Raw genomic sequence first — 57,344 nt, forward strand, 5'->3', positions numbered from 1 at the left:
ACTCTTCCCCGTCCAGCATCAGGGTCTCGTCACGCGCGTCACGTTCTATGATGACGCGGTCGGCAAACACCTGGCGAACCTTGGCCTGGGTGCCATCGATGAAGTCACCTATGCCATAGGAATTTTGCACACCGCTGTGGGCTATGATGGCGATGGACTTGGCGGGATCGGAACTGGCCAGCACACCGTTGAGCTGCGCATTGAGCTGGGTCTTGGGTGCGTCGGCTGCGACAGCATCGGCCGCCCGGGCCTGCTGCTTCGCCTTGCCAAACAGTGCCAGCCGGCTGACGCCGCCGAGATCGAGCCGGGCCTTGCCCTGACCCTGACTGCCTGCCACGGCCGGTTGCCAGGGCTGACTGCTCTGCTGGCTACCGAGATCCAGCAACCGCCAGGTAAGACCGGCGCACTGGTGGGCCAGCAACAGCAGCAAGAGCCAGAACAGGGGCTGGCTGAAACGGGAGAGCGGCACAGTTTTGCAACGGGCCAGAAGGGAGCTCAACAAGTCATCCCTGAACGGTAGCGTCATGTTTATCAATATATTCTGGCTTCCAAATCGGTTGGCTATTGTGTACGGCAATGGACCCAGAGACAACCGACCGGATGGTATCAAGCTGTGAAAATTGACATTCCGTCACACCATCAGCCCCCCTGTTTCTATCCCGAGGCCTGCCTCTGGTATAATCAGGCTCCCCTTTCAGCCATCCCGGAGTCGATTCATGCCGAATCCCGCAGAAACCACAACCCAGGTCCGCCTCGACAAATGGTTGTGGGCCGCGCGTTTTTACAAGACCCGCAGCCTGGCCCGCGATCAGATTGAAGGGGGCAAGGTGCACTATAACGGCCAGCGCAGCAAACCTGGCAAGGCCGTTGAAGCCGGCGCCCTCATCCGTGTCTGGCAGGGCCAGGACGAGCGGGAGGTACGGGTACTGCAAGTGAGCGAACAGCGCAAGTCCGCCCCGCTGGCCCAGCTGCTCTATGAAGAGACGGAAGCCAGCCTGAAAAAACGGGCCGAGAACAGCGAGGCGCGCCGCTTCAACAGCCAGTTTGCCCCGAGCCCCGAGCGTCGCCCCGACAAGCAGGAGCGGCGCCAGCTGATCAAGGTCAAGCAATACTGACTCGCCAACGTGGCCATTTTATGACGACAGGGGGCGAGATAAGTTCCTAACCACCTGTTTATTATTGTTTTTATCTATTCACCTCACCTAAGAACCCAGGAATGCATGATGAGTAACCAAGATCTCCTGTATCGCTATCTGTTTGAAGAGTACGAAGTCCGGGGTGAGCTGGTCCAGCTGGATCACACCTACCGCCACGTGGTGGAAGCCCAGAGTTATCCGGTGCAGGTGCAAAAATTGTTGGGTGAACTGCTGGTCGCCACCAGCCTGCTGACCGCCACCCTCAAGTTCGAAGGCTCCATCACTGTGCAGTTGCAGGGTGATGGCCCTGTCCGTCTGGCGGTGATCAACGGTGACAACAACCAGCAGTTGCGCGGCGTGGCCCGCTATGAAGGGGAGCTGCCGAGCGATGGCAAGCTGCAGAGCCTGATTGGCAACGGCCAGCTGATCATCACCATCACTCCGGAGCAGGGCGAGCGCTATCAGGGCATCATAGCCCTGGACGCCGATACCCTGGCGGGCTGTCTGGAGCACTACTTCGCCCAATCCGAACAGCTGGCCACCAAGCTCTGGATCCGTACCGGCTACCACCAGGGTGAACCGCGCGCCGCCGGCATATTGCTGCAGGCACTGCCCGCCCAGAGCGAGGATCACAGCGCAGATTTCGATCACCTGACCCAGCTTACCGCCACCATCAAGGATGAAGAGCTGTTCGGGCTGGAAGCGGAAGAGATCCTCTACCGTCTCTACCACCAGGACAAGGTACGGGTGTTCGACCCCCAGGCAGTCGAGTTCCGTTGTACCTGCTCCCGCGCACGCTGTGAAGGGGCCCTGCTGCAGATAGAAAAGGAAGAAGTCTTGGATATGGTGCAGGAGCTCGGCAAGATCGACATGCACTGTGATTATTGCGGCGCCCAGTACCAGTTTGATGGGATCGACGTCGAAACCCTGTTCAGCAGGGCTCCCGATAATGATGCAAACAAGTTACACTAATTGAAGGCGGGCAAAACCCGCCTTTAACTTAAATAACAAAAAAATACCCTATTTTATAAAGTTTGATGGCGATCTCTAAACTCTACCACCTAAGTGATAGGATGAATGCCAGATAGAACCCTACAAACCTCTGAACCCAGGAGAATACAATGACAATCGTGGCAGAACCCACCCTGGCCCAACAATTAGGACTGGACCAGTACGGTATCAAAAACAGCCAAGAAATCGTTCGCAACCCCTCTTACGATCAGCTTTTCGCGGAAGAGACACGTTCTGACCTGGAAGGGTTCGAGCGCGGTGTAGTGACCAAACTGGGCGCCGTTAATGTCAACACCGGTATCTTTACAGGCCGCTCCCCGAAAGATAAATATATCGTCAAAGACACTACTACCCAGAATACTGTGTGGTGGTCTGACCAGGGTAAAAACGATAACAAAGCTATTACCCCGGAAGTGTGGTCACATCTGAAATCCCTGGTGACCAAACAGCTCTCCGGCAAGCGCCTGTTTGTGGTCGATGGCTTCTGCGGTGCCAACCCGGATACCCGTCTGGCCGTGCGCGTCATCACAGAGGTGGCCTGGCAGGCTCACTTCGTCAAGAACATGTTCATTCGCCCGAGCGATGAAGAGCTGAAAGCCTTCAAACCTGACTTCGTGGTGATGAACGGCGCCAAATGCACCAACCCGAACTGGAAGGAACAGGGTCTCAACTCCGAGAACTTCGTTGCCTTCAACCTCACCGAGAAGATCCAGCTCATCGGCGGCACCTGGTACGGTGGCGAGATGAAGAAGGGCATGTTCTCCATGATGAACTACTTCCTGCCCCTGCGCGGTATTGCCTCCATGCACTGCTCCGCCAACGTGGGTCAGGACGGCGACGTTGCCATCTTCTTCGGCCTCTCTGGCACCGGCAAGACCACCCTCTCCACCGATCCCAAGCGTCAGCTGATCGGCGATGACGAGCACGGCTGGGACGATGACGGCGTGTTCAACTTCGAAGGGGGCTGCTACGCCAAGACCATCAAGCTCTCCAAAGAAGCCGAGCCGGACATCTTCAACGCTATCCGTCGCGATGCGCTGCTGGAAAACGTGACCGTTGCCGCCGATGGCACCATCGACTTCGATGATGGCTCCAAGACCGAGAACACCCGCGTCTCCTACCCCATCTATCACATCGAGAACATCGTCAAGCCGGTCTCCAAGGCGGGTCATGCCAACAAGGTGATCTTCCTGACTGCCGACGCTTTCGGCGTGCTGCCCCCGGTTTCCAAGCTGACCAAGGAGCAGACCAAGTACCACTTCCTGTCTGGCTTCACCGCCAAACTGGCCGGTACCGAGCGCGGCATCACAGAGCCGACTCCGACCTTCTCCTCCTGCTTCGGTGCGGCCTTCCTCAGCCTGCATCCGACCAAGTACGGTCAGGAGCTGGTGAAGCGGATGGAAGCGGCCGGCGCGGAAGCCTATCTGGTCAACACCGGCTGGAATGGCACCGGCAAGCGCATCTCCATCAAGGATACCCGCGCCATCATTGACGCCATCCTGGACGGTTCCATCGAGAAAGCCGAGACCAAGATACTGCCGGTCTTCAATCTGGAAGTGCCGACCGCACTGCACGACGTGAACCCGGCGATCCTCGACCCGCGTGACACTTATGCCGACAAGGCCGAGTGGGACGCCAAGGCAGAGGATCTGGCCCAGCGCTTCATCAAGAACTTCGAGCGTTTCACCGACAACGAAGAGGGCAAGCGCCTGGTCGCGGCAGGTCCGCAGCTGTAACGCCAGCACCCGTCTTCTTGCAAACTCCAATACCGGTCAGCCCTGCTGACCGGTATTTTTTTAACCAGATGGCGGCGTTTGATCCCCCCCAAACCTTGCCTTGTGGGCGGTTGCGCGTTAGATTCAGCCCAACTTTATACAATATACAATTTTGTAACGATTCCCCTGTGACCCGACCATGACCCCACCCTACAAGACCCGAACCCAGATGGTGATGGAGAACCTCCGCGGCCGGATCCTGCGTGGGGAGTTTCCCGCCGGCGCCCCTCTTCGTCAGGATGCCATCGCCAAGGAGCTGGCGGTGAGCCGCATTCCGGTGCGGGAAGCCCTGATGCAACTGGAGGCCCAGGGACTGGTGAAATTCGAGGCCCACCGCGGCGCCGTGGTCACCATGCTGGACGCCTCGGCCATCGAGGAGCTCTTTTATTTGCGAGCCCTGCTGGAAGCCGATACCCTGTTTCACGCCGTCGACCTGATGACGGAGGAGACCTTTGCCAAGGCAGAGGCCATCCTGGCCCAGTTTGATCAGGCGCTCGAGTCAGGCACCCAGATCGAACACTGGGCAGAGTTGAACCACAGTTTTCACGCCACCCTCTATCAGGCTGCCGGTCGCCCCCAGGCGCTGGAGCTGATTGCCCAGATCAATCTGAGCTGTGACCGCTATGTACGCTTCGAGCTGCTGTTTGCCAGCGACGGAGTGGACAAGGCCGAACGTGAGCACGCCCAGTTGCTGGCGCTGTGTCGCGCCCGCCGCAAACACGAGGCTGTGGTGCTGCTCAAACAACATATCGAGGCGGCTGGCCAGTCGATCAAACGGATCCTGGACAGCGGCCACAACCATTGAACACTCACATCACTACAATCTGGCATTAACGACATGAATCATTTCGAGATTATTGAAACCCGCGTCGCCCAGGTCAGGGCCGCTCTGGCCATTCAAGAGCTGGACGCCTTCATAATCCCCCACGATGACGAGCACCTGGGCGAATATATTCCCGCCTACGCAGAGCGTCTGGACTGGATCACGGGTTTCAACGGCTCCGCCGGGCTCGCCATCATAATGGCGCAGCGGGCGGCCCTGTTCATCGACGGTCGTTACACGGTGCAGGCCCGCATGCAGGCACCGGCCGAGCTATTCGAGTTTCTTCATCTGAACGAAGATCCCCATGTGCAGTGGCTGGCTGAACAACTGCCGTCCGGCTCCCGGGTCGGCTTTGACGCCCGCCTGCACAGCCTGGCCTGGTATCAACACGCCAAGGCCCTGCTGACCGAACGCGGCATCGAGCTGGTACGGGTCGATGAGAACCCCATCGACCTGCACTGGAGCGATCGCCCCGCGCCGACCAAGACCCCGGTCATTCTCTACAGCGAAGAGCTGGCAGGCCAGTCGAGCCAGGCCAAGCGCGAACTGCTGGCCACAGACCTGCGCAAGCGCGGGCTGGATGCCGTACTGCTGACCCAGGCCGAGCCCATCAACTGGCTGCTCAACCTGCGTGGCCGTGACGTGGAGCGTCTGCCGGTAGTGCTGGGTTTTGCGGTGCTCTACGCCAACACCAGCATGGATTTCTTCGTCGACACCGACAAGATTGACTGCATCGCCTTCTCCAGACATGTGGGACAGGATGTCTCCGTCTACCCCATCGACAAGCTGGGTGACGTGCTGCAACGCATTGGTGAAAACCAGCAAAGAGTACTGGCCGACCCCAACACAGCCAACGCCTGGACCCAGCTCATCATGGAAGAGGCAGGCGCCATCCTGGTGGCGGGTCAGGATCCGACCATGCTGCCGAAAGCATGCAAGAACCCGGTGGAGCTGGCCGGCATGCAGCGCGCCCACCTGCGTGACGGCGTCGCCGTTACCCGTTTCCTCGCCTGGCTGGATCGGCTGATCGCCTCCGGCGAATTCGAGGGAGTGGATGAAGGCACGCTGGCCGATCAGCTGGAAGCCTTCCGCCACGAGCAGGAACACTACGTCGAGCCGAGCTTTGACACCATTTCGGCGCTGGGGCCCAACGCCGCCATGTGCCATTACCGTCACACCAACGGCACACCGCGCCCCTTCGGTCAGGACAGCATCTATCTGGTGGATTCCGGTGCCCAGTATCTGGACGGCACCACAGACATCACCCGCACCGTCAAGGTGGGTGAGGTGACTGACGAGCACAAGGCCATGTTTACCCGGGTGCTGCAGGGCCATATCGCGCTGGATCAGGCCCGCTTCCCGCGCGGTACCGCCGGCATCCAGCTCGACGTGCTGGCCCGCATGCCGCTGTGGCAGGCGGGTTACAACTATGACCACGGCACAGGCCACGGTGTCGGTCACTTCCTGAGCGTGCACGAAGGCCCCCAGCGCATCGCACCCAAGGGGAGCCTGGTGGCGCTGCAACCGGGCATGGTGCTCTCCAACGAGCCGGGTTACTACCGGGAAGATGCGTTCGGCATCCGCTGCGAAAACCTGGTGGTCGTGACCGAACAGGAACAGATGGGCGAACTGGCGATGCTGGGCTTCGAGCGCCTGACTTATGTGCCGTTCGATACCCGCCTCATCGATCGCAGCCTGCTGAGCCCGGCCGAGTTCCGCTGGATCAACGAATACCATGTCGAGGTGTTCCGCCGCCTGAGCCCCCTGCTGGAGGGCGAGGATCTCCTCTGGCTGGAACAAGCAACCAGCCTCATCTGATGACACAGGGCCTGCAGGCCCTGTTTTTTTGCCTCCCGTCTTGACCTGTATCAACACCCAGTCCCCTCAGGTCAGGACAATGACCGCCATGAAACCCCATGATCCCGACTCAATGCACAGCACTCGTGCCAGCAAGGCATCCGAGCACCCCAGGCTCAAGCGGGAGCAGCAAACGGTCAGCGCCATGATCCGCCTCTACTGCCACCACCACCATCAGGATCCCGCCTGTCGGCACTGCCAGCAGTTGCAAGCGTTTGCCCACCAGCGACTGCGGCGCTGCCGTTATGGTCACGGCCACAAACCGACCTGCGCCAACTGCCACATCCACTGCTATGCCCCCGCCATGCGCAAGCAGATCCAGCAGATCATGAAATGGAGCGGCCCGCGCATGCTGTGGCGTCACCCCTGGCTTGCCCTGTGCCATCTGCTGGACAGCCGCCGCAAGGCCCCAAGATTGCCCAACAGCCGGCCCCTGCCGCCCTGACACAGACCTTCGATCACTCGCGCCCGACATCATCAGGTACGCTTGCATCAACCAGGATGGCCCACTAACCTGTGACTCCTTTGACTGCCGCACGGCAGCACGAATGCAATGACAGGAGCCCGGATGCATCAGCCCCCCGTTTTAAGAGTGGCCACCCACGCCGACATGCACGCCATCTGGCAGATAGACGTCAACGTCTTCGGGGAGGATGTCTATCCAGGCTTCTTCTTTCGCCAGGCCATGGATCTCTGGCCCGAGCTGCTGCTGGTGGCCGAACTGGATGGCAAGCTGCTTGGCTATGCCCTGGGTGGATTGGGACAGGATCGGTCGCAAGGCTGGCTGCTCTCCCTGGCTGTTTTGCCCGAGGCGCGCGGCTTCGGTCTCGCCGAGCGCATGATGCTGCAGCTGGAGCAGGCACTGACCCAGGTGCAGGTCGAACGGGTCAGACTGACGGTGGATCCGGCCAATCCGGCCAAACGCCTCTACTTTCGACTCGGTTATCAGCAAGTTGCCGAGGAGCGCGACTATTTCGGCCCGGGTGAAGATCGCCTGCTGCTTGAAAAAAGCCTCGGCTAATCCCGCTGCAGGCGTCGCCTCCCGCCAGTAAGCCTCATAATTGGTTACACTTTGCTGGTTTCATGCTCAATCCGGTTGGCGTAAAGTTGCACTCACTGACCGAATTAACCAGATTAGATGCTTGCCCAGGAGGCCCATCATGTTGAAACGTATGACCCTTATCGCCTTGTTGGCCGCCACCACTGCCACCACCCTCAGCGGCTGTGCCAACAGCGATGTCTACTCCGGCGATGTCTACACCAAGGATCGTGCCAAGCAGGTCCAGACCGTCAGCTACGGCACCATACTCTCCACCCGTCCGGTCAAGATCCAGGCCGATGAGAACTCTCTGGTCGGCACCATAGGCGGCGCCGTGGTCGGTGGCCTGCTCGGCAGCACCATAGGTGGTGGCCGGGGCAGCGATATCGCCGCCGCAGGGGGTGCCATCGCAGGTGCCGCCGCCGGTAAAGCTGCCGGCGACAAGCTCAATCAGGTTGACGGCGTCGAGCTCGAGATCAAGAAAGAGAACGGCGAATCCATCGTGGTGGTGCAAAAAGCCAGTCCCACCTTCGTGCCGGGCGCCCGGGTACGCATGACTCAGGGCAACGGCAGCATAAACGTAGCCGTGGTGAACTAAGCACAGGCCACCAGCCGCCCACGAAAAAGCCCTCGCACTGCGAGGGCTTTTTTTATCGCCGGTGTCAGTCAGGCATTACTGACGGATCAGGCGGAATATGGCGTAGCCGGGGTGTTTGGCATCGTCCATCGGCAGGGTGGACTTGTACTCCAGATCCGCGCCTGCCAGCTGTTTGGCCTCTTCGCGGGGGGAGGAGTAGAGCCGCACGTCCACGTTGGCCGGCAGGGCCTTCATGTGCCAGTTGTTGTTGGCCGCAGGGCTGAAACCACCCGGGTTGTCGGCAGACTGGGCCTTCAGGTACTGGGCAATGATCTCCCGCGTCTCGGAGGGATCTTCATGCACTATGTTGCTGCCGTCTATGCCCGGGAAGTGGCCGCCACCGCTGGCGCGGTAGTTGTTAGTCACCACGTAGAACTTCTGGACCGGGTCAATGGGCTGGCCGTTGAAGGTGAGCGCACTGATGCGCTGGCCGTTGCTGACCTTGTCCCCTTCCTTGTTGTACCGGGCCGGCTGGGTGATATCCACTTCATAGTTCACACCATCGATCACATCGAAGTTGTAGGTGGGGAACTTCTCGTTCACCAGCCACTGCACCTCTGTCTTGCCGGTGTCGATCTGGTTGAACTGACCGGCGCTCATCTCCAGCCACTCCTTGACGGTAGCCCCGTTCACTTCGACCACCTGCAAGGTGTTCGGATAGATATAGAGATCGGAGACGTTGCGCAGGGAGATGTCGCCCTGGGCCACATAAGTGAAGTCATTGATGCCGTTGCGACCGCCACGGAAGGGGGCCGCCACCGCCAGGATGGGGTAGGACTCCTTGAGCAGACCGTCTTGTTGCAGCTGTTCGGCATAGCGGCGCTGGGCATCGCTCACCAGTTGCACCGAAGGGTCGTCCTGTACCAGAGCGAAGAAGCTGTGGATGGAGGAGGTGATTTTGCCGAGCGGTTCATCCAGCCACTGGTTGGTGGCATCGTGATCCGCCTGTACCAGATCGACGACCCGCTGATCCACGGCGCTGCCCTCGCTGGAATCGATCTTGCGCAGGCTGGCCTGGCTTTGCTTCACCTGCCACTTGCCCTCAACCTGCTCCAGGGTGAGGTCTATGATGCCCAGATGGTTGCCCCAATAGCCTGGCATCACGGTCGGCACGCCGCTCAGGGTACCGGCCTGGTTGTCCACCTCCGGCAGATCCGGGAAATCACCGGGGAAGTTCTTGTGGGCATGGCCCAGCATGAGGGCATCCACCCCTTTTACCTTGGCCAGGTGCCAGGCGGAGTTCTCCATCATGGCTTCGTAGCTGCTGGCGTTGATGCCGGTGTGGGCGACCACGACCACTATGTCGGCGCCCTTGGCACGCAACTCTGGCACATAGTGGTTGGCGGTCTCGACCATGTCGGCCACCACCACCTTGCCTTCCAGATGACGCTTGTCCCACTGCAGCACCTGCGGCGGGGTCAGCCCCAATATGCCCACCTTGACGGTCTGCTCCTGCCCCTTGTCATCCTTCACCTTGCGCTCCAGCAGCAGGTAAGGGGTGAACTTGTTGCCACTCCAGTCGATCTGCCCCTTGGCATCGCGCTTGAAGGCGCCCGCCTCGAACACGTTGGCGTTCACATAGGGGAACTTGGCACCCTGCAGTGTCTTCGTGAGGTAATCCAGCCCGTAGTTGAATTCGTGGTTGCCCAGGTTTCCGGCGTCATAACCCAGCTCGTTCATGGCCTTGAACACGGGGTGGGCCTGCTTGTCGAGGTAACCGGCGCCCGATTGCTCGAAGATGTAATCCGCCAGCGGCGTGCCCTGGAGCAGGTCACCGTTGTCGAGCAGCAGGTTGTTGGGGTTTTCCGAGCGCGCCGCACGGATCAGCAAGGCGGTACGGGAGAGGCCAAACTTGCGATCTTCCTTGTTCTGGTAGTAATCGTATCCCAGCACGTTGGAGTGGATATCGGAGGTCTGGATCAGACGCAGGGCCACAGCGCCCGGTTGCGTCTTGCTGTCGTTTTCATTGCTACAGGCAGACAACAGCACTATGGCTGCAATAGCACCCAGCTTCATGGTTTTATTCACTGTTTTTTCCCTTTTATTATGAGTGTCGCTTTACCAGCGACGGGAATTTAACAGACGAATATGTCATGGCATGAAGCCGGGATTAATTTTTATGAGGTGTGGCACAAAAATAGCCTTATGAGGCCAGCAAGGCCCCGCTCGCCAGTTGCAATGCCAGTCCCAACATGATTAAACCAACAATAGTATCAATAGCTTGCTGCACCCGGCCCCGTGCAAGCCAGGGTGAGAGCGCGGCCGCACCAAAGGCGAGACTGTAGAACCAGACCAGGGAAGCCAGCATGGCCCCGGCCGCAAAGGCCGGGCGCAACGGTTCGGCAAACTGGCTGCCAAAGGAGCCGAGCAGCATCAGGGTATCCAGATAGACGTGAGGATTGAGCAGGGTCACCCCGAGCGTCATGGCCAGCACGCTCTTGACCCCCATCAGCCGGGGTGAATCCGCCAGCGCAGCCCCCTGCCCTTGCCAGGCACTGCGCAGGGAGCGAATGCCGAACCAGCAAAGAAACAGCACACCACCCCAGGTCAGCAGCGCCAGCCCGATGGGACTGGCTGCCAGCAGGTTGGCCCCGCCGAATACCCCAATCCCGATCAGGATGAGATCACACAGACAGCAGAGGGTCGCAGCCAGCAGATGGTGATTGCGATGTATGCCCCGGCTCAACACGAAAGCGTTCTGGGCACCGATGGGAATGATCATGGCAAGGCCAAGGGTGAAGCCTTGCAGAGTGGTCGCGAACATGGATAAACCGTCCAGAAGAGTGAGTGGACGGCACTATAAAGGGCGGTGGGGTGTTCAGAGAAATTCATTAATCTGCTGAGTGATTCATTTCTCTAATCAAGCGGGATCCTGAGGGCAGGGATGAATTCCATCCGGCACCAACTGTCAATTGCATGATCTGACAATTGTGAGCCTGTCGCTCTGCCCCGAGAATCATTGGGTTTTATTGCATCAGCTTGGGGAAGTTGGTGACCACGACCTGCTCCAGATTGGGCAGCAAAATGCCACTGCTCACCCCCTTGGCGATGGCCTGGTAGCGATTCATCGACCCCGTTTTACGGGTGACCTGATTGAGGTGGTAGTTCACGGTACGTTCCGTGATCCCCAGGATGCAGGCAATTTCACCCGACGTTTTCCCTTCGCTGGCCCAGAACAGGCATTCGGTCTCACGGTCAGTCAGGGCCTCCTGAGGGTCATCTTCCCGCAGACTGACCCGCACAATCCGGATCGCCGCCTCGAAGATGTAGTTGGACATCCAGGAGAGGATGGGCGAGGACTCCAGCAGCAGATCGCTTGACGCCCGCTCGGCGGTGATGAACGACAGTATGCCGTTTTCACCCGCCGCACCGTGCAGCGGAAACGAAATACCGTTTCGCAGCCCGAACTCTGCCGCCAACCCCATCACATCCAGACTGCCCTCTTGCAGAAAACGCGCCCGTTCATCCAGTCGGTTCCAATAAATGGGCAAGGTCTGCTTGCGGGCCAGCTGGATGATGGGATCACAGGCCAGCATATGGTTGGCCGTATAGGCCTGCACCCAGGAGTCAGGGCACTGATTGAACAGCACCACCTTGGGCCTTTGCATCGACATGGGAATGATCAGTGCGAACCGGTAGTAGTCATAGCCCATACCGAGCGTGAATCGACCGATCAACTCGGCCAAACGATCCCCGTCTGTTACCGAAGTGAAATGTTCGAGGTACTCAAGCAGTTGGTCTTGTTTCATATGCTAGCCCCCCTGGCCAGGGCCTCGATTATAGCGCCGAACACTGAAATGGAGACATCTGAATGCTTGTTTTCAAAGGAAAATTAAAAGAACACCCCAGATGGGAGGTAGAAAACGAGCTTTATCGCTTCCGTAATCGCGTCTTCTCCGATCGTCTCGGCTGGGATGTGGAGTCTCACCGTGGTCTGGAGCAGGACAGCTTCGACACCCCGGACACCCATTGGGTGCTGATCGAGGACGAAGAAGGCCTGTGTGGCTGCATCCGTCTGCTCAGTTGCGCCCAGGATTACATGCTGCCCAGCATATTCCCCACCGCTCTCGCCGGTGAGGCGCCGCCACGCAGCAGCGATGTGTGGGAACTGACTCGCCTAGCCATCGACGCCAACCGGGCGCCGCGCATGGGCAACGGGGTGAGCGAGCTGACCTGCGTCATCTTCCGCGAGGTTTATGCCTTCGCCAGGGCGAAGGGGATCCGGGAACTGGTCGCCGTGGTCAGCCTGCCGGTGGAGCGTATCTTCCGCCGTCTCGGCCTGCCCATAGAGCGACTCGGTCACCGTCAAGCCGTGGATCTGGGCGCCGTGCGCGGGGTCGGAATCCGCTTTCATCTGGATGAACGTTTCGCCCGTGCCGTCGGCCACCCCATGCAGGGCGAATATGCCGATGCCAGGGAACTGGTCACCGAGTAAACGCCACATAAAAAAATCCCGGGATAAGGCCCGGGATTAAAAGTTCTCGCTATGGCCCGTTTCCACCCCATGCAAAAACGGATGCAAAAGAGTATCTCCTGAATACCTTTTGACCACCACTGTCACATCTCGCAGTGACAAACCCGCTTTCACCCCGCACACCACGCCAGCCGTGCCTCTCGGCGATCCGGTCAGAGTTTCGTTGTCGTCCTGCCATCACTCCAGTAGCATCTCTTCTCAATACCCTCTCTGATAAGGAATGCTGATGAAGGCGTTGGACTACAAGCTGCTGCTGGCGCTGGATGCCGTAATGCAGGAGCAGAACTTCGAGCGCGCCGCCCAGCGCCTGCACATCACCCAGTCCGCCATCTCACAGCGCATCAAGCAGCTGGAACAGCAGTTTGCCGAGCCGCTGCTCATTCGCAGCCAGCCACTACAGGCGACCCCCCTTGGCCAAAAGCTGCTGGCCCACTACCGTCAGGTGCGCCAGCTGGAACTGGAGCTGGCCGGCGAGATCGCGCCCGACGAACCGCAGGCACCGATCCGGGTCAGCATAGCGGTCAACGCCGACAGCCTGGCAACCTGGTTCCTGCCCGCCCTCGCACCTCTGCTGGAGCAGCACCCCATAGAGCTGAACCTGCTGGTGGATGACGAATGCCGCACCCTGGATCGGGTGCGCGAGGGTCAGGCCTTCGGTGCCGTCAGCCTGCACGGCCAGCCACTGGCGGGCTGCTGCGTGGACGAGCTCGGCGAGATGCGCTACCTGCTCACCGCCAGCCCCGCCTTCGTCGCCCGTCACTTTCCCGCCGGGCTCACCCCGGCAGCGCTGGCAAAGACACCGGCGGTGGCCTTCGATCAGCGCGACGACATGCATGTGAGCTTCATGGCACGCCACTTCGGGCTGGAACCCGGCGGCTATCCCTGCCACACGGTGCGCTCGTCAGAAGCCTTCGTCGCCATGGCCGAGCAGGGACTCGCCTACTGTCTCATCCCGGAACTGCAGATCCGCCAGCAGCTGGCACAGGGGATACTGCTCGATCTCAGCCCGTCACATCACCTCATCGAGCCCCTCTACTGGCACCGCTGGGTGCTGGAGCGCGGGTTGCACAAACAGATCTCCCAGCGTCTGATCAGCGAGGGGCGCCGCGCACTGCAACCCGGTTGACGGGGCCATTCACCTTGGCTTTGAGGGGGTAAAATCGTATAGTGCTGGGCGTTTCTTCATCAGGTCTCCACTCAGGTTCCTCACTTATGTTCCAAGACAATCCGCTGCTGGCCCAGCTCAAGCAACAAATCCGCGAAAACATCCCCAAGAAAGAGGGTGTTATCCGCGCCTCGGACCGGGGCTTCGGCTTTCTGGAAGTCGATGAGAAGACCAGCTATTTCGTGCCGCCCCCCTACATGAAAAAGGTGATGCACGGTGACCGGGTGAGCGCCCTGATCCGTACCGAAAAAGAGAAGGAAGTGGCCGAACCGGATGCCCTGCTGGAGCAGGCAGTGACCCGTTTCGTCGGGCGCGTCAAAATGTTCCGTGACCGCCTCAACGTGGTGCCGGACCATCCGCTGATCAAGGATGCCATCAAGGCCCGCGCCAAGAAGGGTCTGGATGAGAAGTCCTTCAAGGAAGGAGACTGGGTGGTTGCGACCCTCAAGCGCCACGCCCTGAGTGATGGCAACTTCTCTGCCGAAATCATCGAAAAGATCGCCGATCAGGAAGACCACAATGTGCCCTGGTGGGTGGTGCTGGCTCGCCACAACCTGGCCCAGATAGAACCGGCGGATCTGCCGGAGTGGAAGGTGATCGAGGAAGAGGAGCTGCCACGTACCGACCTGACCGCGACCCCCTTCTTCACCATTGACGGCGCCAAGACCAAGGACATGGATGACGCCCTGGCCATCCGCAAACTGGACAACGGCTGGGAGCTGCTGGTCGCCATCGCCGACCCGACCGCCTATGTGGCCGAAGGCAGTGAGCTGGACAAGGAAGCCGCCCAGCGCGCCTTCACCGTCTACATGCCGGGTCGCAACGTGCCCATGATACCGCGCACCCTCTCGGACGAGCTCTGCTCCCTGAAAGAGGGCGAGGAGCGCAACACGCTCTGCGCCCGCCTGCTGATCGCCGAAGATGGCCTGCTGCTGGAGGAGACCGAGTTCTTCGCCGCCCGCATCATCTCCCATGCCCGTCTCAACTATGACGAGGTCTCCGACTGGGCCGAACAGGGTAAACCTCTCGAGATCGACGCCGGCGTGATGGCCCAGCTGCCGCTGATGAAGGCCATGACGGAGGCGCGGATCAAGTGGCGTACCGAGCACGCCCTGGTGTTCCCGGACAGACCCGACTACGACTTCGAGCTGGGGGAGAACGGCGCAGTGCTGGCCATTCACGTGGAACCGCGCCGCATCGCCAACCGCATGATCGAAGAGTCGATGATCGCCGCCAACATCTGCGCCGGTCGCGTGCTGGGCAAGAGCGTCGGCTACGGCATCTTCAACGTCCACACAGGGTTCGATGAAGAGTCCCTCGACGGCGCCATCGACCTGCTGAAAAGCGCCGAGGCCCCATTCGAGCGCGACGAGATCGCCAGCCTGACCGGCTTCTGCGCCCTGCGCCGCTGGATAGACAACCTGGACACCCGCTGGCTGGATGGCAAGATCCGCCGCTTCCAGAGCTATGCGCTGATGTCCTCCGAACCGGGTGCCCACTACGGCCTGGGGCTGGATGCCTACGCGACCTGGACCTCCCCGATCCGCAAATACGGCGACATGGTCAACCATCGTCTGCTGAAAGCGGTCATCGCCGGCAAGACCCCGGGCGATCGTCCGAGCCAGGAACTGACCGAGCACCTGACCGCCTGTCGTCGCCTGCACCGCATGGTGGAACGCGACATCGGCGACTGGCTCTATGTCCGTTACCTCAAGGCTGCCGCCGGCACCGATCAGGTGTTCAACGCCGAGATCATCGACGTGATGCGCGCAGGTCTCAAGCTGCGCCTGCGCGAAAACGGCGCCGTTGTCTTCATGCCCGCCCGTCACATCCTGGACAACAAGGATCGGCTGGAGTGCAACTGGGACAATGGTCGCGTCTACCTGGACAAGACCGAAGTGGTCTATGAACTGGGTCAGGTTATCGAGGTCAAGCTGAGTGAAGCGGTGGAAGAGACTCGCTCCCTCATCGCCAAACCGGCAGTGGAGCTGGTACCAGGCCCGGCACCGGAAGCCCCGGTGGCCGACAGTGCCGTAACCGAGAACACGGTAGCCGAAAGCACTGAGACACCAGCCGAGACCGCCCCCAAGGCGGAATAAGCCAAGCCTCTGCAGCTCAATGTAAAAGCCCGCAACCCTGCGGGCTTTTTTATACCCCTTGTTCATGGCCAGCAGGAAGACGATGCCCCGCCCTCAGCCCCCTTGAGCCTGAGGAGCAGTTGGCCCGATGAGAAGATGATCAGGAGTGCAATGACCCTATAGCTGTCATGGCATTGACCGGCTTGGGGACCGGGTTATTCGGAAACCTCACTGACCACTCGGCGGACGCATGGCTTGCCCCGGAGTCTTCCGACCAAGGAGATGCCTCCTCTTGGCTAACTGTGGCTTGCTTCTTTTTCACACCGGAGATAAGGTGAACATCGAAAATGAACGAACGTTCGCTCATGCAATGTCGACCTGTAGAGAGGAAGCCGACCATGTCCATCAATCACAACCGCCTGGAGCAGCGGCGGGAGCTGATCATCCAGGCAGCCCTCGGCTGCTTCATCGAGCGGGGCTTCCACCAGACAGGGATGCGTGACATAGCCGCCGCCGCAGGGGTGAGTCTGGGCAACCTCTATAACCACTTCGCCCGCAAAGAGGAGCTGATCGCGCTGATCGCCTCGCTGGAAGCCGCCGAGTTGCAGCCCCTGCTGGATGAGCTGGATCAGGGCTCCGCCCGCGCGGCACTGGCCCGCTTCGCCGCCGGCTATCTCGCCTGGTCGCAGACGCCGGAGAATCTGCTGCTCGGCACCGAAATCCTGGCCGAGCTGACCCGCCACCCCGAGATGGCCGCCACCTTCGCCAGCAACCAGCGCCAGCTGTGCGATGCCCTTGCCAATACGGTACGGCGGGGACAGCAAGAAGGATGTCTGGAGGCAAGACTGGACCCCGATCTCACCGCCCAACTGCTGCTGGACGGGCTGGAAGGGCAGGCACTGCGCGATGCACTTGTCCTCCATCCGGATCAGCCCTCAGCGGCGCAACGACTGCCACAACTGCTGGACCTGCTGCTGGGGCCGGCCAACTGAGCCATGGATTCTTCTCCTGCGAGGCAAACCGCTCATGACATCGTCATCCAATAGACTGGAGGGGCTGGATCTGGCCCGCGCCATGGCCCTGCTCGGCATGGTACTGGTGAACTTTCGCATCGCCATGGGTGTACTGACAGGCGGACCTGACTGGCTCAAAGCCATGCTGGATGCGCTGGAGGGTCGTTCTGCCGCCAGCTTCGTGGTGCTGGCCGGCATAGGTCTCGGTCTCTCGACCCGCAAGCTGAGCTGGCCGACTGCCATGCAGCACACCGCCAAGCGGGCCCTGTTTCTGCTGATCCTGGGACTGCTCAACTATTTGGTGTTTCCAGCCGATATCATCCATTACTACGCCGTTTACTTCCTGCTGGGGGCTTGCTGCCTGCGGTTACCCTCCCTCTGGCTGCTCTCCCTGATCCTCCTGCTGGCAGCGGGCTTCGTCATCCTGCTGTTTCACTTCAATTACGATCAGGGCTGGCAGTGGCACAGCTTCAGCTACCCCGAGTTCTGGACCCTGAACGGCTTCGTCCGCAATCTGCTGTTCAATGGCTGGCACCCTGTGGTGCCCTGGCTGGGCTTTCTGCTCTACGGCCTCTGGCTGAGTCGTCAGGCCCTCGCGAACGCGAGCGTTCAGAGATGGCTGCTGGCCGGCGGTGTGGGGGCCATGGTGCTGGCCAAAGGGCTGTCGCTCTGGCTGCTGACACTGTTCCCCCAGCCCGAACTGGCCCCCCTGCTCGCGACCGGGCCCATTCCTCCTGCCCCGCTCTACCTGCTGTTTGGCATGGGGGCGGCCAGCACCCTGATCGCGCTCTGCCTCTGGCTCGGCCGCGCCCTGCCCACAGCTCGCTGGTGGCGAGTCTGGCTGCCGGTCGGACGGCAGACGCTGACACTCTATATCGCCCATATCATGCTCGGCATGGGCGTGCTGGAGGGGCTGGGCTGGCTGAAGGGGCAAGATCTGCCCGAAGTGGTACTGGCTGCCACCTTCTTTGCCCTGACGGCTCTGTTGTTCGCCAATCTGTGGAGCCTGCGCTTCGCCAGAGGACCACTGGAGGGGGTAATGCGCCGCTTGTGCGGTTGAATGCCAATCATGAAAAACTGAAAGTGGGTTACAAACCTACTGATTCATTGGCGATTAATGAGAAAATACGATCTATTCATCGTTATCACTCTCGGATTTTGTATCTCACATACTGACCCGTTTGAATACAAATTAAGTATTCGTGACAGCCATCACATTGACAATGGGTTTGCGCAAGCCACGAAAGGTGACACGAATCACACTAAATGGGTGGTGACGGCAAGAAAGATCGAAATGTAGCCAAACTACAGAGCCTGAATGTGATCAGGGTCACTACTTAGGGAGGGGGTATGGCTGGGTATTTGAGAGGTACGTCACAAGACACCCCGTTTTCAGCCTAATTTGATCACAAGCTGGTAGATTGAAGTTGCTTAGACGACTGGGATGGGGGTTCGGCAAAACCCGTCATCCCGACTACCACTTTTAATCAAACAGGCTTAAAACGGGGTCCCGACATGTTATCACCGGATACCAAAGTCAAGATACAGAATTTTGGACGCTTCCTGTCCAATATGGTCATGCCCAACATAGGCGCTTTCATCGCCTGGGGCTTTATTACCGCTCTCTTCATTCCCACCGGCTGGCTGCCAAGCGAAACCTTGGCCAAGCTGGTCGGCCCCATGATCACCTATCTGCTGCCGCTGCTGATTGGCTATACAGGCGGCAAGCTGATGGGCGGTGAACGGGGCGGCGTGGTCGGTGCCATCACCACCATGGGCGTGATCGTCGGTACCGACATCCCCATGTTCATGGGTGCCATGATGGTCGGTCCGCTGGGTGGCTGGGTCATCAAGCGCTTCGACAAAGTGATGGAAGGGCGCGTCAAGAGCGGCTTCGAGATGCTGGTCAACAACTTCTCCGCCGGTCTCATCGGCATGTTGCTGGCTATCCTCGCCTTCTTCGTGATCGGTCCCTTCGTCAAAGTGCTCTCCGGCGTACTGGCGGGTGGCGTCGGCTTCCTGGTGGAAAACCACATGTTGCCGCTCACCTCCATCTTCGTTGAACCGGCCAAGATCCTGTTCCTCAACAACGCCATCAACCACGGCATCTTCTCGCCGCTGGGGATCCAGCAGGCGACCGAACAGGGTCGCTCCATCTTCTTCCTGATCGAAGCGAACCCGGGCCCGGGCATGGGCGTGCTGCTGGCCTACATGGTATTCGGCCGTGGCGCCGCCAAGCAGTCCGCGGCTGGCGCCTCCATCATTCACTTCTTCGGCGGCATCCACGAGATCTACTTCCCGTATGTGCTGATGAACCCGCGCCTCATTCTGGCGGTGATCGCCGGTGGCATGACAGGGGTCTTCACCCTGACTCTGTTCAACGCTGGTCTGGTCTCCCCTGCCTCACCAGGATCCATCTTCGCCGTGCTCTTGATGACGCCGAAAGCCTCCCTGATCGGGGTTGCCCTCTCCATCATCAGCTCGACCCTGGTCTCCTTCCTGGTCGCCGCCGTGTTCGTTCGCGCCCAGCAGCCGGAAGCCGACGAGGCCGATGCGCTGGGTGAAGCCACTCGCAAGATGAAAGCCATGAAGGGCGGCAAGCCCGAAACCGCAGCGGCCAAGAAGCCGGGCGGCGAACTGATGGCGGTGCGCAATATCGTGGTCGCCTGCGATGCGGGCATGGGATCCAGCGCCATGGGTGCCGGCATGCTGCGCAAGCGGGTGCAGGCCGCCGGGCTCGACATCAGCGTCACCAACCGCGCCATCGATCAGCTCGACGATCAGGTGGACTGGGTCATCACCCACAAGGATCTGACCGAGCGGGCCCGTCGCCATGCGCCGAACGCCCACCACATCTCGCTCACCAACTTCCTCGACAACGGCCTCTATCAGGAGCTGGTGCAGAACCTGACACTGGCGGCCAACGATGACGTCGCCAACCCGCAACTGCTGGTCGCGGCCAACGACGACAACTACGAACTTCAAGCGGTTGAAGTGTTCACCCTGAGCCGTCACGACGTGCATCTGGGGCTCAAGGCCGACAACAAGGAGGCCGCCATCCTGACCGCTGGCAGACTGCTGGCGGAACGGGGCTATGTGGCACCGGATTACGTCAACGCCATGCTGGAGCGCGAGCAGCTGGTCTCCACCTACCTCGGCGAGTCTATCGCCGTGCCCCACGGCACCATAGCCGCCAAGGAGTTTGTGAAGCGTACCGGCATCGTCATCTGCCAGTATCCGGCCGGCGTCGCCTTTGGCGAGGCGGCGGACGAGGTGGCACGACTGGTGATCGGCATCGCCGCCCGCAACGACGAACACATGCAGGTAATAACCCGCCTGACCAATGCACTGGATGAACCCGGTCTCATCGACCGGCTGGCCAGCACCACGGATCCCCAGGAGTTTCTGGATCTGCTGGGTGCCGAACAGGCTGCGTAATCATCCTTCATCGTCTTTGGTTGTAGAGGTTAATATCATGAAAACATTGCATTTTGGTGCCGGCAATATCGGTCGTGGCTTCATCGGAAAACTGCTGGCCGACGCCAGCCATCAGGTCACCTTCGCCGACGTCAACGAGACCCTGATCGATCAGCTCAACCACCGTCAGGAGTACAAGGTGCACGTGGTGGGGGCGGATCAGAAGCTGGACGTGGTACGCAACGTGGCGGCGGTCAGCTCCGCCGGACACGAGGTGATAGCCCGTATCATCACCGCCGATCTGGTCACCACGGCGGTCGGCCCCAACATTCTGGACAAGATTGCCAGCACCCTGGCCAAGGGGCTTCAGGCCCGTTTCGATGCCGGCAACCTGAGCCCGCTCAACGTCATCGCCTGCGAGAATATGGTGCGCGGCACCAGCCATCTCAAGCAGGAGGTACTCAAGTACCTGCCGGTCGCGTATCATGCCACGCACGAATCCTGCGTCGGCTTCGTCGACTCGGCGGTGGATCGCATAGTGCCACCGGCGGCGGCCAACGACGATCCGCTGGAAGTGACGGTGGAGAGCTTCAGCGAGTGGATCGTCGACCAGACCCAGTTCAAGGGCGAACTACCCCAGGTGGCGGGCATGGAGCCCACCGACAACCTGATGGCCTTCGTCGAGCGCAAGCTGTTCACCCTCAACACCGGCCATATCGTCACCGCTTACCTCGGCAAGTTGCGGGGCTACCGCACCATTCGTGAGGCGATCGAGGATCCGGTGATCCGCAGCAAGGTGCGCCGCGCCATGGAGGAGAGCGGAGCCGTGCTGGTGAAACGCTACGGCTTCGATCCCCGACTGCACGCCGCCTACATAGAGAAGATCCTGGCCCGCTTCGCCAACCCCTATCTGGTGGACGAAATTGACCGGGTCGGCCGTCAGCCGCTGCGCAAACTGGCGGCAGGGGATCGGCTGGTGAAGCCGCTGCTCGGCACCCTAGAGTACGGCCTGCCCAGCGACCATCTGCAAGAGGGAATCGCAGCGGCGCTGCACTATTGCAACGCCGATGACCCCCAGGCGGTGGAGCTGCAGGCCCTGCTGGCGGAACTTGGGCCGGCCCAGGCCTTGGCCCGGGTGACCGGCCTTGCCGCCGACAGCGATATTGTCAGTGCCATCGTCGCCCGTTACGACAGCTTGAAGTGACCCTGATGGGGCGCACTCACCGCCAGACCGCCGCCTCAACCGGTTGAATGGCATGGGAATTCGCCTCATATGATAAAAACCGGGAGAGAGGCACTCTCTCTCCCAGTCAGCTGGACCCAATGCACCTATGACCACACACCAGGAAGATGAAGTACTGGAGCGACTGAACGAGCAGGATGGCCCCCGCGGCTTCTTTCTCGAAGTCGTGACCATCCTGGAAGAGGCGGTCGACTCCCTGATGCGGCGAGCCTTTCGCCAGGAGGAGTATGCCGTCAAATACGCCATCGAACCCCTGCTCAACCAGAGCGGCCCCCTCGGCCAGCTGGAGGTGCGCCTCAAGCTTATCTTTGCCCTCGGCCTCATCTCTCTGGAGCGCTATCAGGATCTCGAAGCCTACCTGAAGATTCGCGATTTTCTGGTGCGCGACCCCAAGGATTACCGCTTCAGCGACAAGCCCATTCGCGATCTGCTGGACAGGCTGCATTGCCTGAACCAGGGCAGCATGATGCCGCAGGATCCCCCTGCCAACGAGGAGGACTGGCCCTTCTACCAGATGCAGCTCAACCGGCTCGATCAGGTGGTGCGCTCGGCCCTGGTGCTGGCGGTGGCCGACTGTGTCACCGACCTTCACAAAGAGAGCCCCATCTAATTCGACGGATAATGGCTGCGTAGCGCCCCCCACTCCTCTGCGGCCACGCCCTTTCCGGCCCACCATGACGCCGACTGTCGCGCAGCTCCCCACGGCACTTGCTCCCGACCTCTGCGGGTGTCAATCTGGCCATCTTCCCCGCTACACTTCCTCCAAGCTCATTACCTGAATCGAGGTCTGCATGACTGCTCTTTCCCTGGCCGGGATCGCCCTGGTCTCAGTGCTGGCCCAGTGGCTCGCCTGGTCGCTACGAGTACCGGCCATCCTGTTTTTGCTGCTCACCGGCTTGACCCTGGGCCCGGTCAGCGGCCTGCTCGACCCCGATGCCCTGCTCGGGGATCTGCTGTTCCCGCTGGTTTCCCTGTCGGTGGCCATCATCTTGTTCGAGGGTGCCCTGACCCTGCATCTGACGGAACTCAAGGGGATCGGCAAGGTGGTGCGCAACCTCTGCTCCACCGGCATGCTGGTCAGCTTCGCCGTCATCGGCAGCGCCAGTTACTTCCTGCTGGGACTGGACTGGCGGGTCGCCATGCTGCTCGGCGCCGTGCTGGTGGTGACCGGCCCCACTGTGGTTGCGCCCATGCTCAACGTGATCCGCCCCACCCGGGAGGTGGATCGCATACTGCGCTGGGAAGGGATCGTCATAGATCCCATCGGTGCCCTGTTCGCCGTGCTGGTGTTCGAGGCGGTACGCCTCGGCAGTCAGGGCGATCTGCTCAGTCACACCCTGCTGGCGCTGGCAAGAACCGTCGGAGTCGGAACCCTGATCGGGGTTGGAGCCGGCTGGCTCACCACACTGCTGATCCGCAAGGACTGGTTGCCGGTCAGCCTGCACAAGTTCGGGGTATTGGCGCTGGTGCTGGTCACCTTCAGCCTCTCCAACTGGCTCAGTCACGAATCCGGCCTGCTGGCGGTGACCGTATTCGGCATCTGGCTCGCCAATCAGGAGGGGCTGGATCTGGAGGAGGTACTGGCGTTCAAGGAAGATCTCGCCGTCATCCTCATATCCAGCCTGTTTATCCTGCTGGCGGCACGCCTCGATCTGGCCCAGCTCTGGCAGCTTGGCCCCATGGTGCTGGTACTGCTGTGCGTGGTGCAGTTTGTGGCACGACCGCTCTGCATCCTGGTCTCGACCTGGGGCTCGGATCTCTCCTGGCAGGCCCGCGCCCTGCTGAGCTGGATAGCGCCGCGGGGCATAGTGGCGGCGGCGGTCAGTGCCTCCTTCGCCATCAGCCTGCATCAGGCCGATATTCCCGATGCGGACAAGCTGGTGCCCCTGGTGTTTGCGGTGATCATCTCCACTGTGGTGTTGCAGAGCCTCACCTCGGCGCCGCTGGCGGGCCTGCTAGGTATGCGTCAGAGCGCCCCCAACACCTGGCTCATCATAGGTGCCAACTCTGTGGCCAGGGCCATAGGCAAGGCGCTGGCGGATCAGGGAGTCCCTGTCTATCTCTCTGATCCTGCTTGGGAATTTTACAAGCAGGCACGCATGAGCAACCTGCCCTGCTATTTCGGCAACCCCCAGTCGGAACATGCCGAGCTGCATCTGCCGCTCACCAGCATCAGTACAGTGCTGGCGCTCTCCCCCAACCGCCACAACAACGCCCTCGGCGTGCTGCACTTCGCCCACCTCTACGGTGAAGAGAAGGTCTACTCCCTGCGCTCCAGCGAACAGCACGGCAAGGCGAACCGGGAGAGTGCCACCTTCCGCGCCCGCCAGAACCTGTTCGGGCCCGATATCAACTACGCCCGCTTGAGCGGCCTGCTGAGCCGGGGCGGCCAGATCAAGGCGACTCGTCTGAGCGACACCTTCGACTGGGTGCAATATCAGGATGCCAACCCCGGGGCCATACCGCTGTTCATACTGGATGCCAGGGCGCAGCCCCGCATCGTCACAGGTCCGGTCACGCCCCTGTCAGGAGAGTTGCTGATCGCCCTGCAACCGCCCAAGGAGACGGCCAGCTCATGAGTGAGACAGAGCACTGTCACAACCCGCTGCTCGCCCCCCTGCTGACACTGCTACAAGAGGCGGCGGCCAGCTACAAGGTGCACGAACTGCTGGCCGCCCTGCGCCAGCAAGGAGCCATTCCCACCCTGGCCGGGGATGAACAGCTGCAGCTGTTTCGGGTCAACTTCCTGATCATGAATGCCCTCTACCAGTTGCAGGCTGAGCTCCATGACGCAGGGTGGTGGCTGGTGATCAGCTCCCTGGATATACGGCTAGAGCCCCTTGCCGGGGCAACAGATACTCGCCAGAGGTTGGCCCTCGGCCAGTCTCTGCGCAACTACTACCTCGACTGGCAGGTGTTCTGGCAGACCGACCGGGAAGAGGTGGAGGCTCTGCTCAACCGCTTCTGGCGCGCTTATGACGGAGCGGGACACAGGGCGGAAGCGCTGGCCCTGTTCGAACTGACCGCCGATGCCAGCCAGGAGAGAGTCCGCCGCCGCTGGCGGGAGCTTGCCCTGCAACACCATCCGGATCGGGGTGGCGATGCAGAGACCTTCATCCGCATGCGCTGGGCCTGGGAGTGTCTGAACACCGCCAGATGAATCCGGCAGATTCAGCCACTAGACTTGAAGAGGCGCTATGAGTCACAGGAGGACGTCATGACAGTCAATGAACTTCGCCTGCTCTATCAGCAGCAAGCCTTCAAGGAAGCCGAGATACTGCAAGATGCCATACTGCCGGGCTGGATCGTGGAGTTCAGAGGGCAAGATGGCCGCTTGTACGAGATGACTGACACCCTGGGTTGCCCCCTCTCGTTCGGATCGGTCGAAGAGGCCCGCCAGCACATACATCTGGTGGCAGACTGCCCCATCCAGGTCGAGCATCTCTATCGCTTCTTCGAACGCTGATAGAGACACATGATCAAAAAAAGGCTCCGTGAGGAGCCTTTTTTCATTCTGGCTGCAGGGGGTCTGCCACCTTGCCCTCCAGTCGCCTGACCGGCTTTTGCAGGATCAGGTTGGCGGGATAGGTGACCAGATCGCCGTTGTCATCCCGCACCCGCACATAGAAGAGACCGATCTCGGTGATGACGCCGGTGACGGAGTCATCCTTGTCGAGGATGCGGATCCGGTCGCCAATCTTGTAGGGAAAGGCGAAGAAGATGGTGATGCTGGCGGTGATGTTGGAGAGGATCGACCACTGGGCCACCATGGCCACCCCGAGCACGGCGAAGAAGGAGGAGGCGAGCACCACCAGCCGTGAAAAATCGAGCCCCCATACCCCGACCAGGATCAGCAGGGTGGCGCAACCGAGCAGAAAGTGGAACACGTGCTCCACATAGAGCACCCGGTTCTCGCTCACTTGTCGGGTATGGGCCAGCGCCAGCAGACTCTTGTGAATGAGGCTGCGGATCAGGGTGTGGCCCAGCAACAGCAGCAGAGTCACGCCAAAAGATTGCCAGGTTGTCATGATTGCTCCTTACCACCAGCGTCTGTGTTTGAGCCAGACCGCCAGCCCGGTGGCCAGCGCCACCAAGGATCCGCAGAAGACCCAGAATGCGGTCGGGCTCTCGGCCCCCGGAATGCCGCCCAGGTTTATGCCAAACAGACCGGTCAGGAAACTGGCGGGCAAGAACAGCAACGCCATCACCGACATCTGGTAGGCGCGGCGGTTGGTCGCCTCCGCCATCAGGTTGTTGATCTCGTCCGCCAGCACACCGGTGCGGGCCACGCCGGCATCGAGATCATCGAGCCAGCGGCGCAGACGGTCAGCGATGTCGAGCAGGCGGCGGCGGTCATCTTCGTCCAGCCAGCTGATCTTCTCGTTGGCCAGACGCGCCACCAGATCCCGCTGGGGGGAGAGGTAGCGGCGGATCATGATGAGTTGCTTGCGGATCCGCGCCAGTCGGCCGTTGGCGGGCAGGTCGCGGGCCAGCACATGCTCCTCCAGCTCCAGGATCTGATCATGCAGCTCTTCCACAAACTCCCCCGCCCTGTCGGTCAGGGCATCACACACCTCCACCAGCCAGTCGGCCGGGGTATCGGCACCACCGCCCTGCGTCAGCTGGTTGAACACGTCCTGCTCGGAGAGCAGCGGACGACGACGGCTGCTGATGATGAGATCCGGTGTGATGAAGATACGCAGCGCCACCATCTCTTCCGGCCTGTGATCCTTGTTGTGATTGATGCCGCGCAGGATCAGCAGCACAGTCTCTCCCATCCGCACCAGCTTGGGCCTGTTGCTCTGGCCGAGCAGGGACTCCTTGGCCGCATCATTGAGCAAGGGGGTTTGCAGCAGCCAGCGGGCCGCCTCCGGATTGCCGTAATCCAGATGCAGCCAGCCAGGGCTCTTCCCCGGGATCTCGCTCCCCGCCGCCAGTGGCTGCATGCCACCCTTGCCATCCAGGGTCAGGGCATAAATCACATCACTGGGTACCCGATCCATCTGCTCGTCCTTTTCATTCAGTCTCATCGGGCCAGCTTACACTAAAGCCCGGCCTGACTCAGCCCCGGGGCAGCCGCTCCTTACCAGCCGTGCTAAGATGCGACCCTCGTTTCAGACACAGGAAACCATGCCATGCCCATCTGGGTTGATGCCGATGCCTGCCCCCTCCCGGTCAAGGAGATCCTTTACCGCGCCGCCCACCGCGCCCAGGTCGTCACCACCCTGGTGGCCAATCAGGGACTGCGGGTTCCGCCCTCCCCCTACATCAAAACCCAGCAGGTAGAGAAGGGGTTCGATGTGGCAGATCATGTCATTGCCCAGCAAGTCATACCGGGGGATCTGGTGATCACCGGCGACATTCCCCTCGCTTCCTGGGTGATAGATGCCGGTGGCGAGGCGCTCAATCCCCGTGGCGAGATCTACACCCGCGAGACCATACAGGCCCGTCTCGGCATGCGTAATTTCATGGAAGAGCTGCGCTCGGCCGGGGTGCAGACAGGCGGCCCGGCCCCCTTCAACGCGGCCGACAAGCAGCGCTTCGCCAACGCCCTCGACAAGTGGCTGCTCAAGGGCAAGCTGAGCTGATCCCGCCTCCCCGGCTTGCGGCCGGGGATATTCATGCCTATCCCCTTTTGCTTAATTTTTCCTTAAGTCTGACGCCCTAACCTTGCGGCTGTTCATCCCCCACCCGCAAGGAACCCGTAATGAAACTGACACCACTGTTGTTACTGCTCCCCCTGTTTAGCGCCACTGTACTGGCCGGCCCCCAGTGTACCCAGACCGACAAGACGCAATGGCTGAGCGAAGCCGAGGCCCAGCAGCAGATCAAGGCCATGGGCTACGACATCAAGAAGTTCAAGGTGACCAAGACCCACTGCTACGAGATCTACGGTTGGGACAAGGACAAGCGCAAGGTCGAGATCTACTTCGACCCGACCGACCTGAAGAAAGTGAAAGAAGAGATCGACCAGTAGCGCAACCATGGGCCGGTCCGTCGCCGGCCTCTTTGACGGAGTCTTGCCATGACAACCTCGTCTGAAGTGAAGGTCTGGGATCCCCTCATCAGAGGGTTTCACTGGGCGACCGTGATCCTCTGCCTGCTCAACTTCTTCGTACTGGAAGAGGGCAGCAGGAACCACAGGTATGTCGGCTATGGGTTGGCTGCCCTGCTGCTGATCCGGCTGCTGTGGGGTCTGGTGGGCTCTTACTACGCCCGTTTCGGCCAATGGTGGCCAACCCCTACCCGCGTCCGTGACTACCTGCGCCAGCTGGCCCGGGGTCGTCACCCCTACTATCTGGGTCACAACCCGCTCGGGGCCCTGATGATCTGGGTGCTGTTGCTGTCACTGGTCGGCACCATAGCCACCGGCTGGCTCACCACCTGGGATGCATTCTGGGGGGAAGAGTGGATGGAAGAGGCCCATGAGGTCGTCGCCAATACCCTGCTGGCCATCATAGCCGTGCACGCCGCCGTGGTGATCCTGACCGACCTCCTCACCCGCAGCGATCTGCTGCGTGCCATGGTGGTAGGGAAAAAACGGGTGCCCGCCGATGCCAGAGTGGAAGATCCGCGCAGTTAATGACCGGGCCGGCCCACCGGCCCCGGTTTTTTGCTGCAATGGCCCGCGACACTGGTAAGATGCGCCGCCATTTCTCCACGCCGTAATCACCATGACCGCCCAAGGGCATCTGCTGTTTTCCGTTACCTGCACCCTGCTCGCCCACAAACTCCAGCTCACGCCAGCCCTGTCGGATGCCAGCCTGTGGCAGACCATACCGGCGGCGCTGGCCAGCGCCCTGCTGCCGGATCTCGACCACCCCAAGTCCGTGCTGGGGCAGCAGCTGCCCTGGATCTCGAAACCGCTCTCGCGACTGTTTGGTCATCGCGGCTTCACTCATAGCCTGCTGGCGGTCGCCGCAGCCGTGTGGGGACTGGATCAGAGCCTGGCGCCCGACCTGCTGCCCGCCGGGATCAAGGATGCGCTCATTATCGGCTACCTCAGCCACCTGCTGGGAGACTGGCTCACGCCGGCGGGTATTCCGCTGTTCTGGCCCATCAAGCGCCGCTACCGGCTGCCAGGCTGCCCCCTCAAGAGTGGTGGCGCCATCGAAACCGGCTTTTGCACTCTCACCCTGCTGGCGGCTGGCTGGTGGAGCCACTGGCTCGGCTGAACCAGCCCAGGCACGGCATGTCTGCGAACATGGGGACGCATTTGCCCACCCCTGAAAAAAACAAACCCCTGCCAAGGCAGGGGTTTGTCGTGGTGATGGCGAGGTGTGACTAGATCATCACACCGGCAATCACGGCGGAGAGCAGGCTCACCAGAGTAGAACCGTACACCAGCTTCAGACCGAAGCGGGAGACCATGTTGCCCTTCTCTTCGTTCAGTGCCTTCACAGCACCGGCGATGATACCGATGGAGCTGAAGTTGGCGAACGACACCATGAAGATGGAGAGGATGCCGATGGTACGCGGGGAGAGCTCGGCAGCAATCTTGCCCAGATCCATCATGGCCACGAATTCGTTGGTCACCAGTTTGGTCGCCATGATGGAGCCGGCTTGCAGGGCCTCACCACTGGGGATACCCAGGATCCAGGCGATTGGGTAGAAAATGTAACCCATGACGTACTGGAAGTTGACGCCAAACGCTACTTCGAACAGGTAGTTGACCAGGGCGATCAGAGCGATGAAGCCGACCAGCATGGCACCCACTATCACGGCCACGGTGAAACCGGCCATGATGTACTCGCCCAGCATCTCGAAGAAGTTCTCTTTCTTCGGTGTGTGGTGCTCGTCGCCTTCGGCGATGGCTTTCAGATCGGTGACCGAGTTATCCGGCTCGTACGGGTTGATCAGCGACAGCACGATGAAGGTACTGAACATGTTGAGCACCAGCGCGGCCACCACGTAGCGCGGCTCTATCAACTGCATGTAGGCGCCGACGATGGACATGGAAACGGTGGACATGGCAGTCGCCGCCAGGGTGTACATCTGCTTTTCATTCAGGTGCGGCAGTGTGTTCTTGAGCGCGATGAAGTTCTCGGACTGGCCGACGATCATGGAGCTGATGGCGTTGAATGATTCCAGCTTGCCCATGCCGTTCACCTTGGCCAGCACTGTCCCTATGCCACGGATGACGATGGGCAGCAGACGGATGTACTGCAGAATGCCGATCAGTACAGAGATGAAGACGATGGGCATCAGTACCATCAGGAAGAAGGAGAAGGCCCCTTCGTTGACCAGACCACCGAATACAAAATCGGTCCCCTGTTTGGCAAACTCCATCAGCTTGGTGAAGCCGGCGGCAAAGCCACCCACCACGGCCAGGCCCACTTCGGAGTTCAGCATGAACCAGGCCAGCGCCAGTTCGACCACCAGCAGTTGGCCAATATAACGCAATTTGATCTGTTTCCAGTTGTGGCGGTTGGCCAGCAAAGCGAGAGCAAGGACCATGACGAGTCCGAGTATAAAGTGAACGTATTCCATACCTGTAGCACCTGAGTGAATTGTTATATTTGATGGGCGCCATCATAGACATATGCATATTTAAAAATCAGATAGCCATCACAATCTGCGGTAAAAATATGCATGTTGGATAATACAAACGTTTACCTTGCCTTCGATTAATTAGTCATAAACCATCTCCATACACTTTGACCATGCCTGGCATTCTGTTTTGCCACACTAAGCAGGAGAAGCTCCTTTTTTCCCTTCACACTCCTTGCTGCCCGCCTTTGCTCATGCGTTCAAAAATCCGCCACATCCGGTGCCGCATTCTGGTACAATGCGCGCCCTTAGCGCTGTGCGCACCCCGTATTCTCCGAAATAGAGTCCTTTTGTGAACAACACCGAATTTAGCAGCCTCAATCTCTCCCCCGCCCTGCAAGAGAACCTCACCAGCCTGGGTTATCTGCAGATGACCCCGATCCAGGCCCAGAGCCTGCCCCTGGTGCTCGACGGCAAAGACCTGATCGCCAAGGCAAAAACCGGCAGCGGCAAGACAGCGGCCTTCGCCCTCGGCCTGCTCGCCAAGCTCAACGTCAACCGCCTCGAAGTGCAGGCGCTGGTGCTCTGTCCGACCCGCGAGCTGGCGGATCAGGTAGCCCAGGAGATACGTCGTCTGGCCCGCGCCCTGCCCAACGTCAAGCTGGTCACCCTGTGCGGCGGTACCCAGACAGCCCCCCAGTCTGCCACCCTGGGCTTTGGTGCCCACATCGCCGTCGGCACCCCGGGTCGCATTCTCAAGCATCTGGAGCAGGGCACTCTCGAACTCTCCGGCCTCAAGACGCTGGTGCTGGATGAAGCGGATCGCATGCTGGACATGGGTTTTGGCGAAGAGATCAACCGGGTCATCAGCTATGCACCCGAGCAGCGCCAGACCCTGCTCTTCTCCGCCACCTATCCGGAGGGGATCGCCCAGATGAGCCGCGGTGTGCAGCGCAATCCGGTCGAGGTCAGCGTGGAGTCCCTGCACGAGGGGAGCGCCATCGAACAGAAGCTGTATGAAGTCCCGGCCGGTCAGCGCCTCGACGCCCTCACCTGGCTGCTGAGCCACTATCAACCGGCCTCCTGCGTGGTGTTCTGCAACACCAAGCGGGCCTGCAACGACGTGGCCGATCATCTGGCCGCCAAGGGCTTCTCGGCGCTGGCACTGAACGGCGATCTGGAACAGCGGGAGCGGGATCAGGTGCTGGTGCGCTTTGCCAACGGCAGCGCCACCATTCTGGTGGCCACCGACGTGGCCGCCCGCGGTCTCGACATCAAGGAGCTGGGCGCCGTCATCAACTACGAGCTGACCTATGATCCGGAAGTACACGTGCACCGCATCGGTCGTACCGGTCGCGCCGGCCAGCAGGGTCTGGCCCTGAGCCTCTACCAGCCGAACGAGGCCCAGCGCGTCAACCTCATCGAAGAGTACCAGCAGGCCCCCATGCCGCAGGGCGATCTGGCCGAGATTGGTCGCGAGATCAAGCCGATTGCGCCGCAGATGGTGACCCTCTCCATCGATGCAGGCCGCAAGACCAAGGTGCGCGCCGGTGACATTCTGGGCGCCCTGACCGGTGAAGGCGGCATTGCCGGTGCCGATGTAGGCAAGATCCAGATCTCCGAGCAGTACTCCTACGTAGCGGTAAAGCGCAGCGTAGGGAGCGCCGCCCTCAAGCGGTTGCAGGAAGGCAAGATCAAGGGCCGTACCTACCGCGCCCGCAAACTGGGTTAACGACGCAGCCTGGCAGCTCATCTGCCGGGCTCAATCTTGACCACGACTCGGGCGCCTTTGCAGGCGCCTGTTTTTTATCGAACATGTGCCATTCCCATGGCATGGACAACACAGATGAACAGAGAACCCCAAGCCGAAGTCAGCTGCCAGAACTGCGAAGCCTGCTGCTGCCGCCTCGAAGTCATGCTGTTTACCGATACCGGCGTACCGGATCGCTACGTGGACGAGATAGAAGGACAGGTGCCCGTGATGCACCGGCTGGAAGATGGTTGGTGTGCGGCGCTCGATCGCAATACCATGATGTGCCGTATCTACGAAGTTCGCCCGCTTATCTGCCGTGAATTCGAGATGGGCGAGCCCGACTGCGTCGACGAACGGGATAAATGGTTTATCAATCTGAGTTGACCAAGGGATAGCAAGCAGCGCTGGATCGCACTCTCAACGATGTGCCGCTTCTACGAAGTTCGCCCGCTTATCTGCCGTGAATTCGAGATGGGCGAGCCCGACTGCGTCGACGAGCAGGATAAATGGTTTATCAATCTGAGTTGACCAAGGGATAGCAAGCGGCGCTGGACCTCACTCTCAACGATGTGCCGCTTCTACGAAGTTCGCCCGCTTATCTGCCGCGAATTCGAGATGGGCGAGCCCGACTGCGTCGACGAGCGGGATAAATGGTTTACCAACCTGAGCTAGTCACGATACGAAGGTACTTACCTAGGCCTGTTTCGCGGCCAGCTGCTGCTTAAGCCAGTGAAGCGCCTCGTCGGTCTGCCCGAAGTAGCGAACCTCCTGAAACGGCAGGTCGTGGAATATCTGATCCGCCAGGTATTGCTTGAAGCTCCCCGCCAGCACCACAGCCAGAAAGGCGCAGCCGTTGGCGGCACACCAGCCGAACTGGCGACGAAAACGGGCTAGAACCTCGGGCCCTGCTGCCTCAAATTCGGTTGCTACCTCGACGATTCCCCAGGGCGCATCACGCAACTGGGCGAACTGCTGGCTGAAGGCTGACTCATAGGCCATGGCCCCCATCAGATTGAAGGGACCACTCGGCTGACAGATCAGCACCTGTCCCTGCCGCTGCATCTTGAAATGACCGTGTGCTTGTAACGTCACGTCCGCCTCCTTCCATGGATTTTCACTGTGCCAGCACAGCCGGATGTTGCAACAAGGTAAGGATTTATCTACAAAAAGTCCATGCTACATCCAGCACCCTGACGCCGACAGCGCCACCTTTTGACTCCCCGAGCCTCACGCTGACGCTCTGTATCACTCCCAGAGTGAGCCCATCATGTTCTGTTGCAGTTAACAAAACGTTGCTGTTATCATCCGCGCCGCCACAAACATTCCACCAGCAGAAACGTTGGTCATTAGCGCAAGGATCAGAGATGAAAAACAGGGCCTCGAGCCATTACCAGCGGATCTGGCGCTGGCACTTCTACGCCGGCCTCTTCGCCGCCCCCTTCCTGATCCTGCTCTCACTGACAGGGATCGTTTATCTGTTCAAACCCCAGCTCGACAATTTGCTCTATCCCGAGCTGATGAAGGTGCCCCCCGCCGCCCACATCCTGAGCACCGATCAACTGCCGGGCAAGCCCCTTGGCGCCGATGCCCTGTGGGCCAAGGCACGGGCCACCATGCCGGACGCCAACCTGAGCAAATACCTGCCGCCGGCCGCGCCGGATACCAGCGCCCAGTTTATCGTCACGCAACAAGGCAATGAACTCACCCTGTTTATGGATCCTGTCAGCGGTACCCTGCTCGGCACCATGGACAACAAGTGGAACTTGCAGGCGGTGGCCCGCGCTCTGCATGCCGATCTGCTGCTCGGCACCACAGGGGATCGGCTGATCGAGCTGGCCGCCGGCTGGGGCATAGTGCTGCTTGTCAGCGGCCTCTATCTCTGGTGGCCGCGCAAGGGCCCGGGTGTCGGCGGTATCCTGTGGCCAAGGCTGAATCAGCGCGGGCGCCTCTGGTGGCGAGATCTGCACGCCGTGGTCGGCTTCTGGGGCGCGGGCTTCCTGCTGTTGCTGCTGCTGAGCGGCATGACCTGGACCGGATTCTGGGGAGCTCAATTCGCCGACCTCTGGAATCGCTTCCCCGCCGCCATGTGGAATGAGGTTCCCAAATCCGCCCCTCTCGTCCGCAACCTCAACCATTCCCATGAACAGACAGTGCCCTGGGCGGTGGAGACGATGCCGATGCCGAGTTCACAGCCAGCAGCCAAGCGTCATGATCACAGCGCCATGCACCAGGGCGGCGAGCAGGATGACATTGTCATGGCCAGCCACCGCATTCCGCTGCAACAGGTAGTGGAGATCGCACAGGCACGTCAGGTCAGCCCGGGTTACAGCATCACACCACCGGTCGGTGAGAGCGGCGTCTACACCATAGCCCTGTTCGCCGACGATCCGCGCAACGATGCCACCTTGCATATCGATCAGTACAGCGGCAAGGTACTGGCCGACGTGCGCTGGCAGGATTACGGCCCGGTCGCCAAGACGGTGGAAACCGGCGTCATGTTGCACATGGGTAAACTCTATGGCTGGCCCCATCAGCTCGCCATGCTGATCATATGCCTGATGGTGCTGCTGAGCTCGGTGAGCGGCCTCTGGATCTGGTGGAGCCGCCGCCCGCAGGGGCGTCTCGCCGCCCCGCCGCTGCCTGCCAAATTGCCCCCCATGCGCGGTGCCATCGCCCTGCTGATCCTGCTCGGTATCGCCTTCCCGCTGGTGGGCGCCTCCATGCTGGTCATCTGGCTGCTGGACAGCCTCTTCTTCTCCCGCCGGGCCCCCAGATTGGCCCAAGCCAGCTGAGTGTCACTCACCCGAACGACGGGGTGACAAAGCCATATGCAAGCAGGGCTCCTTCTTGGAGCCCTGCTTGTTTCATCCCTGTCCTACTTGCTCCCCTCGACCAGCTGGAGGATCTTTCTGGCCTTCTCGAAATGGTCGAGTCTGTGAGTCTGGATCCACCAGGTCGCCGCCTCCATCAGCAAGTCGGGGTCATCATTTCTGTTGGCGAAAAACGCATAAAAAGAGAGCCCGACCGTCTCCCCCTTCTGCGCTATTTTCTGGCGGCAAACCTGGATGATTTTCTGTTTGAGTGACTCGCGCATAAGCCGTTCTCCTGTCTGACTGGTGACGTGCCAACGAGTCGCGTCAGCACACAAAAAGGGCTCCCGCATCGGGAGCCCTTTTCACATAAAAAAAACAAGCAAGCATCCCATCAGGAGAGCGCCAACCCGATGGAGAGCAGCAGGCTGAACAGGAAGGCGCTGATGGCGGTCTTCTTGAGGGCACCGGTCAGCACCTCGCCATCGTAGCTTTCACGCAGGGTGCGCGCAGCATCGGTGAGGGGCTTCATGGCAGGCAGGAAGATCCAGGGCCAGAAACTGGCGGGCTGGGTCAGCAGGAAGGCGATGGTGCTGACCAGCGCCGCCCCCAGCAACAGCCAGTGGTAGGCGATGGCACGGTTGCGACCCAGCCGCACCGCCAGGGTGATCTTGCCGCTGACCGCATCCGTCTCTATATCCCGCACATTGTTGATGTTGAGCACGGCGGTCGCCAGCAGGCCGCAGGCAGTGGCCGGCAGCAGCAGATCCCACGCCAGTGTCTTGGTAAACAGATAGTAGGAGCCGAGTACCCCCAGCAGACCGAAGAAGAGGAACACCGAGATATCCCCGAACCCGCGATAGCCGTAAGGGGTCTTGCCCACCGTGTAGGTGATGGCCGCGACTATGGCTGCGCCACCCAGCACCACGAAAGTGAGGATCTGCAGCCACTGATCGCCAAAGGCGCAACCCAGCAGAGAGAGGCCGCTAACCACGGCAGCCAGGGCGGTCAGCCCCATGGCCACGCACATCTGCTTTTGGGTGATGAGACCCGAGACCACGGCACGCTGGGGGCCAATCCGCTCGCCATTGTCCGCACCGGATACCGCATCCCCGTAATCGTTGGCCAGATTGGAGAGGATCTGCAGCAGTATGGCGGTCAGCAGGGAGAGTGTCATTATGGTGCCATCGAAGGCCCCACGACTGGCCGCCAGCCCCGAGCCCAGCAAAATGGAGGAGCACGCGAGCGGCAAGGTTCGCAAACGCGCCGCCAGCAACCAGATAGAGAAGGTATTTGTCATATTGTGATGGCCAAACAATCAGATATTGATCGTGTTAAGGGTTATCGAACTGGATTTCGGTATACTTGGCGCCTCGGGAGGTAAGCTCCCCGGGCGATTTACATGGACGAATGGGCAGATAATATATAGGAATAATCGCTCCTTTGGCATAAACCAACGGCATCCTTCTGCAGGATTGACCGTCACTATCGGCTCATAGACGAAATCCATGTTGGCTCAGACCCATATCAAGCAACAACTGGACGCCCGGCGTCACAGCAACGCCAGCGGCTTCGTCCGGCTGCGCGTGGCGATCGAGGTCGGCTCCTTTCTGGGCTGGCTCGCGGCGCAGACTCTCTATCCCCGCATCTATTGGCATGCCAGAGGGCACGACAAGCCCGAGTATGTGGCGCTGGGCTGTATCCGGGAACTGACCCGTCCACAAGACATCCAGCGAGTCTGTGAGCACGCCAACCAGCCTCATGATGACAGCCCGCGCTACTACGGCGGGCTGGCGTTCGATCCCGCTCAGCCCGGTTGGCAGGGATTCGGCCCCTGCCGCTTCGTGCTGCCCCGCATCGAGCTGGTGCGCCGGGGCGAGTGTGTCAGCCTCTGCCTCAATCTCTGGCTACCGGAGCAGCAAGCAGCGGCCGAGTTCGATGCCGAAATGCTGGCCGCCGAAGCAGCGCTTGATGCCCTGCTGCCGGAAGCGCCGCTTTCCCCCTTGCTGCGGCGCGACTGGCAACGCCAGGATTGCCCTGCCCAGCCGCACTGGCAGCAACTGGTGGAACGGGTCACAGCCCCCGATTTTCAGGCGCACACTCCCAAGGTAGTGCTGTCGCGGGAGAGCCGTCTTACCCTGAATGACGCAAGGGCTGATGCCACACATGATGCCGGCAATGCCGTCCCCCCCTGGGCCCTGCTGGCACAGTGGGCACAGCATGCCCAGGACTGCTTCCACTTCGGCTTTCAGTTTTCCCCCGAGCAGAGCTTTATCGCCTGCTCCCCCGAGCGGCTCTACCGTAGGGAACAGGATCATCTCTTCACCGAGGCACTGGCAGGCACCATACGCCGCTCCGGCGACGAGGCGACCGATGCGGCCCTGGCCGCGGAGCTGCTGGCCGACAGCAAGAACCGGCTGGAGAACAGGCTGGTGCATGCCGACATCCTCAGTCGACTGGCACCGCTCACCACGGGCGCCAGCCTGACCGAGCCGCGCATTCTGAAACTGCGGCTGTTGCAACACCTCAAGTGCGACATAGAGGCCGAACTCAAACCCGGAGTGTGTGACTGGCAACTGCTGGACGCCCTGCACCCCACCCCCGCGGTGGGCGGCGCCCCGCGCGAAGCCGCACTGGCCTTCATCCGCGAGTTCGAGCCCCATGATCGCGGCTGGTATGCCGGTGCCTGCGGCATGCTGAGCCGGGAGACCTCGGAGTTCTCCGTCGCCATCCGCAGCGCCCGCGTCACGGCGCAGACAATCACACTCTATGCCGGGGCTGGCATAGTGGCGGGATCAGAACCCGCCGCCGAGTGGGCCGAACTCGACAACAAGATCGCCAATGTGCTCTCCCTGCTGGGATAGCGTTTTCTCATCGACCCCTCATTCAGCGAGAGCCTCATGTTTGCCAGTCAACATGCCACCTTCAATCACGTCTGGTCTTCCCTCTTGCTGGAAGAGCTCCATCGCCTCGGCGTGCGAGACATAGCGCTGGCCTCGGGCTCACGTTCGGCACCGCTCACCATGGCCGCGGCCGCCCATGCCGGCTTTCGCCGCCACCTCCATTTTGACGAGCGGGGATTGGGGTTTATGGCGCTGGGGCTGGCCAAGGGCAGCGGTCGACCGGTGGCGGTGATCATGACCTCGGGCACGGCGGTCGCCAACCTTTGGCCCGCCGTGGCGGAGGCGCAACTCACAGGCGTGCCGCTGATTATCCTCTCGGCCGATCGGCCACCCGAGCTTATCGACAACGGCGCCAACCAGGCGATCGATCAGCAGGGGATCTTCGGTCGCTACCCCGTCTATCAGCAGAACCTGCCGAGCCCCACACCGACCATACCCGCGGCCTTCGTGCTGAGCTCGGTGGATCAGGTGCTGGCCCAGCAGGCTCTGACTCCCGGACCAGTCCATTTCAACTGCATGTACCCCGAGCCCCTCTATCCCGGTGATGAGTACCTGGATTTTTCCGGCTATCTGGCCCCCCTCGGCGACTGGCTGCATTCAAGCGAGCCCTGGAGTCCTTGGCAGCAGAATGAGCAGATCTGTCCCCGCCAGCCCGATTGGGCAGCCTTGCAGGGCAAACGCGGCATCATAGTCGCGGGACGCATTCAGGATCCCGCCCAGGCGCAGGTGGTGGCCGAGCTGGCCGAGCGCCTCGGCTGGCCGCTGCTGGCGGATCTGCAGAGCCAGATCCGCTTCGATGCCCGCAACCTCATCCACATGGATCTCGCCCTGCAAAACAGCTGTTTCGTGGCCGAGCTGGCCCGCGCCGAAGTGTTGCTGCAATTCGGTGCCCGCCTCATCTCCAAGCGGCTCGGCCAGTTCATCAAGCAGCACCCCTGGCAGGATTACTGGCTGGTGGACCCGCAGCCGGCGCGACTCGATCCCGATTACCGGCTGCGCCGCCGTCTGGTGTGCGAGCCCGCCGCCTTCGCCGCAACCCACAAAGTGAGCACTCGCCACCTGCCCTGGCACCGGCTGGCGGAGCGCCAGCAGAGCGCCACCCGCCAGATCCGCAGCGCTTGCGATCGCTTCTCCGAGCTAGGCGTCTGTCATCGGCTGGGCAACCTGATTCAAGGCCAGTTGTTTGTCGGCAACAGCATGCCGGCCCGGCTGATGGACATGCTCGGCGAAGCGGGCAAGGGGCCGAGCCGGGTGATGACCAACCGCGGCGCCTCCGGCATTGATGGCCTCATCGCCACCGCCTATGGTTTTGCCCAGTCGAGCGAGCAGCCAACGACCCTGTTGATTGGCGATCTCAGCGCCCTGCACGATCTCAACAGTCTGGCCCTGCTCGGCAAATCGAGCCGGCCGCTGGTGGTGATCCTGCTCAACAACGACGGCGGCAGCATCTTTCGCATGTTGCCGGTGCCCACCGGCGATAGGCTGCTGGAGACCTACTACTGCCTGCCCCACGGTCTGCACTTCGAGCATGCCGCCGCCATGTTCGGCCTCCATTATCGGGCACCAACCACGCTGGCTGAATTCGAGCAGGCCTACACCGCCGCGCTGAAAAAACCGGAGCTGGAAAAGAAAGTAACCCTGATTGAAATCAAGGTACCGAGCAGCGAAGTCGCCGAGGATCTCAAGGCACTGGGGGCGGCTATTCGTGGCCTCTAACCCGAACAGCCAGGAACTGCCTCTGGTGCTGCTGCATGGTCTGCTCGGCGATGGCCGCGACTGGCAGCCAGTGATCGAAGCCTTGCCTGGAATAGATTGCCACGCGCTGGATCTGCCGGGCCACGGCAGCAATCAAGGGCTGAGTGTGACCGGCTTCGAGCAGGCTCATCAGTGGCTCTGTGATGCGCTAAAGGCACTCGGCATCGAGCAGTACCGATTGGCCGGCTATTCGCTGGGCGGGCGGCTCGCCCTCTATCACGCCAGCCAATCCCCTGCCGGATTGCAGGCCCTGCTGCTGGAAAATTGCCATCCCGGCCTGCCGCTGGCCGAGCGGGCAGCTCGCATCGAACACGATGAGGGCTGGGCCCGGCGCTTCGAGCGCGAACCGCTGACAGAGGTGCTGGCCGACTGGTATCAGCAGGGGGTCTTTGCCGATCTCGACGAGGCCGCTCGCGCCCGCCAGATAGCCGGACGCCTTGGCAATCAGGGCCCGGCCGTCGCGACCATGCTGCGCGCCACCTCGCTGGGCCAGCAGCCGAACCTCGCGCCCTGGCTCGTCAGCACCCGGTTGCCGGTGACCTGGATCTCCGGCAGCCGGGATCACAAATTCCATCAACTGGCTTGCCAGTTGGTAAAGCAGGGCTGCAATATCAATCACTTGACCCTGGATGGCGGCCACAATCTGCACGCCAGCCAGCCCGAGCGCTTTGCCTCGTGCCTGCGCGACTGGATTGCGAGTACGCCATAAAACGGCATGACACCCTTTACCCGAGCCGGCGTCGCGGGCTTATCACCAACAAGAAAAAGAGAGTGCACATGATTGACGCAATGACGGAAGCGGGACTGTATACCCTCGTCCAGCATGACGATATTGCTCAACTCTGCTCTACCAGATCAGAAGGAAAAAACCATGATTGAGGCAATGACGGAAGCGGAACTGTACGCACCTGTCGAGTGGCGCGATTGCTCCGCCGGTTACGAGGACATCCTCTATCACAAGTCCGGCGATGGCATTGCCAAGATCACCATCAATCGCCCTCAGGTACGCAACGCCTTCCGTCCCCGCACCGTCAAAGAGATGCTGCAGGCGCTGGCCGATGCCCGCTATGACGATCATATCGGCACCATCATACTCACCGGCTTCGGCGAGAAGGCGTTCTGCGCCGGTGGCGATCAGAAGATCCGTGGCGACTACGGTGGATACCAGGACGACGAAGGCACTCATCACCTCAACGTGCTCGACTTCCAGCGTGACATCCGCACCTGCCCGAAACCCGTGGTCGCCATGGTGGCCGGTTATGCGGTCGGTGGCGGCCACGTGCTGCACATGATGTGCGATCTGACCATAGCGGCGGACAACGCCCAGTTCGGCCAGACAGGTCCGAAAGTCGGCTCCTTCGACGGCGGCTGGGGCGCCTCCTACATGGCCCGCATCGTCGGCCAGAAGAAGGCCCGCGAGATCTGGTTCCTCTGCCGCATGTACGATGCCCAGCAAGCGCTCGACATGGGGCTGGTCAACACAGTCGTGCCTTTGGCCGATCTGGAGCGCGAAACCGTGCGCTGGTGCCGCGAGATGCTGCAAAACAGCCCGATGGCGCTGCGCTGCCTGAAAGCGGCCCTCAACGCCGACTGCGATGGCCAGGCCGGCTTGCAGGAGCTGGCGGGGAATGCCACCATGCTGTTCTACATGACCGAAGAGGGTCAGGAAGGGCGTAACGCGTTCAACGAAAAACGTCGTCCCGACTTCTCCAAATACAAGCGGAATCCCTGATGAAACTCGCTCTCTATCGCTACCAACTGCCTTTTACCCAGCCCCTGACCTTTCACGGCAAGGTGGAGGTGGCGCGAGAGGGCCTGCTGGTTCGCGTTGACAAGGGCTGGGGGGAGATAGCCCCCCTGCCCGGTTTCTCCAAAGAGACCCTGGCCGAAGCGCTCGCTTGTCTGGAGCAACTGGCTCAGGGACAGCCCATCTCGCCCCTGCTGCCTTCGGTGCAATTTGGGTTCGATTGCGCGCGCCGGATCTGGCCTGAACAGGCCGCCACCCTGCCCGCACCCTATCCCCTTATTCAAGGCTCCCCCCAGGAGCTGCTCAAACACTGGAAGGACTGGCTGCACCAGACCCCCAGCAAGGCCAAGCTGAAAGTGGCCCGTTACCCCATGCGCGACGAGCTGGCGCTGATCCGCCTGCTGTGCGATCGCATTCCCACTCTCAAGCTGGTGCTGGACGCCAACCAGGGCTGGACCCGTGAGGAGGCCTGGGCCTTCTGCGGTCACCTGGACCCAAACCGAATCGAATATCTGGAAGACCCTTGCGCCAACTTTGACGACATCGCCTTCGTGGCAAACCGCACCGGCATGCCGGTGGCCATCGACGAGCTGCTGGCACAGGGCAAACCCTGGGAGCCCATCCCGCAGCTGAGAGCCCTGGTGCTCAAACCCATGTTGCTCGGCTCTCTAGCCAACAGTGAAGCCCTGGTGGCCCGCGCCCGCGAGCTGCGCCTGAAAGTGATCGTCTCCTCCTGTTTCGAGTCCGGTGTCGGCCTCGGCCAGCTCGCCCGTCTCGCGGGTGAATGGGCGCCGGATCAGGCACCGGGGCTGGACACCAAACGCTGGCTGGCAAGCGACCTGCTGGATACCCAGGGCACCCCTGACCTGAGTCTGCTGGAGCCCCTGTTTCACCGTGACTGAAGGGGCCTGCATGCTGCCGACATCTGACCATCACTCCCATTTAGAGCCATGCCCGGTGCGCCACTGGGCACAAGCCGCGCCCCACCGGATCGCCATCCACACAGCAAGTCCCCTCAACTACCAGCAGCTGGATGCAAGGCTCAACAGCCTGTGCCTGCAACTGGAAGGGGCTGGCTTGAACAGCGGCGACCGCCTAGCAGCCGTGGTGCGCGGCGCCCTGCCAGACGTCTTGCTGGCCTGGGCCTGCGTGCGCAGCGGCATCATTTTCTGCCCGCTCAACCCCGCCTTTCCACTGACCAGACAGGCCGCACTGGCGCAGCAGCTGGATGTGGCCGCCTTCTGGTCGGCGGACGAAATTCCGGCGGGAAGTGGGCGCCCACTGCGGCTGGATTTCAGCACAGAAGTGGCGGCTACCGAGCAGCCCTGGCCACTTGCGCCTGCCCAGTTGAACAACATGATCCTCACCTCGGGCTCCAGCGGCACACCGAAAGCCGTGGTTCATCGCCTTGCCAACCACCTGGCCTCGGCGCGGGGCTCAGCCTCCCTGATCCCGCTGGATGAAGAGTGCGGCTGGCTGCTCTCCCTACCGCTGTTTCACGTCGGCGGCTACGCCATCCTGTTCCGGGTCTTTCTGGCAGGCGCCAGCCTGGTGCTGGACGATCGCAGTCAGCCCCTCAAGGCGCGCCTCGAATTCCAGCCCATCACTCACCTGTCGCTGGTACCGACCCAGCTCTGGCGGCTGATGGCTGAGGGTTTTGACCCCGCTCGCACCCGCTTGCGCGAGCTGTTGCTCGGTGGCGCCGCCATCCCGCAGCCGCTGGTTGCTCGCCTCGCGGCCATGGGCTTCACCCCCAAGTCGAGTTACGGCCTCTCCGAAATGGCCAGCCAGGTCTGTACCGGCCTGCCGACCACTGCGGGCCTGGTTGGCAAACCGCTGCCGGGGCGCGAAGTCTGCATTCAACAAGGGGAAATTTGCGTACGCGGTGACACCTTGTTTGCCGGTTATTTCATGGAGGGCGTACTGGAGCGACCGCTCGACGAGGCTGGCTGGTTTCACACCCGCGATAAGGGGCATGTCACCGCCGACGGCGAGCTGGTAGTGGAGGGGCGGCTCGACAATCTGTTTATCTCGGGCGGGGAGAATATCCAGCCAGAGACCATAGAGCAGCGGCTGGTGGATCACCCTGCCGTGGCCCAGGCACTGGTGGTGCCCATATCGAGTGAGGAGTGGGGGCAAAGACCCGCCGCCTTCATCGACTGGCATGGCGAACCTGTGCCCTATCCGGAGCTGGCCGCCTGGATCAGGCAGACATTACCCGGCTTCATGGTGCCGGACCTCTGGCAACCCTGGCCGGACATGGGCGGGGCGCTCAAACCACAGCGAAAGCTGTATCAGCAGTCAATCTTCAAGCAATAAACCGCCATACGACAAGATCTGGCACAACAGATCCATCCGAACCGCACCGTATTCAACAAAACTCCTGAACGAGGCCAAAAACATACTCAGGCTGCAAGCTAAGTGAGAACGATTACATAAACGGCCATCTTTTTGAGTGTTTTTTGAACCAAATTAATAACCTGTAGTACCATACCCGCTGCCTGACACCTCAATGGAAACCTAAATAATTGATAATTAAAGATATTGTAATTTTTTCATTATTTGAACAACTGCCACATGATGGTAAAATGCACTCCTTGGCGGTAAGACGAGTCACACATGAGTAACAAAAATTATAAAATTGCAGAGGATATTATTTTCTCCGCTGCAATATTCAAGCTCTCAAAGGGAGAAAGAGACATCAAGCTCAGCAACAAGGAAGCAGAGCTACTCGAAATGCTGTGTGATGAGGCAGGCAGTGTCATTGCCAGAGGCAAGCTGCAGGAGACCTTGTGGCCAAATCAGGACAATACCGATACCAACCTTAACCGTCAGATCCTCTCTCTGCGCAGAAAACTGGAATCCATTGGTTTACTGGATGCAATCGATACTATACCGAGAGTCGGTTATATCTTCTGTGCACCGGTTGAGATAAGCGGAGAAGAAGAGGAAACGGTAGCTACTGATAACATAGTGCCAACGCCTGCAAGCATGCCACAACCAAGACGACAATATAGCCGTAGACGATATGACCGCTATTTCAGTCCAAAACGCATCATGCTGTTTGCATTGATCATGGTATCTATTACCTCATTGGTGATATTCATTTACCATTATGCCAATGCCAATACCCTGAGAACGATCAATCTCAGCCATGTTTCTCTCTATATGACCAGTGAGACAGAGCATGCGTTGAAATTGAACATTGCGACTCTGACTCCGCTTGCTCAGCGCATCCCTCATTATGAATGATGAACATGTTTCCATTCTCATCGGAAAGGAAGCTATCAGCTACTTTTCCATTGACAATAAAAACAAACTTCTGTCAGAAAATATTTTCCTGTTGAGAGCGGGCCACCCTGTCATGGAAGAGGTGCAATGTGTCGTAGCAACGATGGCGTTGCAGGGAGAGAATGTTTCCCACAATTATTATAATAATCCGCATACCGTTGTCAGATACCATAGCAGCTGCCTGGCGCCAGAGAACTGGGTAGAAATAACCAGAAAAAGCAAGATGATTGTCACCATGAACAGAGAGATTGTGGTAGCGACCGTGATTGCAACCGATCATAAGGGACAGACACTGTTCAATCTGGATTCCGTCGGGGATGTAGAGCGTGATGATGATGATATTGTGGTCGAAATAAAGAATACTATTGTCAACTTCATTGACCAGAAAGCACTCATCAATAATAGCATGGTCGCCACTCTGGTTGCAGCCTTGACGCCACCAAAACAGAAGGCGCTGTTTATCCAACTGCCGGGTGGAATATATTTATCCAGCTATATGGGGGGCGTTCTCTCCTGGCCCAGCAGAGAAAACTTGAAGGTCATCCAGCGCAATGACCCTTGAGTTATTCATAGGCGACAATGAAATTGGCCACGGCGGTATAATCGCCAGGTTTGATATTCCTTGCGGCGATGGCATCCGGGTGGCCTTCAACCCGAGCGAAAAAATTCAGCTCGTTCTCTGTTGAGTTGCCCAGTACATAGCCACGGGAAGGGGTACCCAAATCCAGCGGGGATTGAGTGGCGTCATACAACCGGATACCCGCCCCCTTGGCAGAACCTGCGGAAAAAGCCAGAGCACCGCTCATCTGCTGATCTGCCGAACCGCTGAAGGTCACCTTGGCCATGCGGAAAATACCTGGCTTGCAGTTGGTCAGGCGGATAACAAAAGGCACCTGGGCCCCGGCACCGGCTGAATAGAGCTCCCTGACGTCAACCACCCCCATGTCGACCGACTGATCGGCTGACTCCGGTGATACCAGGCATGGCTGGTCAATAATTCGGCCATGAAGATGAAGTGTATTGCCCAATAACTCCAGGTCTTCACCCGCTCGTGGTGCAGCCATCACTGCCAGTGATGGGCAAAGCAACAACCCTATCCAGAACGTCCTGAACATGTGACTTTCCCTCACTGGAATTCGGCAACGATAGTTGCTGTGGCGTAAAAATCACCCGCGGCTATATCTGCACCAACCGGTGATATAGGGGCAGCAATGAATCCCCAATCGCCAATATTACCTTGCATGGTGACGGGGTAAAATTCATTAAGCCTTAATACGGAGCCATCCAGTTGCTTGAACTTGATCCCTAGGTTATTAATGACCTGTCCACCTTGATAGCCATCCTTGGTGGTCCGTAAATAATCCTGACTAAAAGATGTGGGTTTTCCAGAAATACCAAGGTTGATCTTCAAGGCATCACCTTCGAAAGCTCCCCCTTCACAACGGAAGGTCAAAGGGAGCGTTTTTTCATAATTACTTCCATCCAGCCCAGTACCAGGTAAATCCCCAAACTCCACTTCTATCGTCTGACCGCCATTGATTACACACTTCTCTGGCACATAAAGAATTGTCGAATTAATGACAATTCTAGACATGGCTATGTTGTTGAAATCAGAAGAGGTAGCACCCAGTCTACCGAACATTTCCACTACCTGCCGATCAGAAATCTGAACGCCATTGATAATTTGCTTTCGGACTCGGAAAGTAACTCGCCCTTTACTGCCACTCTCAAAATTAGTTATCCGAGTCTCTCGACCTTGGGTGCAAGAGTGATTTGGGTAATCATTACTTTCATTTGGGAAAGGAGCCGCTACATACTTCTTTTTCCAGCCGGCTATCCATATTTCAACCTTCATATCCAGAAAGTCATTCAGTTTTACAAACCCATCACCCACCTGAGGTAGACCATTGCTCATGACCGCCTTGTAATACACCGGTGAGCTAGGAATGCTTCTATCGGGACAAGTAACAGTTCCTGCATACTGTCCTCCCAAATTCCACTCAAAAGCTCTTGTCTTGTAGCCAGGCTTGTTTTCAATATCCTCTTTACCGAGATCAACCCTGTATTCATGATCCCCATCAGGAATGACATAACCATTTGCCAGCGCTGTGCCAGCAAACAGCAAAAAACCGGAGCAAAAAACGGAACGTAACATAACCTTACTCGCTCTTCATGGCTTTACAGGCATTGCCGACACACTGGTACTTGATATCCATATATCCGCCGTAATCGTTTACATAGCTGATGATGAATTCACTGCCCAACGTCTCGGGGATCTTGGCATCCAGCTCGGATTTGGGGGCCACCATAAAGGCAGAGAAGCCTTTAATAGATGTTTTTTCTTTGCCCTTGGGATGAGCCAGACCGACATAGGTGACGTAGTAAGGGGTCGGGTTATTGACCTTCAGGGTTGTGCCCTGTTTGGTGATCGTCACTTGATCCTGCCAGACGGCACCACGCTCAGGGAGGATAGCCTCTGGGCGGTAGAAGAGCTTGATCTTGGATTGCACGGCAATCTGCATGACGTTGCTCTTCTCGCTCTTGGGCGGGATCTCGCGCAGGTTGAAGTAGTAGATAGATTCGCGATCTTTTGGCAACGTTTCGATCGCAGGCACAGAGGCGATCCTGACAATCGACTTCTGATTGGCATCCACCCGCTGCACTGGCGGCAGCACCACGAAAGGCGAAACGATCTTCTGCCCCAGGGCATCTTCAATCCAGGCCTGCGCCAGATAAGGCAGCTTCTGATTTTCGTTTTTGATGTTGAGACTGATGGATTTGGCGCCACCAGGATAAACGGCGCGAGTACGATCCAGCACAATTGCGGCACTGACGTTCAGTGACGTCATACCCAGTACGGCCAGACAGGTAAAAGAGAGCAGCTTTTTCATCGGGTTCCCATTACTTACAAGTGAGCGTCTTCATCGACAGATCGGTTACTTCGTGCGGTGCCGCTATCTTGCACTGACGGGCACCACCCCAGGAAAGTTCAAACGATTCATCCGGTTTTACTCCCGCCAGATAGACTAGGCCATCCTCATCCACGACGGAGAGTACCCGTCCGGCGTCATTGACGACGGTCGCACCGAAGGGCGGATAGGAACCATTGGGCAGCCTGACGCTGGCCAGCAACTTGAAGCCCTGGGCAATTTCAAAGGCATTATACCCAATCGCACCTTCCGTCAGGGTTCCCTGCTTGATGGCATTCATGGCATCTATGTCATCGCTCAGCTGGTCCACGTCGATACGGGTATCGCTCTTGCGATAATCGGTCATGTCGCTGATCACGGCCACGCCAAACCGGTTCGTCACCGCACGCCCATTATTGAAAGAGACATCGGCGACCTTGCCGGTATCGACCATCATGCGGGTTCCTCCACGTCGGGTCGCCTGATGCAAGGCGGCGCCATGTTCGGTCGCCGTCAAACCGCCCCGCATGCTGGCACCGACCGAGGTGTATTCGCTCTGTACGCTGTAGGCATTGAGGCTGACGGCGCCGATGTCACTGTTGTGGTTGTAATAACCTCGCGCGACCGCATGACCATTGCTCTGCACCCCGGCCCCCAGCTGATAGGTATCATCCGGCCGGCTGTAATCTTGATAGGTTGCCAGGTGGGTGACCTTGCCGTTGGAAGACTGCACGCTGTATCCCGCACTCTTCCGGTCCCCGATCGGCATGCTGACCGTCAGCATGACACTCTTGTCATCCTCATAATTCTCTGTCTTGGTCTTGTAAGCAGACAAATAGAGAGAGACATCCTTGAAACTGCCAATATTCACATTCTTGTTGATGGACAGGCCGTAACGATCTTCCGCATCGTGATTCCAATAGGTTCTATGGGTGTAATCCATATACATGGTCAATGCCTTGGCGGCATCATCAGCCCAGAATGTCTTGTTGGCAGTAATGGTATATAGCTCTTTATCACCCCAGGTATTGTAATCATCACTCGATGCAACGTTATTATTTTCCAGTCGATCCTTGTTACTCAGGAACTGCGACATTGTCATGAAGTTATGTTGCGAGAAACGATAACCCGCAAAGGTGATGGCGCTGTTGTATTCATCGAACTGCTTGGCATAGTTCAACCGAAATGACTGGCCAATCTTGGTAGATAAACCTGGTAATTTCGCAATGGATTGGGTCAAGTCAGCAGAAATAGCACCGAATGCATACAGGTCGCGACCAATCCCCAGGCCCATGGAGTTATATTCGCCAGCAACCAGACTACCACCATAAAGAGACCAGGAGTTCGCCACCCCCCATGAAAAGTCCCCCGTCACAAAACCAGGACCATGGATATCGTGAGCAGAGTCACCCAGTTCTGATGGGGCGCCGACCGAGATGTTGTAGCGAACATACCCTGGCCGGGTCAGATAAGGCACGGTTGCCGTATCCACCTGAAAAGAGCTGACGCTACCATCCTGCTCTTCCACCCGCACATCGAGGCGACCACGCACAGAACTGTCCAATCCCTGAATACGAAATGGGCCGGCAGGCACGTTGGTCTCATAAATGATGCGGCCAGACTGGGAGATGGTGACTTTGGCGTTGGTCTTGGCGATGCCGCTCACCTCGGGGGCATAGCCTTGCAAGCTGGGCGGCAACATGCGCTCATCATTGGCCAGATTGACACCTGTATAACGAAAACCATCGATCAATTGGGAGTTGAGCTGTTGTTCGCCCACGGTCAGCTTGGCGGCCATGGTCGACAGAGGCCGGTATGCGTAGAGACGGTTAAGCTCGGCTGACGACCGCTCGTCATCCCCCCAATAAGCGCTGGCCTGGTAATCGCCACGCAGGCGCCAGGGACCGTAGTTCGCCCCCAGGGTACCGTAACTGCTGAGGTTGCTGTTGGAGTAGTCGCGCCCTTCATTGACCTGGGCATTGAGGTTGTAATCCAGCATCAGACCAGTGACGCCGACGTCCCACTGCTCGGGCGGAATCCAGTTGGGGTCACTGTATTTCAGCCAGGCCTGGGGGACGGCAATCCTCAGCAAGCCGTTACCAATATCATTGGAGATGATGACCCCATCCAGCGCCAGGAGGTTGGCACACTGACCCTGATGCCAGCTGTCAATCTTGGCGATGGCTTCATCCGTCAGCGCCATCCTGGGGACAAGATCCTGAGGCAAGCAGGCAACGCCGCCCTTTCCCTTGCCGTCTTCCACTTCATAAAAAGGGATTTTCTGGAGTGGCAGCTTGTTCTTGTTGACCTCAATCTCAAGATAGTAATCACCCGGCAGGATATAACCTTCATCTGCAAACTGGGAAAGGTCTATCTTGGTTCGCTCGTCCAGATCAAGCGCATCAATATTAAACTCCGTTTCTGCCAACGCGTTATCTGCCACAGCCAATAGGCAAGGCACGCATAGCATAAAAGCCATTTTTAGATAATGTGTTCTAACAGAGTTTGATGTTGAAACGCTCATATATTCACTCTAGGGGTAACATAACGGTCTCACATAATGAGGTATCTACACTAAGCAATCGGGTTGCTTACATATAATTGAGTTCAAATAGGGCTGTATTGCTCGGATAGAACAACACTCCATTATTCACCCTCAAATCAAGTTCCATATCACGATTGACAATATCGGAGACAATAAAATATTCCCCAGATACCTTGTGATATTTTCCATCACTGACAATACCCAGTTCATCATTCACAACACCATGAACAGACATGGATATAAAAGGCAGTGAGGTATCCACTCGCCCTTCTATCTGACAACCACTGACTTTCAGTACTCTGTGGTTGGCTTGTTGCTGGGGAGTTTTTCTTTGTTCATCCAAAGTGCAGCCTGACTCGGCCAACCCATCCGTTACTTCATTTGCATACGCAGGCATTGCCATCATCACAACCTGCAATACGACTGGCACAATCATTGGAGTTTTCATGGTCAAGGCACGATGTGGGGGAAACCATGTGTGAAGTTGTGGTGGTTTGCACCACCACAACCCGTATCACACGTTAAGGCAGACTATTACTCGTAGGAGAGAGTAAAGTTGGTCACTGCAGTGAAGGCACCGGCAGTCAGCGGGTTGGCAGTCTGGTCGGCATAGCCTTTCAGCACGGCGCTGAAGGGCAGCTCGTTATCACCATTCACCAAACCGAAAGCGGCGGTAGGTTCACCCAGAACGATAGCCGCGCCAGTACCCGGTGCAGTCATCTTGATACCAGCACCAGCTGCCTGGCCGCCACCGATCACCAGCAGGCTGGAATCGACAGGATCTTTGGCGCCGCTGAAGGTCACTTTAACAGCATCTTCATCAGGGGTGATTTCACAGTTCAGCAGCTTGATGCTGAACGGACGTGAGTTGGACTCGCCACCTTTGACCAGCTCTTTGGTGCTGATCTGGCCCATTTCAACAACCTGGTCAACAGACTCAGGAGCAACGGAGCAAGGGGCATTGATAATTTCACCGTTAAAGGTGACTTTACCTGAACCAGCACCGCCGGCAGCAACAGCAGAGCCGCACAGCAGCATGGAACCAACACCCATAGCAACCAAAATTTTATTAGCGTTCATTCTTTATACCTACATTAACGTGTGTTTTATCTCATCACCTAAACCATGCTGGAGTCACAGTGTTAAATAATGAGGCGATATGCCACACAGCTACTCTTGCATGACTTTTACTTCATTAAGCCGATGAAGATATGAGCCAGACAATCAGTTGCTCTGTGTATGTCCAATTTTATCAAGCCAAGGTAGAAGACCGTATCAAAGGCAGTTCCCGCTACCTTTTATATCTGCACGAATACATATCCATGTAAGCCGTGTAGAAATACTGCTTTCAACCTTTGCTTGGGAAACAAATTAACGACGTATTTGATGCACATCAAATACATTTTGATTTTTATAAATATTTTTTAAACACTTTAAAATCATGCACTTACAACCATTCTGGAACAAATTAAAATAACAAAAGACCATTATCATCACTGTATTGAACATTGGCGATATTAAATTAACCAATAACCTAATCACACCACAAACCAAATTAACAAAAAACCAACATTGAGCACGGTAAATATACTCTTCTGGCCATGTTTCTGATCACGTTCAGGCAATCAGGCAATCAGGATTATCTGAAGCTGCCTGTGATGCACAAGAGCTCACACCTTGCTCTCACGGCAGGGGTAACATTCAACGTTTCCATGTCAAATAACATTGGCTTTAAAACATCCGCAGTTGTTGGCTCACTCTTTACAGGTATTCATAACAATTAATTTAATTGGAAGAAAATAAAATGTCATCAATATGGGACCGGCATATTTTCCCACCAATACTAATTGGCACTTGTGAGGTGTGACTTATATCCCATCTTTTTTTATAGCGATTGATTTCTCAAAGTGGGGTGTTATCATCCGGACATAGAGTAAAGGGCAAACCGATCGAAAGGTCGGGACGCAAAGCCACCGGTCTAAGGGTGTAGATACCTAAGACAGCGGAGCTGCCAACTGAGAAGAGTGATGTCATGATCTGAATGCCATTCTCTTTGATTGCGTTGCCCTTTTCGTACAACGACATGTGACGAAAAGGACATAAAATGAACACTTGCATCCCCTCCACCGGTTCTGTCCGCAAAAGCATTATCCGTTGCGCCTCCTCAGCCGCCACCGCCTTGCTGCTTGGTGCTGCACTGTTGCCCGCTACCGCGTCGGCTTACGATGGCACTGTGACCCTGACTGGCACCATTTATGAATCACCCTGTGACTTTTCTGACAACAGCGTGACCTGCTATTCCGGCGCACAGCGCCAAACCCTGGATTTGGCCAGCCTGCGACAAACTGGCAGCCTCAACGCCATCAATGGCACCCTGAATTACAAGCTGTCAGAAGGCAGCAATAGCATGGCCATAGTGACCGTCAGTTACCTCTAGTTTCCTCCTGAGCCTGGCTCAGGATTGCTTGAGGATCAGGGCCGGCATACCGATTGGTTTGTCGGCCGCCTGCCTTGGCCACTGGCAAAGCAACCTCTGTTGTCTTTGTGTCGCGTCTCTCTTGTCAGTCTCGGTTGCCCCTCTGCTCCGCGTCCTCTCGATCTGTTCCCCTTCCCTATTCACCCTTTCCTGGGTCACAGCATCATGACCACATAAACGCCTAGCGATCGCCAGTACAGAGCCTCCATACCATTCGGACATGAGGCACACCTGCCCACGGCACAGCAAACCTCAAACGAGAGCTGGATCACATTCACAGCGTGGAGGCTTAGATCCCCCCCAGATGGCAGATGAGTCCTTGCTATCACTGCAGCCCCCAATGAGACTCAATTTATTTTGATAGATGCTAAATAAATGATTTATATGGCCTGATTGGTGAGTTGATACCCTTTTGGAACTTAGTACATTGCCCGCGATAACCACGCAGACTCTCATCCAAAGGGATAAAAATGAACAATCTGGGTACAAGGTTGCTGCTTCTGGTAGCACCGGGCCTGCTCGCCACCTCGGCGCTGGCCAATTACTCCCCCACCGACTGGCAAGCATACCGGCTGAACGGTGAATCGAGCCGCCAGCTGAGCGATCGCGTCACCGAAGTCACCTACGAGCTCAGCGCCCGCAATGACGATGCCCCCTATCAGCAACTGCGCGTCTATCGCCGCTTCGACTGGAACGATAGCGACCTCAGTGCTCTGGCAGAGCAAGCCTGCGGCGAGCCGCAGCTCAGGATTGAGCAGGGCTGGCAGATCCGTTACCTCAGCTGCGAGCAGGTGGTGCCGGCAGGCAAGGCCATCCCGGCCAGCAGCTATGACTATGGTTACGGCCTGGAGCAGGGCCGCTGGGAGCCATTGACCGGCACCCCGACCGCACCGCGCCAGGATCGTATGCCGCTGGCCGAGCGCATCATACTGGGTCACAGCGAGCAGGAGCTGGATCGCTGCGAACTCAACGCCCAGGGCCGCTGCGCCGAGCAGGTTTGGCAATATCAGCCGCAAAACTGGCAGCAACTCAGCGTGCTGGAAGAGACCTCCAACGAGCGGGATGGCCGCCTCGAGCAGATCTTCTTCCGCCTGCAACCCGTGCCAGGCAGTCAGGCCGCCAGCCAGGTGAGCGAGATCCACGTATGGCGCAAGTACAGCTGGCAGCTGGATGAAACCAAAACCCAGCAGGAGTGCGATGAACCCCAGACCCGCCAGGAAGGGGACAAGACCATCAGCTATCGGGTTTGCCGCCAGACCCTGCCCGCCGGCAGCGAGGTGCAGGTAGTACTGAAAGACACCGGCTATCAATACCCGGTCGGTGGCAGCGAATGGCAGACACTGCCGGAAACCGACGAGTGGCAAGAGAGCCGGGTGCTCAATCGCCCCATAGTGCTGGCCAGCAAGGAGGAGCAGCTCGACTGCCGTCGCGCCGATGGCCGCGCCTGCTCCGAGCCGGAGCAACCGGGCACGGATCTGCTGGATGCTGACGCCGCCAGGATAGTGCAGGACGCCAGCGGTCAGCCCGCTCTCGTCTGGCAGGAAAACTATGGCCACGATGACACCAAGCTGCTGGCCGTGTCACGGGGCATGCAGAGTCTGCTGGCGGCCAATCAGCCCGCCCATCCGGCCATGAAGCTGCTGCTCGAATATGTGCGCGCCCACAACTATCACAACTACGGCAAGCACAAGGAAGATGGCCCGGCCGCCGCCGAGGCGCTGGCTGAAGCCCTGACTGCGCTCGGTGCCCATCCGCTGCTCTATCCGGAGCAGGCCAGCGATGAGGTGGGAGCCGTCATGGGTGCCTGGAGTATCGCCCTGCATGGCCAGTTCAAGAGCCCGGCGGTGCAGAGCCGGTTCGGTACCCTGCTCGGCCAGTTCAACCAGATGCTGGCTTACAGCACCCGCCACGCCAGCGAGCTCAATGGTCAGCATGCCTGGGCAACGGGTCTGTTCGATCTGCTCAACTTCCTCGACTTCGCCAGTGACTACAGCGATGCCTTCGCCGCCGATTTCCGCCAGCAGGATGGTGAGCTGCGCAAACAGCTGCACGCCCTCGGCATGAGCGAGCTATCGCTCTGGCAAGGACGGGATGGCAAGGATCTGTTCCTGCTCAATAATGTGCTGGATGCCTACACCCGCCTCTATCGGGTCACCCGTTATACCCGTCCCGACGAGAGCGAAAACTATCGCAAGCTGCTGGATGGTTCAGTCATCGATCTCATCCGTCATCACAGCCTGATCCCGGGTGGCCAGCAGAGCCAGGATCTGCTGGAAGACATGTCACTGACCCTCTCCACCTACTATCTGACCTACACGGATCGCACCAGCGAAGCCTGCATCAGCGGCGAGTTTGCCGGTCTCTGCACCCCGATACGGCTGGAGGATGTGCTGCCGTTCGAGCACACCTGCTCGCCGACCCTGCGCCTGCGGGCCCAGGAGCTGAGCCAGGATCAGGCCGACGGCATCTGCCGCGAGCTGGGCGCCGAGGAGCAGCAGTTCCATCAGCAGATGGAAACAGGCTGGCAGCCGGTGGCGGATGACAACAACGAGGCACTGGAGCTGGTGATCTTCAACTCCTCCGCCGACTGGAAACGCTACGGCGGCGCCCTGTTTGGTGGTGTCTCTACCGACAACGGCGGCATCTACATCGAAGGGGATCCGGCTCGCCCCGGCAATCAGGCCCGCTTCTTCGCCTATGAGGCTGAGTGGAAGCGCCCCGCCTTCCAGGTGTGGAACCTGCGCCACGAGTATGTGCACTATCTGGATGGCCGCTTCAACCAGTACGGCAGCTTCGGTCACTACCCGCTCAATCGCACCACCTGGTGGTCGGAAGGGCTGGCGGAGTTCATCGCCCACGGTCAGTGCTTCGCCCGTGGCATGGACAATGTGGTGGGTCGCCCGGCGACCGAACGACCGAGCCTGGCCGACATACTGCACCTGGATTACGACAAGGGTGGCGAGATGGTCTACTCCTGGTCCTATACGGTGCATCGCTTCCTGAACGAGACCGGCCGCGGTGCCAGCTGGCTTGCCATGGCCCAGGCCCTGCGCAACCCGGATCAGCAGCAGGCGATGAGCGCCTTCGAAGCCGAGCTGGATCAGCTGATCGCGAGCGACAGCGAGGCCTACCAGAGCTGGCTGAGCCGCGATCTGCTGCCCTGGTGGGAGGCCAACAAGGAGTCCGACGAGTGCAGGGCCAACGACTCCTCCCACTGAGGGTGAGACGTTAGCGACAGAAGGCAGCCACGGCTGCCCTCTGTTTTTATATGAGTACTTTATATAGGTGACGGATCAAGCGGTTAGAAGACAGCCAGATGCGACAGCCTCTGCCCGAGTGACGCCATAGGCAGTTATCAAGCCTGACGCGCAGCGGCAACTTGTAATAGAATGACCCTCTGTCACCTCCTACTTCAGACCCGAACTGCACCGCGCATGAAGAAGTTTGCCAAGATCCTCCTCGCCTGCTTTTGCCTGTTGCTGGTAGCTGCCGCCATGCTGCTGGGCTACAGCGAGTGGACCGTCTCGGACACCCGCCACTACACCTATGACGACGTCGATGCGGTGCCCTACAACAGGGTCGCACTGGTGCTCGGCACCTCCAAGTACCTGATTGGCGGCAGTTCGAATCACTACTTCAAATACAGGATCAAGGCCGCCGCCGAGCTCTACAACAATGGCAAGGTAGACTACATACTGGTCTCCGGTGACAACGCGACCGTCCAGTACAACGAGCCACGCCAGATGCGACGCGCCCTGATCCAGGCCGGCATTCCGGCCAAGGTGATCTACAGCGACTACGCCGGCTTTCGTACCCTGGACTCCATAGTGCGCGCCAAGGAGGTGTTTGGTCAGGCCCACTTCACAGTGGTGTCGCAGGCCTTTCACAACGAGCGAGCCATCTTTATCGCCCGCCACTTCGGCATCGAGGCCGTCGGCTTCAACGCCAAGGATCCCAGCGCCTATCAGGGTATCAAGACCCGGGTGCGCGAGGTGTTTGCCCGGCTGATGGGGCTGCTCGACCTCTATGTTTTGGACAAGGGACCCAAATTCCTCGGCGAGCCCATCGTCATCGGCGGCCCGGTTCCCTGTCTGACATTGAGTACCCTGGGTATGAGCCAGCCCTGCCTGCCCATTCCCCCTGTGACTCAGGACAAGCAGCCGCGCGACAAGACCGCTCCCGCCGTCAATGCCGCCAGCTCGGCCGCGGCGACCAGTGCCGCATCGACCACGAGCGCAGCAGCAACGACTGGTATATCGCCTGCAACCAGTGCTGCCACAGCGACCAGTTCGTCGGCTGCAACCAGTGCAGCAGGCGCCAATCCAACGCCCTGACCAGACAAAAAGAGACCCGCCGGATAGCGGGTCTCTTTTTGTGAATGGAACAAGACGCTAGCAGATCAGGCCAGCGCCTGCCGGTAACGACGTTCCACTTCGTCCCAGTCGATCACGTTGTAAAACGCAGCTATATAGTCGGGACGCTTGTTCTGGTACTTGAGGTAATAGGCGTGCTCCCACACGTCCAGCCCCAATATGGGCGCATGGCCCTGCATCAGGGGACTGTCCTGATTGGCGCTGCTCTCCACCTGTAATTTGCCCTCCTTGTCGACCACCAGCCAGGCCCAGCCGCTGCCGAAGCGGCTCAACGCCGCCTGGGTGAAAGCCTGCTTGAAAGCATCCAACCCTCCCAGATCCCGCCGGATCGCCTCCGCCAGCTCGCCAGTCGGCTCACTGCCGCCTTGCGGGCTCATCACCTGCCAGAACAGGCTGTGGTTGGCATGGCCCCCCCCATGATTGCGCACCGCCCCCTGCACTTTGACCGGCAGGCTGTCGAAGCGGGCAAGCAGCTCATCCACCGGCAGGGCGGCCAGCTCGGGGAACGCTTCCAGTGCGACGTTGAGGTTGGTGATGTAGGTCTGGTGGTGACGACTGTGGTGGATCTCCATGGTCAGCGCGTCTATGTGGGGTTCCAGCGCATCGTAGGCGTAAGAAAGGTCT

General features: G+C 59.1%; 54 protein-coding genes, 1 pseudogene and 1 riboswitch (2 of these 56 only partly in view). Of the genes and pseudogenes, 38 read left to right on the forward strand and 17 right to left on the reverse strand.

All coding sequences use genetic code 11. From position 1 onward, the window contains the following. A protein-coding gene (gene exeC / locus AXW79_RS13320) for a GspC family type II secretion system variant ExeC (protein WP_272481857.1) crosses the window boundary here: on the reverse strand, window positions 1-502 show its 5' portion. The gene continues 347 nt to the left of window position 1, outside the view; the window shows 502 of its 849 coding nt (coding positions 1-502); the start codon lies at window positions 500-502; its stop codon lies off the left edge, out of view. Between the two features lie 214 nt (window positions 503-716). On the opposite strand from exeC, the gene hslR reads away from it, so the two are divergent. The 8 genes from hslR (at window position 717) to AXW79_RS13360 (ending at window position 8,239) form a co-directional block, all read left to right on the forward strand. After that, window positions 717-1,115 carry a ribosome-associated heat shock protein Hsp15 gene (gene hslR / locus AXW79_RS13325; RefSeq protein ID WP_005315870.1) on the forward strand — a complete coding sequence of 133 codons (399 nt, stop codon included), beginning with the start codon at window positions 717-719 and terminating at the stop codon, window positions 1,113-1,115. 108 nt (window positions 1,116-1,223) lie between these two features. Further along, on the forward strand, window positions 1,224-2,108 hold the full coding sequence (gene hslO, locus AXW79_RS13330; RefSeq protein WP_005315872.1) for an Hsp33 family molecular chaperone HslO: 885 nt from the start codon (window positions 1,224-1,226) through the stop codon (window positions 2,106-2,108). A 149-nt stretch (window positions 2,109-2,257) separates the two neighbouring features. Then, window positions 2,258-3,883 carry a phosphoenolpyruvate carboxykinase (ATP) gene (gene pckA / locus AXW79_RS13335; protein WP_005315875.1) on the forward strand — a complete coding sequence of 542 codons (1,626 nt, stop codon included), beginning with the start codon at window positions 2,258-2,260 and terminating at the stop codon, window positions 3,881-3,883. Window positions 3,884-4,061: 178 nt separating this feature from the next. Beyond that, entirely contained in the window at window positions 4,062-4,727 is a 666-nt protein-coding gene (locus tag AXW79_RS13340) for a GntR family transcriptional regulator (protein WP_005315877.1), read from the forward strand. 33 nt (window positions 4,728-4,760) lie between these two features. Continuing rightward, entirely contained in the window at window positions 4,761-6,563 is a 1,803-nt protein-coding gene (locus AXW79_RS13345) for an aminopeptidase P family protein (protein WP_005315880.1), read from the forward strand. A 79-nt stretch (window positions 6,564-6,642) separates the two neighbouring features. Then, the gene (locus tag AXW79_RS13350; protein WP_241519070.1) at window positions 6,643-7,047 is read left to right on the forward strand and encodes a nitrous oxide-stimulated promoter family protein; all 405 of its coding nucleotides are present in this window, start codon (window positions 6,643-6,645) and stop codon (window positions 7,045-7,047) included. A gap of 123 nt (window positions 7,048-7,170) precedes the next feature. Beyond that, window positions 7,171-7,623, forward strand: a complete 453-nt coding sequence (locus tag AXW79_RS13355) for a GNAT family N-acetyltransferase (RefSeq protein ID WP_005315886.1) — start codon at window positions 7,171-7,173, stop codon at window positions 7,621-7,623. A gap of 139 nt (window positions 7,624-7,762) precedes the next feature. Then, complete coding sequence (locus tag AXW79_RS13360; RefSeq protein WP_005315904.1) at window positions 7,763-8,239, forward strand: outer membrane lipoprotein; 477 nt, start codon at window positions 7,763-7,765, stop codon at window positions 8,237-8,239. Window positions 8,240-8,314: 75 nt separating this feature from the next. Here AXW79_RS13360 and AXW79_RS13365 read toward each other — a convergent pair whose 3' ends face one another. The 3 genes from AXW79_RS13365 to AXW79_RS13375 all read right to left on the reverse strand — a co-directional run bounded on the left by AXW79_RS13365 (window position 8,315) and on the right by AXW79_RS13375 (window position 12,027). Continuing rightward, on the reverse strand, window positions 8,315-10,294 hold the full coding sequence (locus AXW79_RS13365; RefSeq protein ID WP_005315909.1) for a bifunctional 2',3'-cyclic-nucleotide 2'-phosphodiesterase/3'-nucleotidase: 1,980 nt from the start codon (window positions 10,292-10,294) through the stop codon (window positions 8,315-8,317). Between the two features lie 127 nt (window positions 10,295-10,421). Further along, entirely contained in the window at window positions 10,422-11,042 is a 621-nt protein-coding gene (gene lysE, locus AXW79_RS13370; RefSeq protein ID WP_005315930.1) for an L-lysine exporter, read from the reverse strand. Window positions 11,043-11,244: 202 nt separating this feature from the next. Beyond that, complete coding sequence (locus AXW79_RS13375) at window positions 11,245-12,027, reverse strand: LuxR family transcriptional regulator (protein ID WP_005315931.1); 783 nt, start codon at window positions 12,025-12,027, stop codon at window positions 11,245-11,247. A gap of 62 nt (window positions 12,028-12,089) precedes the next feature. Here AXW79_RS13375 and AXW79_RS13380 point away from each other — a divergent pair, with 62 nt between their 5' ends. The 11 genes from AXW79_RS13380 to AXW79_RS13430 all read left to right on the forward strand — a co-directional run bounded on the left by AXW79_RS13380 (window position 12,090) and on the right by AXW79_RS13430 (window position 25,134). After that, window positions 12,090-12,713 carry an acyl-homoserine-lactone synthase gene (locus tag AXW79_RS13380; RefSeq protein ID WP_005315937.1) on the forward strand — a complete coding sequence of 208 codons (624 nt, stop codon included), beginning with the start codon at window positions 12,090-12,092 and terminating at the stop codon, window positions 12,711-12,713. A gap of 265 nt (window positions 12,714-12,978) precedes the next feature. Then, a complete protein-coding gene (locus AXW79_RS13385; protein WP_005315947.1) occupies window positions 12,979-13,878 on the forward strand; it encodes a LysR family transcriptional regulator ArgP in 900 nt (299 codons plus the stop codon). 86 nt (window positions 13,879-13,964) lie between these two features. Beyond that, complete coding sequence (locus tag AXW79_RS13390) at window positions 13,965-16,016, forward strand: exoribonuclease II (protein ID WP_005315950.1); 2,052 nt, start codon at window positions 13,965-13,967, stop codon at window positions 16,014-16,016. Window positions 16,017-16,393: 377 nt separating this feature from the next. Next, window positions 16,394-16,987 carry a TetR/AcrR family transcriptional regulator gene (locus AXW79_RS13395; protein ID WP_005315954.1) on the forward strand — a complete coding sequence of 198 codons (594 nt, stop codon included), beginning with the start codon at window positions 16,394-16,396 and terminating at the stop codon, window positions 16,985-16,987. Window positions 16,988-17,021: 34 nt separating this feature from the next. Continuing rightward, window positions 17,022-18,068 carry a heparan-alpha-glucosaminide N-acetyltransferase domain-containing protein gene (locus tag AXW79_RS13400; RefSeq protein ID WP_005315957.1) on the forward strand — a complete coding sequence of 349 codons (1,047 nt, stop codon included), beginning with the start codon at window positions 17,022-17,024 and terminating at the stop codon, window positions 18,066-18,068. Window positions 18,069-18,523: 455 nt separating this feature from the next. After that, a complete protein-coding gene (locus AXW79_RS13405) occupies window positions 18,524-20,446 on the forward strand; it encodes a PTS mannitol transporter subunit IICBA (RefSeq protein ID WP_005315959.1) in 1,923 nt (640 codons plus the stop codon). Between the two features lie 37 nt (window positions 20,447-20,483). Next, window positions 20,484-21,629, forward strand: a complete 1,146-nt coding sequence (locus AXW79_RS13410; protein WP_005315970.1) for a mannitol-1-phosphate 5-dehydrogenase — start codon at window positions 20,484-20,486, stop codon at window positions 21,627-21,629. 127 nt (window positions 21,630-21,756) lie between these two features. Next, window positions 21,757-22,278, forward strand: coding sequence for an MltR family transcriptional regulator (locus AXW79_RS13415; RefSeq protein WP_005315973.1), 522 nt, complete (start codon window positions 21,757-21,759; stop codon window positions 22,276-22,278). 181 nt (window positions 22,279-22,459) lie between these two features. Continuing rightward, window positions 22,460-24,247, forward strand: a complete 1,788-nt coding sequence (locus AXW79_RS13420) for a cation:proton antiporter (protein ID WP_005315974.1) — start codon at window positions 22,460-22,462, stop codon at window positions 24,245-24,247. After that, the gene (locus tag AXW79_RS13425) at window positions 24,244-24,828 is read left to right on the forward strand and encodes a DNA-J related domain-containing protein (protein ID WP_005315975.1); all 585 of its coding nucleotides are present in this window, start codon (window positions 24,244-24,246) and stop codon (window positions 24,826-24,828) included. Before AXW79_RS13420 ends, AXW79_RS13425 begins: the two co-directional genes overlap by 4 nt. A gap of 57 nt (window positions 24,829-24,885) precedes the next feature. Further along, window positions 24,886-25,134 (forward strand): hypothetical protein, encoded by a 249-nt coding sequence (locus AXW79_RS13430; RefSeq protein ID WP_005315976.1) that lies wholly within the window; start codon window positions 24,886-24,888, stop codon window positions 25,132-25,134. Window positions 25,135-25,177: 43 nt separating this feature from the next. Here AXW79_RS13430 and AXW79_RS13435 read toward each other — a convergent pair whose 3' ends face one another. After that, window positions 25,178-25,696: a mechanosensitive ion channel domain-containing protein gene (locus AXW79_RS13435; RefSeq protein ID WP_005315977.1), complete on the reverse strand. Its 519-nt coding sequence runs from the start codon at window positions 25,694-25,696 to the stop codon at window positions 25,178-25,180. 9 nt (window positions 25,697-25,705) lie between these two features. Continuing rightward, window positions 25,706-26,698, reverse strand: coding sequence for a zinc transporter ZntB (gene zntB, locus AXW79_RS13440; protein ID WP_005315978.1), 993 nt, complete (start codon window positions 26,696-26,698; stop codon window positions 25,706-25,708). Between the two features lie 105 nt (window positions 26,699-26,803). Here zntB and AXW79_RS13445 point away from each other — a divergent pair, with 105 nt between their 5' ends. From AXW79_RS13445 to AXW79_RS13460, 4 genes are all read left to right on the forward strand, one after another. Further along, the gene (locus AXW79_RS13445; RefSeq protein ID WP_005315979.1) at window positions 26,804-27,256 is read left to right on the forward strand and encodes a YaiI/YqxD family protein; all 453 of its coding nucleotides are present in this window, start codon (window positions 26,804-26,806) and stop codon (window positions 27,254-27,256) included. 119 nt (window positions 27,257-27,375) lie between these two features. After that, entirely contained in the window at window positions 27,376-27,645 is a 270-nt protein-coding gene (locus AXW79_RS13450) for a PepSY domain-containing protein (protein ID WP_005315980.1), read from the forward strand. A gap of 48 nt (window positions 27,646-27,693) precedes the next feature. Beyond that, window positions 27,694-28,251 carry a cytochrome b/b6 domain-containing protein gene (locus AXW79_RS13455; protein WP_005315981.1) on the forward strand — a complete coding sequence of 186 codons (558 nt, stop codon included), beginning with the start codon at window positions 27,694-27,696 and terminating at the stop codon, window positions 28,249-28,251. Between the two features lie 91 nt (window positions 28,252-28,342). After that, entirely contained in the window at window positions 28,343-28,843 is a 501-nt protein-coding gene (locus AXW79_RS13460) for a metal-dependent hydrolase (RefSeq protein WP_005315984.1), read from the forward strand. A 109-nt stretch (window positions 28,844-28,952) separates the two neighbouring features. On the opposite strand, the gene AXW79_RS13465 is transcribed toward AXW79_RS13460, so the two are convergent. Then, the gene (locus tag AXW79_RS13465; protein WP_005315986.1) at window positions 28,953-30,158 is read right to left on the reverse strand and encodes a NupC/NupG family nucleoside CNT transporter; all 1,206 of its coding nucleotides are present in this window, start codon (window positions 30,156-30,158) and stop codon (window positions 28,953-28,955) included. A gap of 352 nt (window positions 30,159-30,510) precedes the next feature. On the opposite strand from AXW79_RS13465, the gene dbpA reads away from it, so the two are divergent. From dbpA to AXW79_RS24205, 3 genes and pseudogenes are all read left to right on the forward strand, one after another. Further along, on the forward strand, window positions 30,511-31,890 hold the full coding sequence (gene dbpA / locus AXW79_RS13470) for an ATP-dependent RNA helicase DbpA (RefSeq protein ID WP_005315988.1): 1,380 nt from the start codon (window positions 30,511-30,513) through the stop codon (window positions 31,888-31,890). 114 nt (window positions 31,891-32,004) lie between these two features. Next, window positions 32,005-32,295 carry a YkgJ family cysteine cluster protein gene (locus AXW79_RS13475; RefSeq protein WP_005315990.1) on the forward strand — a complete coding sequence of 97 codons (291 nt, stop codon included), beginning with the start codon at window positions 32,005-32,007 and terminating at the stop codon, window positions 32,293-32,295. 39 nt (window positions 32,296-32,334) lie between these two features. After that, window positions 32,335-32,439, forward strand: a pseudogene (locus AXW79_RS24205) (YkgJ family cysteine cluster protein); the annotation flags it as partial. Between the two features lie 165 nt (window positions 32,440-32,604). On the opposite strand, the gene AXW79_RS13480 reads toward AXW79_RS24205, so the two are convergent. Beyond that, the gene (locus tag AXW79_RS13480; RefSeq protein ID WP_207794271.1) at window positions 32,605-32,973 is read right to left on the reverse strand and encodes a hypothetical protein; all 369 of its coding nucleotides are present in this window, start codon (window positions 32,971-32,973) and stop codon (window positions 32,605-32,607) included. 302 nt (window positions 32,974-33,275) lie between these two features. Between AXW79_RS13480 and AXW79_RS13485 the strand changes: the two genes are divergently transcribed. Then, window positions 33,276-34,703, forward strand: coding sequence for a PepSY-associated TM helix domain-containing protein (locus AXW79_RS13485; protein WP_005315998.1), 1,428 nt, complete (start codon window positions 33,276-33,278; stop codon window positions 34,701-34,703). Between the two features lie 83 nt (window positions 34,704-34,786). Here the strand turns inward: AXW79_RS13485 and AXW79_RS13490 are convergent, their stop codons facing one another. Together AXW79_RS13490 and AXW79_RS13495 are read right to left on the reverse strand one after the other, a co-directional pair. Beyond that, window positions 34,787-35,005 (reverse strand): DUF6500 family protein, encoded by a 219-nt coding sequence (locus tag AXW79_RS13490; RefSeq protein ID WP_005315999.1) that lies wholly within the window; start codon window positions 35,003-35,005, stop codon window positions 34,787-34,789. 110 nt (window positions 35,006-35,115) lie between these two features. After that, entirely contained in the window at window positions 35,116-36,021 is a 906-nt protein-coding gene (locus AXW79_RS13495) for a 1,4-dihydroxy-2-naphthoate polyprenyltransferase (protein WP_011899130.1), read from the reverse strand. Between the two features lie 208 nt (window positions 36,022-36,229). On the opposite strand from AXW79_RS13495, the gene AXW79_RS13500 reads away from it, so the two are divergent. The 8 genes from AXW79_RS13500 to AXW79_RS23800 all read left to right on the forward strand — a co-directional run bounded on the left by AXW79_RS13500 (window position 36,230) and on the right by AXW79_RS23800 (window position 44,979). After that, the gene (locus tag AXW79_RS13500; RefSeq protein ID WP_011899129.1) at window positions 36,230-37,585 is read left to right on the forward strand and encodes an isochorismate synthase; all 1,356 of its coding nucleotides are present in this window, start codon (window positions 36,230-36,232) and stop codon (window positions 37,583-37,585) included. Window positions 37,586-37,621: 36 nt separating this feature from the next. After that, complete coding sequence (gene menD / locus AXW79_RS13505) at window positions 37,622-39,340, forward strand: 2-succinyl-5-enolpyruvyl-6-hydroxy-3-cyclohexene-1-carboxylic-acid synthase (protein ID WP_005316003.1); 1,719 nt, start codon at window positions 37,622-37,624, stop codon at window positions 39,338-39,340. After that, entirely contained in the window at window positions 39,330-40,088 is a 759-nt protein-coding gene (menH, locus tag AXW79_RS13510; RefSeq protein ID WP_005316004.1) for a 2-succinyl-6-hydroxy-2,4-cyclohexadiene-1-carboxylate synthase, read from the forward strand. Before menD ends, menH begins: the two co-directional genes overlap by 11 nt. A gap of 162 nt (window positions 40,089-40,250) precedes the next feature. Beyond that, window positions 40,251-41,111: a 1,4-dihydroxy-2-naphthoyl-CoA synthase gene (gene menB, locus AXW79_RS13515; protein WP_005316007.1), complete on the forward strand. Its 861-nt coding sequence runs from the start codon at window positions 40,251-40,253 to the stop codon at window positions 41,109-41,111. Beyond that, entirely contained in the window at window positions 41,111-42,028 is a 918-nt protein-coding gene (gene menC / locus AXW79_RS13520) for an o-succinylbenzoate synthase (protein ID WP_005316010.1), read from the forward strand. Before menB ends, menC begins: the two co-directional genes overlap by 1 nt. A 10-nt stretch (window positions 42,029-42,038) precedes the next feature. Then, a complete protein-coding gene (locus AXW79_RS13525) occupies window positions 42,039-43,445 on the forward strand; it encodes an AMP-binding protein (protein ID WP_011899128.1) in 1,407 nt (468 codons plus the stop codon). Window positions 43,446-43,745: 300 nt separating this feature from the next. Then, on the forward strand, window positions 43,746-44,378 hold the full coding sequence (locus AXW79_RS23795) for a winged helix-turn-helix domain-containing protein (protein WP_005316015.1): 633 nt from the start codon (window positions 43,746-43,748) through the stop codon (window positions 44,376-44,378). Continuing rightward, a complete protein-coding gene (locus AXW79_RS23800; RefSeq protein ID WP_005316016.1) occupies window positions 44,371-44,979 on the forward strand; it encodes a hypothetical protein in 609 nt (202 codons plus the stop codon). Before AXW79_RS23795 ends, AXW79_RS23800 begins: the two co-directional genes overlap by 8 nt. Window position 44,980: 1 nt before the next feature. On the opposite strand, the gene AXW79_RS13540 is transcribed toward AXW79_RS23800, so the two are convergent. From AXW79_RS13540 to AXW79_RS13565, 6 genes are all read right to left on the reverse strand, one after another. Continuing rightward, window positions 44,981-45,532, reverse strand: coding sequence for a fimbrial protein (locus AXW79_RS13540; RefSeq protein WP_011899127.1), 552 nt, complete (start codon window positions 45,530-45,532; stop codon window positions 44,981-44,983). An 11-nt stretch (window positions 45,533-45,543) separates the two neighbouring features. Continuing rightward, window positions 45,544-46,572 carry a fimbrial protein gene (locus AXW79_RS13545; RefSeq protein WP_005316019.1) on the reverse strand — a complete coding sequence of 343 codons (1,029 nt, stop codon included), beginning with the start codon at window positions 46,570-46,572 and terminating at the stop codon, window positions 45,544-45,546. Between the two features lie 4 nt (window positions 46,573-46,576). Next, entirely contained in the window at window positions 46,577-47,308 is a 732-nt protein-coding gene (locus AXW79_RS13550; RefSeq protein WP_005316022.1) for a fimbrial biogenesis chaperone, read from the reverse strand. Window positions 47,309-47,318: 10 nt separating this feature from the next. Then, a complete protein-coding gene (locus AXW79_RS13555) occupies window positions 47,319-49,850 on the reverse strand; it encodes a fimbria/pilus outer membrane usher protein (RefSeq protein WP_011899126.1) in 2,532 nt (843 codons plus the stop codon). A 67-nt stretch (window positions 49,851-49,917) separates the two neighbouring features. Continuing rightward, entirely contained in the window at window positions 49,918-50,307 is a 390-nt protein-coding gene (locus tag AXW79_RS13560) for a hypothetical protein (RefSeq protein ID WP_005316026.1), read from the reverse strand. Between the two features lie 98 nt (window positions 50,308-50,405). Further along, window positions 50,406-50,951: a fimbrial protein gene (locus tag AXW79_RS13565; protein WP_011899124.1), complete on the reverse strand. Its 546-nt coding sequence runs from the start codon at window positions 50,949-50,951 to the stop codon at window positions 50,406-50,408. A gap of 849 nt (window positions 50,952-51,800) precedes the next feature. Next, window positions 51,801-51,887, forward strand: a riboswitch (cyclic di-GMP riboswitch). 88 nt (window positions 51,888-51,975) lie between these two features. Here AXW79_RS13565 and AXW79_RS13570 point away from each other — a divergent pair. The 3 genes from AXW79_RS13570 (at window position 51,976) to AXW79_RS13585 (ending at window position 56,681) form a co-directional block, all read left to right on the forward strand. Beyond that, window positions 51,976-52,308, forward strand: a complete 333-nt coding sequence (locus AXW79_RS13570; RefSeq protein ID WP_005316030.1) for a hypothetical protein — start codon at window positions 51,976-51,978, stop codon at window positions 52,306-52,308. Between the two features lie 509 nt (window positions 52,309-52,817). Further along, window positions 52,818-55,565, forward strand: a complete 2,748-nt coding sequence (locus AXW79_RS13580; RefSeq protein ID WP_005316035.1) for a collagenase — start codon at window positions 52,818-52,820, stop codon at window positions 55,563-55,565. A 171-nt stretch (window positions 55,566-55,736) separates the two neighbouring features. Then, complete coding sequence (locus AXW79_RS13585) at window positions 55,737-56,681, forward strand: SanA/YdcF family protein (protein ID WP_085941515.1); 945 nt, start codon at window positions 55,737-55,739, stop codon at window positions 56,679-56,681. A 65-nt stretch (window positions 56,682-56,746) separates the two neighbouring features. Here the strand turns inward: AXW79_RS13585 and AXW79_RS13590 are convergent, their stop codons facing one another. Beyond that, on the reverse strand, window positions 56,747-57,344 hold the 3' portion of the coding sequence (locus tag AXW79_RS13590; protein ID WP_005316045.1) for a superoxide dismutase. It continues 17 nt past the right edge of the window; the window shows 598 of its 615 coding nt (coding positions 18-615); its start codon lies beyond the right edge, outside the window; the stop codon is at window positions 56,747-56,749.

This window comes from Aeromonas salmonicida subsp. salmonicida (assembly GCF_001643305.1).
Classification (GTDB): domain Bacteria; phylum Pseudomonadota; class Gammaproteobacteria; order Enterobacterales; family Aeromonadaceae; genus Aeromonas; species Aeromonas salmonicida.

Coding starts and splice junctions, on each gene's coding strand:
- hslR (WP_005315870.1), top strand. CDS start 717: ATGCCGAATCCCGCAGAAACCACAACCCAGGTCCGCCTCGACAAATGG.
- hslO (WP_005315872.1), top strand. CDS start 1,224: ATGAGTAACCAAGATCTCCTGTATCGCTATCTGTTTGAAGAGTACGAA.
- pckA (WP_005315875.1), top strand. CDS start 2,258: ATGACAATCGTGGCAGAACCCACCCTGGCCCAACAATTAGGACTGGAC.
- AXW79_RS13340 (WP_005315877.1), top strand. CDS start 4,062: ATGACCCCACCCTACAAGACCCGAACCCAGATGGTGATGGAGAACCTC.
- AXW79_RS13345 (WP_005315880.1), top strand. CDS start 4,761: ATGAATCATTTCGAGATTATTGAAACCCGCGTCGCCCAGGTCAGGGCC.
- AXW79_RS13350 (WP_241519070.1), top strand. CDS start 6,643: ATGACCGCCATGAAACCCCATGATCCCGACTCAATGCACAGCACTCGT.
- AXW79_RS13355 (WP_005315886.1), top strand. CDS start 7,171: ATGCATCAGCCCCCCGTTTTAAGAGTGGCCACCCACGCCGACATGCAC.
- AXW79_RS13360 (WP_005315904.1), top strand. CDS start 7,763: ATGTTGAAACGTATGACCCTTATCGCCTTGTTGGCCGCCACCACTGCC.
- AXW79_RS13365 (WP_005315909.1), bottom strand. CDS start 10,294: ATGAAGCTGGGTGCTATTGCAGCCATAGTGCTGTTGTCTGCCTGTAGC.
- lysE (WP_005315930.1), bottom strand. CDS start 11,042: ATGTTCGCGACCACTCTGCAAGGCTTCACCCTTGGCCTTGCCATGATC.
- AXW79_RS13375 (WP_005315931.1), bottom strand. CDS start 12,027: ATGAAACAAGACCAACTGCTTGAGTACCTCGAACATTTCACTTCGGTA.
- AXW79_RS13380 (WP_005315937.1), top strand. CDS start 12,090: ATGCTTGTTTTCAAAGGAAAATTAAAAGAACACCCCAGATGGGAGGTA.
- AXW79_RS13385 (WP_005315947.1), top strand. CDS start 12,979: ATGAAGGCGTTGGACTACAAGCTGCTGCTGGCGCTGGATGCCGTAATG.
- AXW79_RS13390 (WP_005315950.1), top strand. CDS start 13,965: ATGTTCCAAGACAATCCGCTGCTGGCCCAGCTCAAGCAACAAATCCGC.
- AXW79_RS13395 (WP_005315954.1), top strand. CDS start 16,394: ATGTCCATCAATCACAACCGCCTGGAGCAGCGGCGGGAGCTGATCATC.
- AXW79_RS13400 (WP_005315957.1), top strand. CDS start 17,022: ATGACATCGTCATCCAATAGACTGGAGGGGCTGGATCTGGCCCGCGCC.
- AXW79_RS13405 (WP_005315959.1), top strand. CDS start 18,524: ATGTTATCACCGGATACCAAAGTCAAGATACAGAATTTTGGACGCTTC.
- AXW79_RS13410 (WP_005315970.1), top strand. CDS start 20,484: ATGAAAACATTGCATTTTGGTGCCGGCAATATCGGTCGTGGCTTCATC.
- AXW79_RS13415 (WP_005315973.1), top strand. CDS start 21,757: ATGACCACACACCAGGAAGATGAAGTACTGGAGCGACTGAACGAGCAG.
- AXW79_RS13420 (WP_005315974.1), top strand. CDS start 22,460: ATGACTGCTCTTTCCCTGGCCGGGATCGCCCTGGTCTCAGTGCTGGCC.
- AXW79_RS13425 (WP_005315975.1), top strand. CDS start 24,244: ATGAGTGAGACAGAGCACTGTCACAACCCGCTGCTCGCCCCCCTGCTG.
- AXW79_RS13430 (WP_005315976.1), top strand. CDS start 24,886: ATGACAGTCAATGAACTTCGCCTGCTCTATCAGCAGCAAGCCTTCAAG.
- AXW79_RS13435 (WP_005315977.1), bottom strand. CDS start 25,696: ATGACAACCTGGCAATCTTTTGGCGTGACTCTGCTGCTGTTGCTGGGC.
- zntB (WP_005315978.1), bottom strand. CDS start 26,698: ATGAGACTGAATGAAAAGGACGAGCAGATGGATCGGGTACCCAGTGAT.
- AXW79_RS13445 (WP_005315979.1), top strand. CDS start 26,804: ATGCCCATCTGGGTTGATGCCGATGCCTGCCCCCTCCCGGTCAAGGAG.
- AXW79_RS13450 (WP_005315980.1), top strand. CDS start 27,376: ATGAAACTGACACCACTGTTGTTACTGCTCCCCCTGTTTAGCGCCACT.
- AXW79_RS13455 (WP_005315981.1), top strand. CDS start 27,694: ATGACAACCTCGTCTGAAGTGAAGGTCTGGGATCCCCTCATCAGAGGG.
- AXW79_RS13460 (WP_005315984.1), top strand. CDS start 28,343: ATGACCGCCCAAGGGCATCTGCTGTTTTCCGTTACCTGCACCCTGCTC.
- AXW79_RS13465 (WP_005315986.1), bottom strand. CDS start 30,158: ATGGAATACGTTCACTTTATACTCGGACTCGTCATGGTCCTTGCTCTC.
- AXW79_RS13475 (WP_005315990.1), top strand. CDS start 32,005: ATGAACAGAGAACCCCAAGCCGAAGTCAGCTGCCAGAACTGCGAAGCC.
- AXW79_RS13480 (WP_207794271.1), bottom strand. CDS start 32,973: ATGCAGCGGCAGGGACAGGTGCTGATCTGTCAGCCGAGTGGTCCCTTC.
- AXW79_RS13485 (WP_005315998.1), top strand. CDS start 33,276: ATGAAAAACAGGGCCTCGAGCCATTACCAGCGGATCTGGCGCTGGCAC.
- AXW79_RS13490 (WP_005315999.1), bottom strand. CDS start 35,005: ATGCGCGAGTCACTCAAACAGAAAATCATCCAGGTTTGCCGCCAGAAA.
- AXW79_RS13495 (WP_011899130.1), bottom strand. CDS start 36,021: ATGACAAATACCTTCTCTATCTGGTTGCTGGCGGCGCGTTTGCGAACC.
- AXW79_RS13500 (WP_011899129.1), top strand. CDS start 36,230: ATGTTGGCTCAGACCCATATCAAGCAACAACTGGACGCCCGGCGTCAC.
- menD (WP_005316003.1), top strand. CDS start 37,622: ATGTTTGCCAGTCAACATGCCACCTTCAATCACGTCTGGTCTTCCCTC.
- menB (WP_005316007.1), top strand. CDS start 40,251: ATGATTGAGGCAATGACGGAAGCGGAACTGTACGCACCTGTCGAGTGG.
- menC (WP_005316010.1), top strand. CDS start 41,111: ATGAAACTCGCTCTCTATCGCTACCAACTGCCTTTTACCCAGCCCCTG.
- AXW79_RS13525 (WP_011899128.1), top strand. CDS start 42,039: ATGCTGCCGACATCTGACCATCACTCCCATTTAGAGCCATGCCCGGTG.
- AXW79_RS23795 (WP_005316015.1), top strand. CDS start 43,746: ATGAGTAACAAAAATTATAAAATTGCAGAGGATATTATTTTCTCCGCT.
- AXW79_RS23800 (WP_005316016.1), top strand. CDS start 44,371: ATGAATGATGAACATGTTTCCATTCTCATCGGAAAGGAAGCTATCAGC.
- AXW79_RS13540 (WP_011899127.1), bottom strand. CDS start 45,532: ATGTTCAGGACGTTCTGGATAGGGTTGTTGCTTTGCCCATCACTGGCA.
- AXW79_RS13545 (WP_005316019.1), bottom strand. CDS start 46,572: ATGTTACGTTCCGTTTTTTGCTCCGGTTTTTTGCTGTTTGCTGGCACA.
- AXW79_RS13550 (WP_005316022.1), bottom strand. CDS start 47,308: ATGAAAAAGCTGCTCTCTTTTACCTGTCTGGCCGTACTGGGTATGACG.
- AXW79_RS13555 (WP_011899126.1), bottom strand. CDS start 49,850: ATGAGCGTTTCAACATCAAACTCTGTTAGAACACATTATCTAAAAATG.
- AXW79_RS13560 (WP_005316026.1), bottom strand. CDS start 50,307: ATGATTGTGCCAGTCGTATTGCAGGTTGTGATGATGGCAATGCCTGCG.
- AXW79_RS13565 (WP_011899124.1), bottom strand. CDS start 50,951: ATGAACGCTAATAAAATTTTGGTTGCTATGGGTGTTGGTTCCATGCTG.
- AXW79_RS13570 (WP_005316030.1), top strand. CDS start 51,976: ATGAACACTTGCATCCCCTCCACCGGTTCTGTCCGCAAAAGCATTATC.
- AXW79_RS13580 (WP_005316035.1), top strand. CDS start 52,818: ATGAACAATCTGGGTACAAGGTTGCTGCTTCTGGTAGCACCGGGCCTG.
- AXW79_RS13585 (WP_085941515.1), top strand. CDS start 55,737: ATGACCCTCTGTCACCTCCTACTTCAGACCCGAACTGCACCGCGCATG.